Source organism: Vibrio sp. 1CM7H (assembly GCF_023161645.1).
GTDB classification, from domain to species: domain Bacteria; phylum Pseudomonadota; class Gammaproteobacteria; order Enterobacterales; family Vibrionaceae; genus Vibrio; species Vibrio diabolicus.
Genome location: NZ_JALNTV010000009.1, coordinates 1 through 57,671, shown reverse-complemented (window position 1 = coordinate 57,671; position 57,671 = coordinate 1). Strand labels below are relative to the sequence as shown.

Here is a 57,671-nt window from a genome sequence, read left to right as displayed (position 1 = left end):
GGTGAAGTCGATATTATCTGGCAGCAAGATGAGAGCGGCTGGCGCTTGTGGTCTGATAAAGTGACGGCAGCGACACCGGATCTTCAAGTACTAGGAGCATTCCGTCTTGATTTTCCAAAAGAACAAAGCCCATTTTTATCGTTTTATGCTGAAGCAGATCTCTATAACGCAGGTGAAACATGGCGTTACCTGCCGACTCTGGCACTCGGACAAGACTTAACGGATTACCTATCGACTGCGATTCAAGGTGGTAAAGTGAATACGGCTAAGCTGCTGTGGTATGGCGAGTTAGGGGATTTTCCTTACAAAGATCATAATGGCATGTTTCAGGCGTGGGTCGGTTTAAAAGACGCGAAATTTAGCTTTGATACGGCGTGGCCAACCATCACTGATCTGCAGCTGGACTTGCTGTTTGAAAATGATGCCATGTATTTGGATTCAAAGTCCGCTACGCTAAATGGTGTTCATGCCAAGCGTATTACTGGGCGAATCCCTGAGTTGGCGGAAGGTGGACACATTGAGATTGAAGCCAAAGCGAGCGCGCCGGGCAATGAAGTTCGTGACTACATGATGGCGACGCCATTGGTGGACTCGGTCGGGGCAGCGTTGACGGCGCTGCAAGTGAGTGGTCCGGTTTACTCTGAGTTCCAGCTCAACATTCCGTTTGATTTTGAAAAAGAGTCCCGTGCTTGGGGTTATGCCGATTTAACTGAAAACCGTGTCGATATTGAAGCGCCGCCAATGACGCTGGAGAAAGCCACAGGGCGTATCCACTTCGATAATGATGTGGTCACCACATCGGGTTTGTCTGCAGAGTTGCTTACCCAGCCTATCTCCCTCGATTTTCGTGGTGAGAGTGCGGAACAGGGCTACAATGTGACGATTAATACATTAGGGGATTGGGACGTTGAGCCTCTCAAACCTTATGTTGGTGAGCGTTGGTTAAAGCTTGTTTCTGGGCATGCGCCGTGGCAAATGGACATTGACTTACAACTTAATGATGTAGGCTTCACCTATCAACTTGATGTGTTGGCGCAGCTAAATCGTTTAGCGAGTCAATATCCCTATCCGCTAGCGAAACAAGTTGGCGAGTCCGGGCAAGCAAAACTACAGGCATCCGGCAACCAAGAAAGCATTTCAGCAAGACTACAGATACCAAATGCTAAGTATCAAACCGAGATAGATATAACTGGCGATGTACCTGTTCTGACGGCGACTCATTTAATGGTCGGCAAAGGTGGTTTCAGGATCAGCCCTATTGTCGGACACGATGCATCAGTGCGTGTCGGTGAGCTTAATTTAGACCAGTGGGCAGAGCTGCTTCAGGGCTCGGAAGGTAAGCAATCCTCATCTGTTCTGGCAAGCATGAAGACGCCGAGTATTCCATTGCCTACACGGATTGATGTTGAAACGCCAAACTTGCAGCTTGGTGGGATTGAGTTTCATGATGTGGACTTCTCCGCAAGCAAGAAGAATTTGAGCTGGCAACTCGATGTGGACAGTCAAGAGGTTAAAGGTAAGGCTAACTACTTGAAACCGTATGACTTATCGGTCTCTTTGGAGCACTTGCACCTGTATATTCCAGGGTTTGAAGAGATGACCAAAGAGCGTAGCTCGCTCTTTGCCAGTGAAGACCAAAACGCGCCTTTGATTACCAATTTTGACCGTCAGTTTCACGCTGAGATGCCAAACTTAACTTTGAACATCGATGATTTTTGGTTGCAAGGTTACAAAGTGGGGAAGGTGAATGTTGATTTGCAGCGTCGCGAGAACCGTTTGGAGTGGAAAAATATCACCTTTAGCAGCGGCAAAAACCGTATTGATATGAGCGGTTGGTGGGACCTGACAAAAGAGAGCAGCCATTCCAACTTAACCATGAAAATGAAAGGTGATAACAACACTGACCTTATGGAGCGCTTTGGTATCACATCAGGTATTCAGCAGGCACCATTTGAGATCAACGCCAATATGGAATGGGACGGCGCGCCTTGGTCGATGAAGACACAAACCTTGCAAGGGAATGTCTCAACGGAATTTGGTAAAGGCGTGATCAGTGAAGTCAGTGGTGCGGCACGTTTGTTAGGCCTGTTCAGTTTGGATTCTATCATCCGTAAGATGCAGCTCGACTTTACCGACGTATTCGACAAAGGCATGGCGTTTAACTCGATCACAGGCACGGGCAAAATCCAAGATGGCGTATTTATCACCAACGATATCGTGATGGATGCGTTAGCAGGGGAAATGCAGATCCGCGGCATCGCCAATATGAACAGCAGAATGGTCGATGCGGAAGTGAAGTTCACCCCAGACATCACATCAGGCCTACCAATGCTGACCGCGTTTGCAGTAGCGCCACAAACCGCGTTGTATGTTTTAGCCATCTCAACAGTGATTTCTCCGGTGGTTGAGGTCTTCACTCAAGTCAATTATGAAGTGAAAGGCCCACTAGATTCACCAACGGTAAAAGAAATTTCTCGAAGTAAAGGTGAATACAAACTGCCAGAAAAGCTGCGTGAACAGGCCAAATAACTCACCGACTAAAATGGAATAGGGAGGAAACACATGGAACGTGTTGGCATTATTCAAATGACATCGGGTCCTGATATCACTGCGAATCTGGACTTTATTGAAAAACAGTGTGCTTTGGCGAGTAAGCAAGGTGCCAAGCTTGTCCTTACCCCTGAAAATACGGTGCTGTTTGCCAACCGCGAAGCGTACCATCAACATGCAGAGCCACTTGGGAGTGGCATGATTCAACAGCGGCTCTCTGAAATCGCAAGAAAGAACCAGTTAACACTGATTGTCGGAAGCATGCCCATTCAAACCGCAAAAGGTGTCACGACCACAACGCTTGTATTGCCGCCGCACGGTAAATGCATTGCTCACTATGACAAACTGCATATGTTTGATGTCGACGTAGCCGATGGTTATGGTAGTTATCGTGAGTCGGATACGTTTATGGCGGGTAATCAAATAGTCGTGGCGGAAACCGATATCGGCAGCGTTGGATTGAGCATTTGTTACGATCTTCGTTTTCCTGAGCTTTATAAAGTATTACGCCAAGAAGGCGCGGATATCATTGTGGTGCCAGCTGCGTTTACCGCTGTGACGGGGCAAGCTCACTGGGAAGTATTATTGCGAGCTAGAGCGATTGAGACACAATGTTGGATTTTGGCGAGCGGACAAACTGGAACGCATCCATGTGGACGAAAAACATGGGGACACTCAATGGTCGTTGACCCTTGGGGACGTATTCATAAACAGCTTCAGGATGAAGTAGGCTTATTGGTGACAGAGATAGATTTGTCACAGAGCCAACAAGTAAGGCAGAATATGCCGCTGACTCAACACAGTCGCTTTCAAAATGAATTGAGACGGAAATAAAAGAGCTAACTATGAGCACAAACCAAATAGAACAGGCACTCCTTGCCCCAAATGGTCTGACAGAACAAGACATTGCTGACACGCTTGCCAGCATTGCGACGCGCCAGATCGATTATGCGGACATTTACTTTCAGTCCAGCTGGCATGAGTCTCTGGTTCTAGAAGACAGCATCATCAAAGATGGCTCTTTTAACATTGATTGTGGTGTTGGTGTCCGCGCCGTAACTGGCGAAAAAACAGGCTTTGCCTACTCTGATCAAATCCAGCCTGAAGGCCTGAAGCAGAGTGCAATGGCGGCGCGCGGTATTGCTCAGCAAGGGCAAAATGGCAAAGTTCATGCGTTTAAACGTACGGAGAACCAAGCGTACTACGCGGCTGTGAATCCACTAGCTGGGTGGGAAAAGCAGCAAAAAACAGAATTGCTCAAATCTCTAGATGCTTACATCCGCACTAAAGAACCATTGATTAAAGAAGTCTCGATCAGCATCAGCGGTGTGCATGAGCAGATGCTTGTTGCGGCAACAGACGGTACTTATGCAGGCGATATTCGTCCTTTGGTACGTTTGTCTATTAGCGTGCTCGCTCAAAAAGGTGAACGACGTGAACGAGGTAGCGCTGGTGGCGGTGGCCGTTTTGGTTACGATTTCTTTTTAACGGAAAGCAATGGTGTGAAACAAGCTTTCCATTATGCAGACGAAGCGATTCGCATGGCGTTGGTTAACCTTGAAGCAGAAGCCGCGCCAGCAGGCATGATGCCAGTGGTATTGGGCTCAGGTTGGCCAGGCGTATTGCTACATGAGGCGGTAGGTCATGGCTTAGAAGGTGACTTTAACCGTAAGGAATCTTCGGTTTTCTCTGGCAAAATGGGTCAACAAGTGACGTCTTCACTGTGTACCATTGTTGATGACGGTACATTAAAAGACCTTCGTGGTTCACTGAATGTGGATGATGAAGGGGTGAATGGCCAGTACAACACGCTTATCGAAAATGGTGTGCTGAAAGGTTACATGCAAGACAAGCTAAACGCGCGGTTAATGGGTGTGAACCCAACAGGTAACGGTCGTCGTGAGTCGTATGCACATTTGCCGATGCCGCGTATGACCAACACCTACATGCTTCCAGGTGAACATACGCCAGAAGAAATCATCTCGACGGTAGAAAAAGGGTTGTATGCGCCAAACTTTGGTGGCGGTCAGGTGGACATTACTTCGGGTAAGTTTGTGTTCTCCGCATCGGAAGCGTACTTGATTGAAAATGGCAAAATTACGCGCCCTGTTAAAGGTGCGACGTTGATTGGCTCTGGTATTGAAGCTATGCAGCAAGTATCAATGGTCGGCAACGACCTAAGTATCGACAAGGGCGTTGGCGTATGTGGTAAAGCAGGTCAAAGTGTGCCAGTTGGTGTTGGTCAGCCGACCTTGAAATTAGACTCACTGACGGTGGGTGGTACTGAGTAACTCATTCGAATCGTTATAAAAAGAGCGCTTATTAGAGCGCTCTTTTGTTTTTGTGAGTCGATGTCGACTACAGGTTCTCTTCGGCAAACTCTGCCAAGCGGCTACGAACCACGCCGTTAAGGTGAATATTCGCGCTGCCTTCAAAGTTCTTGAAGCGTTCAACCATGTAGGTCAAACCAGAGGTCACAGGGGTGAGGTAATGGGAGTCAATCTGCGCCAAGTTACCGGAGCAGACGATTTTGGTTCCTTCACCGCAGCGGGTGATGATGGTTTTGATTTGTGAAGCGGTGAGGTTTTGACACTCATCAAGCAGCACAAACGCATTTTGAATAGAACGGCCACGCATGAAGTTGATCGATTTAAACTGAATATTGGCTTTATCGCAGATGTACTTCAATGAGCCTTCAGTGCAGTGATCGTGTTTATGTAGCGCTTCCAAGGTATCGGTCACCGCCGCTAACCACGGCATCATTTTCTCCTCTTCTGAGCCGGGTAAGAAGCCGATGGATTCACCGATGTCTGGCGTGTTACGCGTCACGATAATTTTATCGAACATGCCTTTTTCAATGGTTTGCTCCAGTGCTGCTGCCATGGCTAATAGCGTTTTACCACTACCAGCGGCACCGGTTAAAATCACCAGGTCAATATCCGGGTCAAGTAAGGCATCCAACGCCATTCCTTGGTAGATGTTTTTTGGTGTGATGTCCCAAGCCTTACGGTGCATCATGCGTTCTCGGCTCAGGTCGAGTAGCGTTAATTTGTCTTCATTGATGGTTTCCACGCGGCCAGCAAAGTCGCTGTCTTCATCAATCACATATTGGTTAATAAAGGTTGGTTCAAAAGGTTCACGACTGAGCTTGTGATAGGTTTTTCCGCCCAGCGCATAACTTTCCACTTCCTCAATATCACTCCAGAAGTCCCCCTCACGCAGTTGAAAGCCTTTGGTGAGGTATTGAATGTCGTCAATCAGTTGATCGGTTCGATAGTCTTCAACAAAGCGTACGCCAGCGCCTTTGGCGCGCAAACGCATGTTAATGTCTTTCGTGATCAGTACCACTTCACGTGGTGCTCGTTTGTTTTGCAGATAAAGCACCGCATTGAGTATGCGGTTGTCACCGGCTTTGTCGGCGAAGGCTTTGACGGTTTCCTGCAGTTCGAAATCCGCCAAAATGGAAATGGTGCCTTGGTCGGGGCTGTCTTTAGAAACAGGAATACCTTCAGAAATTTCATCGGGTGCTGCTTCTTTAAACAAATCTTCCAAAGCGCGAATAGCCACGCGAGCGTCTCTTGCGACATCGCGTTTGCTGTCTTTGATTCGGTCGAGTTCTTCCAACACGGTCATGGGGATAACGACATCGTGTTCTTGGAAAGAGAAGATGGCAAAGGGTTCATGAAGAAGAATGTTGGTATCAAGTACAAACAGTTTCCGATCGGTATCGCCCATAGCGTCTCCTTGCCGTAATACGGCTCTGCATGCGAGTGGTTAGGTCGTTCTCAAATAGGTGTGAAGCGGCCTAACTCTGATTGCTTGCAATAGAGGTTGTCGGGCTGATGTCGGTTAGTGTGCAACCGAGTAGCAAGACAACTTACTGCAAACCCGTGTTGATCCTAATCGTGTACTAACGCGCTTAAATCATATGCAATGGTTTTAAACGCCCCTCACTAGAAGTATACGTAATATTTACGTTCTACAACTTAATAATTGGCATGAGTATTTTACAATTTGATTGCATTTATAGTTTGGGAAAAAAAGTTTCCGCTTGATGCGGTTTCGGCGTGACCTAAATCACAGCTTCAAGTAAGATTAGCGACCTTTTTCTGCGTATAGGCTACGTCCGATTTATCATGTTGAGCTGGCTTAAAAATACTCAGTTCATACTGGAATGACGAATGCTATCGGCATAGCAGAAGCCAGAATCAGATCTAAACTATTATCCATGCTTACGGGCATGAGTAGACCAACAAGAAACACGAATCAAGAACTAATAACGAGGTAGTCAATTCATGACATTTGCTTTGGGGCAGCGCTGGATTAGCGATACGGAAAGCGATTTAGGTTTAGGTACCGTTGTAGCAATGGATGCTCGTACTGTGACATTGATGTTTGCAGCGTCAGAGGAAAACCGAGTTTACGCACGTAACGATGCACCTGTTACCCGAGTCACTTTTAACGTTGGTGATGTCATCGACTGCCAAGAAGGTTGGTCTCTAAAAGTTGAAGAAGTACTGGAAGATGAAGGCCTATACACCTATTTCGGTACTCGTGAAGACACGCAAGAAACCGCCGTTGTTCTGCGTGAGATTTTTCTGAGCAACCAAATTCGTTTTAACAAACCTCAAGATAAGTTGTACGCCGGTCAAATCGACCGTATGGACAACTTTGTTCTGCGTTACCGTGCGTTAACCAACCAGTTTGAGCAGCATAAGAGCCCAATGCGTGGCCTATGTGGTATGCGTGCAGGTTTGATCCCTCATCAGCTTTACATCGCGCACGAAGTTGGCCGTCGTCACGCGCCACGCGTCTTGTTGGCGGATGAGGTAGGTTTGGGTAAAACCATCGAAGCGGGCATGATCATCCATCAGCAAGTTCTGTCTGGTCGTGCCGAACGCATTTTGATTGTGGTGCCTGAAACACTGCAGCATCAATGGCTGGTTGAGATGATGCGTCGTTTCAACCTGCATTTCTCTATCTTTGACGAAGAGCGTTGTATCGAAGCATTTGCGGATGCAGAAAACCCATTTGATACCCAGCAATACGTGCTGTGTTCTTTGGACTTCCTACGCAAGAGCCGCAAGCGTTTTGAACAAGCACTGGAAGGTGAATGGGACCTACTGGTTGTCGATGAAGCGCATCACCTTGAGTGGAGCCAAGATAAACCGAGCCGTGAATACCAAGTGGTGGAAGGCTTGGCTGAACGCACTCCGGGCGTATTGCTATTGACGGCAACGCCAGAACAGCTTGGTCGTGAAAGCCACTTTGCTCGTCTGCGTTTGCTGGATCCTGACCGTTTCTACGATTACGAAGCGTTCGTCGAGGAAGAAGAGCAATACGCGCCTGTAGCAGATGCGATTACTTCACTCTTCTCTGGTGAAAAACTGCCTGATGAAGCGAAAAACCAGATTACTGAATTGTTGTCTGAACAAGACGTAGAACCACTTTTCCGCATTATCGAAAGTGAAGCGGACGAAGAAGCGAAAGCGTCAGCGCGCCAAGAGTTGATCGACAACTTGATGGATCGTCATGGTACGGGACGTGTTCTGTTCCGTAATACACGTGCTGCTATCAAAGGCTTCCCTGCACGTAACGTGCACCTGATGCCAATGGATATTCCACCGCAATACACCACGTCAATGCGTGTTGCTGGGATGATCGGCGGTAAGATGAGTTCGGAAGCACGTGCAATGAAGAACCTTTACCCAGAAGAGATCTTCCAAGAATTTGAAGGCGATGATGCAAGCTGGTGGCAGTTTGACTCGCGCGTGAATTGGTTACTTGAAAAGGTAAAAGAGAAGCGCAGCGAGAAAATTCTGGTGATTGCCTCTCGTGCAAGTACGGCTCTGCAATTGGAGCAAGCGCTGCGTGAGCGTGAAGGCATTCGTGCGACCGTCTTCCATGAAGGTATGTCGATCCTTGAGCGTGACAAAGCAGCCGCTTACTTTGCGCAAGAAGAAGGTGGTGCACAGGTTCTTATCTGTAGTGAAATCGGCTCTGAAGGCCGCAACTTCCAGTTTGCCAACCAATTAGTCATGTTTGACTTGCCGTTCAACCCTGACTTGCTTGAGCAACGTATCGGTCGTTTGGACCGTATCGGCCAGAACCGCGACATCGACATTCATATTCCTTACCTGAAAGGTACCTCGCAAGCCATTCTTGCTCGCTGGTTTGATGAAGGTTTAAACGCTTTTGCAGAAACTTGCCCAACAGGCCGTGCCGTTTACGATAAGTACTCTGATGATCTGATTGAAATCCTTGCTTCTGGTGATACCAGCACGCTGGATGAGATCATTGAAGCGTCAGCAAAAATGAATAAAGAGCTGAAATCCCAATTGGAGCAAGGCCGTGATCGCTTGTTAGAAATGCATTCAAATGGCGGAGAAAAAGCTCAGCAAATCGTTGAGAAAATTGAATCAACCGACGGCGATACCAATTTGGTCACCTTCGCACTTTCTCTTTTCGATACGATTGGTTTGAACCAAGACGATAAAGGTGAAAACGCACTGATTGTGACCCCATCTGAGCACATGATGGTGCCAAGCTACCCAGGTCTGCCATACGAAGGAGCGACGATCACGTTTGATCGTGATACGGCTTTATCTCGTGAAGATATGCACTTTATCAGTTGGGAGCACCCAATGATCCAGGGTGGTATCGATCTTCTTATGAGTGAAGGGGTGGGGACGTCTGCGGTATCTCTACTGAAAAATAAAGCATTACCAGTCGGGACCATTCTTCTTGAGCTGATTTATGCGGTAGATGCGCAAGCGCCAAAACGCAGTGGTATCGCGCGCTTCTTACCGAAAACGCCAATCCGTTTGATGATGGACTCGCGTGGCAATGACTTGTCTGCTCAAGTGGAATTTGAAAGCTTTAACCGCCAGCTCAGCCCTGTAAACCGTCACTTAGGCAGCAAGTTGGTCACGTCGGTACAGAAAGACGTACACCGCTTGATCGAAGCGGGGGACAATCTTATCGAAGCGAAGGTTGAGGAAGTACGCAAGCAAGCTCATCAAGATATGCAGCATAGCTTGAATGCAGAACTTGAGCGTTTGCAAGCACTGAAAGCGGTAAACCCAAATATTCGTGACGAAGAAATTGAAGCCATTGATGCACAAATTAAGGAGCTCACTGGTTACATCAACCAAGCTCAAGTGCAGCTCGACTCGCTACGTTTGATTGTGGTAAGCCACAACTAAGTAAGTTTTTATTGCTCATTAAAAAAGGTCTTCAGTTGAAGACCTTTTTCTTTATTTGCGGTTTAGTTTCTTTATGCAGAATGCATTACTCACTCATAGCTACCTCATTTACATCAACCACTTCCACCAGATAAATACAGCCAAGAAGCCAAACAAGTAAATCAAACCGGCAATCGACAACCACTTCAATTTAGGTCCAACAGCCAAAGGTTCAGGTAACTCGGTTTTGCTCACTAATGTGTAATTTAGCAGAGCAAAGAATGGCGTGGTCATAAAGGCGAGGATCATCGCAAAGTTCAGCATAGGCAATAACGCAGAAGCCCAGAAAACCACAATACCTAATGCAAGTAAGGCGACCACCAGCATGATCGCTGAAGTGGTTTTAGGGTTAGTATCTGGTTGCGAGCGCAGTAGGCGTTGAGAATCCGAAATAACGCGCGAATAGCCATCAATAACGGTAATCGTGCTGCCAAAGATACAGAAAAACGCAATTACCGCGATCAAATAACGAGACCATTCGCCAATCGTCGCCGCATATAAGCCAACCAATTGATGGGAGAAGCCAACGCCTGAGCTTTCAAGCGCAACACCAGAGCCATAAAGCATCAAAGAGCCTAGCGATACAAAGATAATGGCAAGAAAAGCCGTGCCAATGTAACCGACATTAAAGTCAAATAGAGCAGAGCGGTATGTTACTTCTTGCTGGCTTGATTGGCGTTTTAACCATGCTGAGGTTAAACAGGAGATCTCTATCGGTGCTGGCATCCACCCCATTGTCACGACGATAAAACCAATTGCCGCAATAGACCAAGGTGACGGCGGCTCGAAGTTGGCCACTTGCTCAACAGGGTTACCAAAGGCGATAGAAACAGCGAGTAAAGTCGCGATGGTTAACACCGACATGATCACCTTAGATAGCGTATCGAGCGCTTTGTAATGGCCAGCAAATAATATGATCAGGCAGGTGATAATCACAATGATACTGAGTGATGCCATTGATAGTGAAAACGGAATGAAGTAGCCCAGCAAGCTAGCGCTAAACATCAACAAAGCAGCGGTATTGATTACTGCTGAGACCACGCTCAGAAATAGAAATAGCCATAGGTAAGTCCGACCTAATTTCGCGTAGCCCTCAACCAAGGTGAGCCCTGTCCCCATGGTGTACTGTACGCCCGCTCGGAAAAAAGGGTATTTAAACAGGTTTACGAGCAGAATCAGTGCAGCCAATTGCCAACCATAAATCGCACCAGCTTTGGTTGATGCGACGAGGTGAGAGCCACCGACCGCAGCAGATGCCATTAATATGCCGGGGCCTAGCGAACGAAAAAATAAGGAAAGTTTGGATTGGGGTTTATCTATAACGGCGGAGTCCATTGCTTATTGTCCTTTTTATCTTATGTATCTTTCTAAAGAGATACATACCGCAGTACATGACAAGCTGAGCGCTCGCCCTATACTGCGCAACGGTAATGTCTTTTAAATGCTGTGTTTTGATGTATTTATTTTAAGTATTCTTTGCGAATATCATGCTGTGTGCATCTAGCACTCTATTCAGTTATGCGTCTTGTTGTCAAACTAAATTTACAACGTGCTATTTTTAGTTTTTATGCTAAAGGATTGACTTTGTTTTATTGGTTTGAACTTTTCTTCATAACCCTGCATTTGGGTACTATTTAGTTATATAATCGCGGCGTTTTTATTTTGTAGAGATCTCCCATGGCAATGCTTGAATATACCCCTCCCACCGACCCTTGGGTCGATATCGTTTTTGAGGATGACGACATTCTGGCAGTGAATAAGCCATCTGGGTTACTGTCTGTTCCTGGTCGACTTGCAGAGCATTACGACAGCATGTGGAGCCGCCTCAAGGAAGTGCATCCAGAAATCCAAGTAGTGCATCGCTTGGATATGTCGACATCAGGGTTGATGTTGCTGGCGAAAAACAAACCTTCGGAGCGAGCATTAAAAAAGCAGTTCCAATATCGTCTCACCCACAAGGTGTATTACGCACGTGTTTGGGGGCATGTCGAGCCGCAAGAAGGGAATATTGACCTTCCATTAATTTGTGATTGGCCAAATCGTCCGCGACAAAAAGTATGCTTCGACGACGGCAAGCCATCTCAAACTTTATTCCAAGTGGTGAAGCGTGAAGTGCATCCAGATGGCACCCATACGACCGTTGTGCGGTTACTCCCCATTACTGGTCGATCGCATCAGTTGCGCGTACATTTGATGGCGATTGGTCATGCGATTATTGGTGATGAGTTTTATGCAACTGAAGAGGCGTATCAGTTTTCAGAGCGTTTAGAGTTGCACGCTGCGGAGCTAAGTTTTTATCACCCAGCTACGGATCAGTTGAGAAGTATTTTTGTACCCTGTGACTTTTATCCTGAAGCCGAGGCGATGATCTTTAACTATTTTTCGCCAGAGCGTACATTGCCTGATTATAAAACGTTGCCACACCCTTAATGCCAACCGCAGTCAACAATGGTTCTTTCTAGTTCGCTATTTCGTTACTGTGGTTGATGTATCCTGTCTTTCAGCCGTGAACAAGGAGTTGTTATGTCTTTGCCGACCATCGTATTTTTGGACCGAGCGACCATCCCAGAACACATTGAGGTCCCACGACCTAGCTTTCAGCACCACTGGCGTGAGTACGATTTAACCGCGCCAGAGCAGGTAATAGAAAGGTTAGCAGATGCAGATATCGTGATTAGCAATAAAGTCCTGCTTGACCAAAATGTATTAGAGCAACTACCACAATTGCGAATGATCGCGGTTGCCGCAACTGGTTTTAACAACGTCGATGTGGACTACTGTGCTAAGCAGGATATTGCGGTTGCCAATGTACGTGGTTACGCGACGCGTTCGGTGCCTGAGCACGTGATTGCGATGCTGTTTGCTTTACGCCGAAATTTATTTGGTTACCATCAAGATATTGCTGCTGGCGAATGGCAGCGTAATAAGCAGTTCTGCTTTTTTACGCACCCAATCGGGGATATAGGTGGTAGCACACTAGGTGTTATTGGCAGCGGCGCTTTAGGGCAAGCGACAGCACAGTTAGCTAATGCGCTAGGCATGCAGGTGATCTTTGCTGAGCGTAAAGGTGCACCGGAATGTCGACCTGGTTATGTACCGCTTGAGGAAGTGTTGAAACGTTCTGATGCGTTGACTTTGCACTGTCCGCTCAACGAGCATACTCAGAATTTAATTGGTCAAGCAGAGTTGCAACAAATGAAGTCCAACGCCATTCTAATTAATACGGGGCGTGGAGGCTTGGTTAATGAGGAAGCGCTGGTGGATGCCCTAAAGCAGGGAGAAATCGCTGCGGCTGGCTTTGATGTCTTTACCCAAGAACCAGCTGATGAGAGCAATCCGCTGATTGCCAATATGGGTTTACCTAATTTGTTACTTACACCGCATGTTGCATGGGGCAGCGACTCATCGATTCAACGTTTAGTGGAAATCTTGATTGAGAACATTAACGCTTTCGAGCGCGGAGAGCGTATTAATCGCTTGGTGTAACGCTGACATTTAAGTAAAAGATAAAAAAGCAGACATCATGTCTGCTTTTTTTCGTTAATTGAATGCTCGTTGGAATCGAACCGTCGAATTAAAACTCTTCTTCGTTCAGACCTTTTAGGATCTGGAAGATTTCGCGGTACGCTTTTGCTGGTTTCCCTGCTTTTTTCTCTTTGGCTGCTTGGCGAGCCAATTGGCGTAGACGCTGACGATCCGCCTCTGGGTACATTTCCATTACGTCATCAATGGCTTTGTCGCCTTCTTCCACCACGCGATCACGCAGAGCTTCAAGCTTGTGGAATACCGCCGTTAATTGAGAGTGCTTGTTACGAATCTTATCCAATGCCGCTTGGATTGGCTCTGGATCTTCATAACGCATCAACTTACCAATACGTTGTAATTGGCGACGACGTGCTTCGTTTTTAAAGCGTTGTGCGTCTGCAATTGCTTCTCGCAGGTCTTCGCTCAATGGAAACTTTTCTAGAACTGCAGGTTTGAGGCCGACAAGCTCCTCACCTAGCTTTTGCAGTTCTTCCATGTCTCGCTTCATCTCGGATTTGCTTACCCAGATGATCTCTTCTTCTGGTTCCCATGGCGCTTTTTGATTCTTACGTGCCATTTCAGTTGCCTGTGTTTTGATTAATATTATGACTATTTTAACAAGAATCGTGGGGAGAAAGCGAAATTCTTGTTATCCTATTGTTCATCAAAGACAAGATGTGAAAGACAATGGATATTAAACAGCAGGTTGCTGAGCAACGTACCGAGCTAGAGCAAGCCGTCGCAAGAGCCTTAAAGCTTGCATCGGCAAAATCTGACGCCGCCGAAGTCGCAATTACCAAAAGCACTGGTTTAAGTGTATCTACTCGCATGGGCGAGGTAGAAAATGTCGAGTTCAACAGCGATGGTGCGCTGGGCATTACCGTTTACCGAGGTCAACGTAAAGGCAGTGCTTCCACGTCTGATTTAAGTGAAGCTGCTATCGAGCAAACCGTTATTGCGGCGCTGGATATTGCGCATTACACATCTGAAGATCCATTTGCAGGGCCCGCAGCCAAAGAATACATGGTGCAAGAGATCCCTGAGCTTGATCTTTTCCACCCAGACGCCCCTGATCCCGATTATGCTGCCGATGTGGCGATCGCCGCTGAAAAAGAAGCGTTAAGTTATAACAGTGCAATCAAGCAAAGTGATGGCGCGAGTTATGATAGCCACTACGGTGTAAAAGTGTATGGTAACAGCCATGGCTTATTAGCAAGCTATGCGTCTAGCCGCCACAGTACCAGCTGTTGTGTGATTGGCGTTGGTCAAAATGGCGAAATGGAGCGTGATTACAGCTACACAGTGGCACGTCATCGCGATGACTTATGGACACCAGAAACAGTGGGTCGTAAGGCGGCAGAGAATACGATTAACCGCTTAGATGCGCAGCGCCTAAAGACAGGTAAATACCCAATCATGTTTGCTGCTGATGTTGCAACTGGCTTGATTGGTCACCTTGTTATGGCGATCAGCGGTGGTAACCTGTACCGTAAATCTTCTTTTCTACTTGATCATCTTGGTAAGCAAGTGCTTCCTGAGTGGTTCAATATCTCGGAGCGTCCACATGTATTACGTGGTTTGGCGTCAAGCCCCTTCGATAGCGAAGGCGTGTACACTCAAGATCGTGAGATCATCACTGACGGTGTGCTAGCGACTTACCTGTTAACCAGTTATGCCGCACGTAAAATGAAGATGGCGCCGACAGGTCACGCTGGTGGCATCCATAACTGGTACGTGAAATCGACTGGTCAAAACTTCGAACAAATGCTTAAAGAGCTCGGCACTGGTTTGCTAGTGACAGAAGTGATGGGGCAAGGCGTGAACGTGGTAACAGGTGATTACTCTCGCGGTGCTGCAGGCTTTTGGGTTGAGAACGGCGAAATCCAATACCCAGTATCGGAAATTACCATTGCTGGTAATCTAAAAGACATGTTCAATAAGATTGTTGCCGTAGGTAGCGACGTTGAAACGCGCTCGCAAATTCAAACGGGTTCAATCTTACTGGATGCGATGAAAGTTGCGGGTGAGTAAGCTTTCCTAATTCAGAATTAAAAAAGCCTGATGTGTTCATCAGGCTTTTTAGTTTTTGCAGTTAGGTAATCAGTATTGTGGCAAGCCCTAAGAATACTGATAAACCAATTACATCCGTTACGGTCGTTAACGCCATACCACCAGCTAAAGCTGGGTCGATGTTCATTTTCTTTAAGAGGATTGGAATCGTTACTCCGGCAACCCCAGCGACCAATAAGTTAGTCAGCATCGCGGCGGAAATGATTCCTCCTAGCATCCAGTTACCTTTCCAAGCGACAACAATGCCGCCAATAATCAGCGCCCACATGATGCCGTTGAGTAAACCGATCGAGGCTTCTTTCATCAACAGTTCTCGTTTGTTCGAGTCACCGATATGACCAAGAGCAAGACCACGAATCACTAGTGCGACGGTTTGGTTACCAGCGACACCACCCATGGAAGGAACAATCGTCATCAATACGGCAATGGCCGCCATCTGGTCTAGCGTGGCTTCAAACATGTTAGAAACAGAAGCGGCGGCGAGTGCGGCCAACACGTTGGCCCCAAGCCAGATACTGCGTTTGCGAGCTGATTTTACAACGGGTGCGAAGGTATCTTCGTCATCGTCCATACCTGCCATACTCATCATCGAGTGCTCGGCATCTTCACGGATAACGTCAACTACGTCATCGATAGTGATACGGCCAACGAGATGCTGATTCTCGTCTACGACAGGAGCAGAGACCCAGTTACGACGTTCGAACAGACTAGCAACATCTGAATCACTGGTATCGACAGTGATCGCTTCGTCAGCATCTTCCATGATGTCGACAATTTTGACATCAGGCTGGGTCGTGATCAGCAGAGTAATGGGTAGTTCACCAATCAGTTTGCTTTCTTCATCAATGACATAAAGTGCATCCGTTGCTTCTGGTAGTTCACCTTTCATACGCAGATAACGTAAAACCACGTCCACATCTACGTCACCACGAATCGTGATAACGTCGGTGTTCATCAGTCCACCTGCAGTGTCTTCTGGGTAGGACAGGGCGGTTTCGACACGCAGACGGTCAGAGGAGTCCATTTGCGACAGGACTTCGCGTGACAGGTTGTCTGGCAAGCTACGCAGCACATAAGCCACGTCATCGGTATCCATGCCTTCAGTCGCTTCTGCAAGCGCTTCTGGTGCCATTTTGGATACGAGACTATCTTTGACGTCTTCGTTCAGTTCGTCGAGGATTTCACCGTAGTCTTCAGGGTCGGTGAGTTGCCAGAGAACTTCACGGCTTTTTCGTGGAGAGGCTTCTAAAAGGTGAGCGATATCCTCAGGTTCCATGTCCTGTAACTGACGACGAACATGGACGAAGCGGCCATTTTCTAGCGCTTCTGTGACTTCTTGGAGGGCTTGGTGAGCTTGGTCGAATTCAATTTGCTCTGCCATTCATTCCTCCCAATTCCTGATATTTACAATGCGTTGAATAATAACTTAATTCTAGGCGCCTTTTAATAACAACTTATGATACTAAGCAAATTTATTTCTTGGAGCTGTGAGGGGAAGGAGAGTGAGAGGTAATAAAAAAGCGAGTAAATTACTCGCCTTCATCAAATTTATCTTCGATTAAGTGGCAAACGGCATCCAGTGCTTCTTCTGCTTGCTCACCCGCAGCGTGGATTGTGACGTACTGTCCTTGAGCAGACTCAAGCATTAATAAACCCATTACGCTGTCTGCTGTGGCGGTTTTGTCTTCTTCATTGTCGATAGTGATGACCGCTTCAAAGCTCTGGGCCAGTTCGACCAGTTTGACGGCTGCGCGAGCATGTAAGCCAAGGCGATTTTGAATCAATACTTTACGACTTAACTCCACAGCTACTCCTTAGTGTTTTTCTCTAGTGAGGTATGGCGAATTTGCACTTGGTGTCCTTTATTGGCGAAGTACTCACCGATTTGCTGAGTTAAGTACACCGAACGGTGTTTACCACCGGTACAACCTATTGCAACGGTCAAATAGCTGCGGTTGTTTTTCTCGAGCAGAGGTAACCAATTCTCTATAAAGTTTTCAATTTGGTATTTCAAACTTAACACCGATTGGTGCTGCTCCAAAAATGCGGCGATAGGGGCATCCAAACCCGTAAGTGGGCGCAACGCTGGTTCCCAATGTGGGTTGGGTAAGAAGCGAACGTCGAATACGTAATCGGCATCGGAAGGCAGGCCATATTTGAAGCCAAAAGACTCAAATACCATAACAAGCCCTTTGCGATCTCTGCCTTCAACACGCATACGCACGGTTTCACTCAACTCATGCAAAGATTGTCCGCTGCTGTTCAGTACAAGATCGGCATGTGCTTTAAGTGGCGTTAAAATTTCTTTCTCACGCTCGATGGCTTGGTCAAGAGAGAGAGAGGTGCCACCCAAAGATAAAGGGTGGATTCGGCGTGTTTCGCTGTAGCGTTTGAGTAGCGTTTCCTTATTGGCGTCCAAGAAAAGCACGGTCACATCAAGCTCTGTTTTCAACTGCTCCAGTGTACCAGTCAGTTCTTTTAGCTTTTTAGGGATATTGCGAATATCAATGCTTACCGCAACATTCTGCTTGCTGTCAGCAATAGAATGAACAAATGCGTCCAGCAAATTCACTGGGAGGTTATCAACACAGTAATAACCTAAGTCTTCCAGTACGCGCAGCGCAATACTCTTACCGGCACCTGAGTGCCCGCTAACCACGATTAGTCGCATGATGTCCGTCCTGCTTATTGGTGAATCATGATGTCGTAAAGTTCTTCATCACTCTGAGCATTGCGCAGTAGTTTCAATACTTGCTTATCGCTCAGACGTTCTGCCATAGAGGATAGAGTCTTGAGGTGCTCTTTGCACTGTTCTTCTGGTACAAGGAGCGCAAAAAGAAGGTCGACAGGTCGATTATCAATCGCATCGAATTCAATGGCTTCATCACATTGCAGCAAGACAGCAATAGCCTTGTCGCTCGATTGCATTCTAGCGTGTGGGATCGCAATACCGTTTCCGATACCAGTACTGCCCATTTTCTCTCTGTTGAGCATGCACTCGAACAGTTCGGTAGAATCTTGGCCCGTTTGATCAGCCACGATGCGGCTGATCATTTCAAGGGCGCGTTTTTTACTCGTGCAGTGGACCGCACTCTTGGTGCAGTCCAATGACAGTATTTCGCTCAGTTGCATGATTAATGACTGTTTAGTTTTTCTTTGTGCTTATTGAGTTGGCGAACCAATTTATCTACCAGCGAATCGATCGCGGCATACATATTTTCGTCATCAGCTGATGCGTGGATTTCGCCTTGATTTATATGAAGCGTAGCTTCCGCGATTTGAGTGATTTTTTCAACTTTTAGTACAACATGTACTTGATTGATATGGTCGAAGAACCTTTCGAGCTTCTGAAACTTAGAATTTACATAGTCTTGCATTGAATCGGTAAGATCAACGTGATGGCCTTGAATATTGATTTGCATAGACTTTCCTTTTCAGTTAGTGCCTTATAATAGGCGTTTACGCTGACTTGAAGGGGCAATTCCCAAGGATTCTCGATATTTGGCTATCGTACGTCTCGCGACCTGAATCCCTTGGTCAGCCAGAAGAGCAGCAATCTTGCTATCACTCAATGGCTTAGCAGTATTCTCTGCTGCGACCAGTTTTTTAATGAGTGCGCGAATTGCTGTTGACGAACATTCTCCGCCGTTGTCAGTACTAACATGGCTAGAGAAGAAGTACTTCAATTCAAAAATGCCACGTGGTGTATGCATAAATTTTTGTGTTGTTACACGAGAAATCGTGGATTCATGCATGTCCACTGCCAAGGCTACATCATTTAGTACCATTGGCTTCATGGCTTCCTCACCATACTCGAAGAAATCTTGTTGATGTTCAACAATACATCTTGCAACTTTGAGTAGCGTCTCGTTTCTACTCTCTAAGCTCTTAATTAACCATTTTGCCTCTTGCAAATTGCTGCGGATGTACTGGCTATCCGCGCTATTGCCTTTGCCTAATTGAGCATATTGTTGATTTACTTTTAATTTTGGAACGCTATCTGGGTTGATAGAAACGGTCCATTTGCCGTTGTCTTTAAAAACGGACACATCTGGAATTACGTACTCGGTATCATCCGGTGTGATACGGCTACCGGGACGAGGATCTAACTGCTGGATAAGTTTGAGGACTTCACGGAGATCGGCTTCTTTCAGCTTAGTCTCTTTGATGACGAGCTTGTAATCACGGTTCCCCAGGTGATCAATATGATCCGCAAGAATCATTTTGGCTTCAGCAAGCCACGGTGTGTCTTCTGGGAAAGTCGCTAGCTGTAGCAGTAGGCACTCTTGTAAGTTGCGTGATGCCACACCGAGCGGATCGAACTGCTGAATACGTTTACGAACGGCTTCTACTTCGTCTAACTCAATCTCTTCGTTATCGAAGCTCTCATGAATTTCTTCAGGAGATAGGGTTAGGTAACCGTAGTCGTCAACAGCGTCAATAATCGCTAATGCAATCGTACGATCGGTTTCACTGAATGGTGTCAGGTCAAGCTGCCACATTAGGTAGTCATGCAATGATTCCGTGGTTTCGCCTTGGTAGACGGGCATATCATCGTCAAGAGCTAAGCCAGTGCTACCGGTATTCGCGCTGTAGACGTCATCCCAAGTGGTATCGATTTCAAGTTCAGAGCTGATCTCTGACTTCTCAATTACGTCTGAACTGTCTGGAACGTCAATGTCTGCTGGTTCGTTAGCACTGTTGCTATCAGCAGCCTCGACCGCTGATTTATCTTCACCGTTTGCTAGAGGCTCATCTTGGCCTTCTTCAACTTCCAATAATGGGTTTGAATCCAAGGCTTCTTGGATTTCCTGTTGAAGATCGAGTGTCGACAGTTGCAGTAAGCGAATCGCTTGTTGCAACTGTGGCGTCATGGCTAACTGTTGACCTAGCTTAAGTTGTAATGAAGGTTTCATTCAGTGTTACTTACCTTGTAATGCTCAGAATCTTACCGTTCCTAATATAATCATAGACGGAATTGTTCGCCGAGATAAACTTGTTTCACCTGTTCATTATTGAGAACTTCTGCCGGAGTTCCCGATGCAATTAGGTGCCCTTGGCTTACGATATAGGCTTTTTCGCATACGTCCAGTGTTTCACGCACGTTATGGTCAGTGATTAACACTCCGAGGCCGCGATCGCGTAGATGCTCGATGATTTTCTTGATGTCATTAACCGAGATTGGGTCAACACCAGCGAAAGGTTCATCCAACAAAATGAATTGAGGGTTGGCTGCTAAAGCGCGAGCGATTTCCACTCTGCGTCGCTCACCCCCCGATAGTGCCATACCCGCACTGGTTCTGATGTGCTGAATGTGGAATTCTTCCAACAAATCTTCCAGCTTATCTTGGCGCTCTTCACGTGTCATTTCTTGACGAGTTTCGAGTACAGCCATGATGTTATCTTCTACCGACAGCTTACGGAAAATCGACGCTTCTTGCGGAAGGTAGCCAATCCCGAGACGCGAACGACTGTGCATCGGCAGAATACTGATGTCTTTATCATCAATGGTGATGGTGCCTTCATCTCGTGGCACTAAGCCGACAATCATATAAAACGAGGTGGTTTTACCTGCGCCGTTTGGGCCTAGCAGCCCAACAATCTGACCAGATTCAACTTCCAAGCTAACATCGGTTACGACTTTGCGCTTTTTGTAGCTTTTCGCCAAGTTTTTCGCACTCAGTACTGCCATATTAGTTCTCTATCTGATTGGGTTGCAAAATGGTCGTAACGCGCTCTTCCTTAGAGCTATCAGCGACTAGCTTTTGTTTACCAATTTGGTAACGAATCGAAGAACCTTTAATAGTGTTGTTGTCTTGTGCCAGTTGCGCTTGACCTTTCATGGTCAATTCGTCTGTAGAAATACGGTAATCCAGCTCCACAGCTTGACCACTCAGTGTCTTACCATCGTCCATCAGCTGAGAAAACTTCGCAGGTTTACCAAATGCTTGAATCTGTTTGATGGCTTCGGTTTTAGGATCGCGCGTTACTACGATTCTATCAGCATCGATATTGATGCTACCTTGCTTAAGAGATACATCGCCTTTAAAGATAACCTGGTTACTCTTCATATCCACCTGTTGGGTGTCAGAGTTAATGTAAACCGGTTGTTGAGTATCCGACTTAAGTGCCAGCGCTTGAGGCGCCGCCAATACCAGTGCCAGTAGGCTAAGGTGTAACGGTTTCATATCGACCTTGAACTTCGTCTGTCAGAGTTGCGGTATGCTGCTTTAAGTTGCCTTGCATTGCGCCTCCAGTAGTTTCAAATTGTGGCCCAACCAACATGACCTGTTGATCAGCTTTAAAATCACGATTGGTTAGATTAATGACTAACTTGTCTGTTGCCATGGTATCAAAACTCGCACCTGGCAGAAGATTTTGCATTAAGACCTTGTCATATAACGTTAAGACTTGGTCTTCATCTAACACGGCTCTTGTGGCCGTCACCTTCCATTCAATGACGCTACCTTCACGGTAAACCATCAAAGTCGGGTTATTAAAAATGGTATCTCCACTCTTAGCATAATGGTCTAAGTTCGTGGAGCGGATGATGTAACTGCGGACACCATCTTCACCATAGGTGATGTTTTCCAGTCCAGTACCACTGAACATGGGCAGTTCAGAATCTGGTGCTACTTGAATTGCGTCGTTGCCTTTTGGGGTCAGTAGGTAATAACCGCACCATGCGACAACGAAGATCAAGAGCAAATAAATAAGGCGAGTAAAACTCATATAATGAAGGCCTATCGTTTAGCTCAGTACTTCCCTGACCATTGCCTTTATTTGTGTAATAAATGATTTAAATGTTTGTGCTGATATTACATCACGCCAGCTTTTAGTAAATCGTGCATGTTCAGTGCACCCACAATTTTTTCGTCTTTACATAAAATCAGAGCGTTAATATTTTTATTCTGCATCAAGTTCAAGCCTTCAACCGCTAGCATATCAGGGTGCGCTGTGGTTGGATTTGTCGTCATGACTTCGCCAATCGCGGTCGTATGAATATCAATGCGTTTGTCTAAGGTGCGACGTAAATCACCATCGGTGAATATACCAAGCATAGCATCGTGCTCATCGACGATAGCGGTCATTCCTAGCCCTTTTTCTGAAATTTCAAGCAGGGCATCGCGAATCAATGCGTTTGGAGAAACTTTAGGTAGCGCTTCTCCAAAGTGCATAATATCAGACAACTTAAGCAGCAGTTTTCTCCCTAACGCGCCACCTGGATGAGATAGAGCAAAATCTTCGGCAGAAAAACCACGCGCTTGGAGTAGGGCTACGGCTAATGCGTCTCCCATTACTAATGTGGCCGTGGTACTGCTGGTCGGTGCCAACCCTAGCGGGCAAGCTTCTTGAGGTACCGTAATTTGTAGGTGCAAGTCAGACAGTTTTGCCATATTGGATTCTGGCTTGCCTGTCATACTAATTATCTTGATGTTCAGGCGTTTTAATACCGGAAATAGAGACAGAATTTCGTTTGACTCACCAGAGTTAGAAATTGCGAGCACAATATCTCCAGGGCTGATCATGCCCAAGTCGCCATGTGCTGCTTCGCCAGGGTGAACGAAAAACGCAGAAGTCCCCGTGCTTGCCAGAGTCGCAGCAATCTTGTTACCAATGTGGCCTGACTTGCCAATACCCATAACGACTACTTTGCCGCTGTTGGAAAGGATCAGTTCGCACGCTTTCTCAAATTGATCATCAAAGTAGGTATCCAGCTCTTGCAGAGCAGCAACTTCGATATCAAGAACTTGTTTAGCAGCAGCGCGAAAATCAAATTGATTGGACATATCAGTTCTCTACTTATTTATCGTGGTAATTAAGCGGCCATGTTTGCGAATAAGTACACTTGATAACCTAGGAAGCATGCAAACAAGATTGCACCTTCAATACGGTTAATACTGCGTGATTTACCCAAACACATCGCGACAAGTAACAGTGAAACGCCTAACATGACCCAGAAGTCACGTCCCATCGCGTACTCACTCAGTACCGATGGATTAATGATGCCAGGAATGCCCATTACGGCCAGAATATTAAACACATTCGAGCCAATAATGTTACCGACGGCCATGTCGTCTTCACCTTTTAAAACACCAGCAAGCGATGCTGCGAGCTCAGGTAGACTAGTGCCGATGGCAATGATAGTCAGACCGATGACAAGATCGCTCATGCCAAAATACTTCGCAATAATCACCGCGTTATCCACTAGCATGCTTGCTGCCAAAGGAAGCAGTATCAGGCCAATAACCACCCACATGATCGCTTTAGGGTTGCTGACGCCTTCTGGGATCTCTGACTCTTGGTCATCAAGAAAAACATCACCTGATTTTTGTTCTTTGCGGCTGATCTGCAACATAGCAAATAAAAATGCCCCAAAGAGTACAAACAATAAGACACCTTCATAAAAACCGAGATGGCTATTCCAAAGCAGAATACCGGCGAGTACTGTTACTGCAATCATTAATGGCAGTTCCCGGCGGATGACCGCGGAGCTAATCGACAGAGGCTTGATGAGTGCTGTAATACCTAGGATTAACGCGATGTTCGCGATGTTTGAGCCTAAAACGTTACCCACGGCAGTATCGGTTTTTCCGTCCCAGGCTGCGGTTGCAGAAACCATCATCTCTGGCGCAGAAGAGCCCATCGCAAGGATGGTCATGCCGATGACAAGAGGTGAAATACCGACGTTGCGGGCTATCGCTGCAGAACCAAAAACAAGTTTATCTGCACTCCATACGAGCAAAACAAGACCGACTATAAGCAACGCTACGGCTTCGAGCATGAGAATTCCTAAGTATTAAATAAGTAAAATGAATAACCGCTAATTTTGACCTTTTGCGGCCTAAAATGGAAGATAAACGACGAATAAATTAAAGGTTAGTAACGAAAATGTATGCAAATGTCGTTCATTTAAATCAGCAATTCTTGTCTAGGATTTAAACACTTTGCGCTGATTTGATCGTAATCCACAAAAAATTGCAGGTATATACTCGACTTTATTTAATTGAACAGTGCTTTAAATTCAAAGCCAATGTGCTTATGATTGCAGCCTAATAAATGTACCGACGTTACTTTATTAAACGTGAAATTCAACTCCGTTGTGTGTCTGGTTGATGATGCCGTGAGTTGCAACGCTCCGACAGTAGAAGAGATGATATGTCGAACAACGATTTAGTCACCGTGAACAACCTCACTTTTTCACGGGGAGAGCGCAAGATCTTTGATGGTATTGATCTGCATGTTCCTGAGGGCAAAGTGACGGCCATTATGGGACCATCGGGAATTGGTAAAACAACACTGCTGCGTTTAATTGGTGGTCAGTTGTATCCCGAGCAAGGAGAGATCTGGTTTGATGGCGACAATATTCCCTCTCTCTCGCGTAAAAAACTCTACCATGCTCGAAAGAAAATGAGCATGTTGTTTCAATCAGGAGCTTTATTCACTGATTTGAATGTCTTTGATAACGTTGCCTTCCCATTGCGAGAGCATACGAATTTATCTGAAGAGCTAATTCGTACCATGGTGCTGCTTAAGCTTGAAGCCGTCGGTTTACGCGGCGCGGCACAATTGATGCCAAGCGAGCTATCGGGTGGCATGGCTAGACGCGCTGCGTTGGCGCGTGCGATCGCCCTGGATCCTGATTTAATCATGTACGATGAACCATTTGTCGGACAAGACCCAATCACCATGGGTGTCTTGGTTGAGCTCATTAGTAATCTAAATCAAGCGTTAGGTTTAACTTCTATAGTCGTTTCTCACGACGTGCCTGAAGTGATGAGTATTGCCGATTGGGTTTATCTGATGGCCGATGGCAAAATTATCGCTTTTGGCACACCAGAAGAGCTTAATCAGAATCCTGACCCTCGCGTTCAGCAGTTCTTACAAGGTGATGCAGATGGTCCTGTACCGTTTCGCTTCCCTTCTCAAAGTATCGAAAAGGACTTATTTGATGGTCGATAACTTTATGCATTTTGTCGCCTCACTAGGTAGACGAACGCTCTCCATCTGCGGAGCATTTGGTCGTGCGACTTTCATGCTGATTGGGGCACTGTTTACTAAGCCACAACCGCTCAAAAGCTTTCCTCTGCTCGTTAAACAACTTTATTCCGTAGGCGTCCAGTCTCTGGCGATTATCGTCGTATCTGGGTTGTTCATTGGTATGGTCTTGAGCCTACAAGGCTATGTTGTGCTGGTGGATTACGGCGCAGAGGGCAGTTTGGGTCAAATGGTGGCGCTCTCATTGCTACGTGAATTAGGGCCCGTTGTCACTGCACTTCTGTTTGCTGGTCGTGCAGGCTCTGCGTTAACTGCAGAGATAGGTTTGATGAAAGCGACGGAGCAACTCTCTAGCCTTGAAATGATGGCGGTAGATCCTTTGAAAAGAGTGATCGCGCCACGTTTTTGGGCTGGTGCTATTTCAATGCCATTACTGGCTATGATTTTCATGGCGGTGGGTATTTGGGGCGCCCAGCTTGTTGGTGTTGACTGGAAAGGTGTTGACCATGGCAGTTTTTGGTCAGCGATGCAGTCCTCAGTTGAACTAGGACAGGATATTGGTAACAGTATGATCAAGTGCTTTGCGTTTGCAATTACGGTTACTTGGGTTGCTCTATTTAATGGTTATGATGCTATTCCAACTTCGGAAGGGATCAGCCGAGCAACTACGCGCACTGTTGTGCATTCTTCTTTAGCAGTACTAGGACTAGACTTTGTACTGACCGCATTGATGTTTGGGAATTAATCATGCAACAAACACGTAAAACTGAATTATGGGTTGGCAGCTTTGTATTAGCGGGAATTTGCGCGATTCTTGTGATGATTTTTCAAGTTGCTGACGTAAAAAGCATTGGCTCTGGTGATACTTACACCCTCAAAGCTGAGTTCGATAATATTGGTAGTTTAAAAGTTCGCTCGCCAGTAAAAGTGGGTGGGGTTGTGATTGGCCGGGTAAGCAATATTTCGCTTAACCCAGATAACTTATTACCTGTTGTAACTCTATCGATCAATAGCAAATACAATCAATTCCCAGAAACGTCGAGCGTACAAATTTTGACGTCTGGCTTGATTGGTGAGCAATACATTGGTTTAGTACCAGGCTTTGTTTTTGACGATGAAGTCATGCTGGTCGATGGCGATACCATCGAAGACACCAAATCAGCGCTCGTGCTTGAAGACTTAATTGGTCAAGTGCTTTACAGCGTAGGTGGTTCAGACGATTCAAGTAAGGAATAACTATGTTAGCGAGATTATTACTTTCAGTTTGTGCTGTGTTTAGCGCGTTTGGTACAAGTGCAGCAGAAGTGGATAAAACTGAACCTTATAAGATGATGAAACAAGTGGCTGAAGTCACGTTCGAAAGATTAAAAGCCGAGCAGCCGAAAATCAAACAAGACCCAGATTTACTTAAGGTGATTGTTGAAGAAGAGCTAATGCCTTACGTCAACTACCGCTATGCTGGGTTAAAGCTCCTAGGTCCAAACCTAAAAGGAGCGAAACGTGAAGACGTACTTGAGTTTACCGATGCATTTCGCGCGTACTTAATTGCTTCTTATGCCCAAGTGCTAACGCAATACAGTGACCAAAAAATTGAATTTGGTCCTGAGCCTAGCATTGATGACTCTAAGCGTATCACCAGTATTAAAGTTGATATCATCGATACGCCGCGTCCAAACATCAAGCTAGAGTTCAAATTGCGTAAAGACAACAAATCTGGTGAGTGGGAAGCGTTCGATATGATTGCGGAAGGCATCAGTTTACTCTCTAGTAAACAGTCAGAATGGAATAGCAAAATTCGTCAAGAAGGCATTCTATCTGTCGCGAAAGATCTAGAAAAATTAGCTGCGGAACCGGTTCGCTTTGAGGCGAAGAAATAATGGCCCAGACTCCCGCTCAGTGGCAATTAGATCAAAACATTCTTAAGCTAACAGGGGCACTTGATCGAGATACAGTGCCCTCATTGTGGGCGTATGCTCAGCAATGGCAACCAGCTCAAGCTGAGCTGGAATGCTCGTTAAAAGAGATAGAGCGCGTCGACTCTGCAGGAATGGTGATGTTAATCCACTTATTAGAGCATGCAAAAAAGCAAAACTGTCATATAATGCTCAGTTTCGTGCCGGCGCAACTGCGCACTTTGTTTCAACTGAGCAATGTTGAATCTTTAGTGGCCAAACACATACAGAATTATCAGGGGTAAATTGTGGATAGCGCAAAAGTACAACAGTTATTAGAAGAAGCACTAAACCTTCAAGAAGTGCATGTAAAAGGTGAAGGTAGCCACTATGAGGTGGTTGCTGTTGATGCTTGTTTCGATGGAATGAGCCGCGTTAAGAAGCAGCAGTTAATTTATGGTCCTCTGATGGAATACATCCAGCGTAACGACATTCACGCATTATCAATTAAAGCGTTCACACCAGAAGAGTGGGCTCGTGATAAGAAACTGATGTCGCTTTAAGGTTTATTGATGGAAAAGTTTCGAGTTATTGGGTCAGATAAACCACTCGTTGGTGAAGTGACCATTTCCGGTGCAAAAAACGCAGCACTGCCGATTTTATTTGCGTCTATCTTGGCGGAAGAGCCTGTAGAAGTGGCAAACGTGCCACACCTTCGTGATATCGATACAACCATGGAACTGCTTAAGCGTTTAGGCGCGAAAGTAAGCCGTAATGGTTCTGTTCACGTCGATCCAAGTAGCATTACTGAATACTGCGCACCGTATGATTTGGTGAAAACCATGCGTGCTTCTATTTGGGCTTTGGGCCCGCTCGTAGCGCGATTTGGTCAAGGTCAGGTTTCTCTACCTGGCGGTTGTGCTATCGGTGCTCGTCCTGTTGATCTGCATATTTCTGGCCTAGAGCAGCTTGGCGCAACGATTACGCTTGAAGATGGTTACGTTAAAGCTGAGGTTGATGGTCGTCTAAAAGGTGCGCACATCGTGATGGATAAAGTCAGCGTAGGCGCGACGATCACCATCATGTGTGCTGCAGCACTTGCTGAAGGCACTACAACGCTAGACAACGCGGCGCGTGAACCTGAAATTGTAGATACAGCGGATTTCCTAAATAAGCTTGGTGCAAAAATTTCTGGTGCAGGCACAGATACGATCACGATTGAAGGTGTTGAGCGCCTGGGTGGTTGTAAACACAACGTGGTTGCCGACCGTATTGAGACGGGAACATTCCTTGTTGCTGCTGCGGTATCTGGCGGTAAAGTAGTATGTCGTAATACTAACGCTCATTTGCTTGAAGCGGTTTTAGCCAAGCTAGAAGAAGCTGGCGCGCTTGTCGAAACGGGTGACGATTGGATTTCAGTTGATATGACCGATCGCGAGCTGAAAGCAGTGAGTGTACGTACAGCGCCGCATCCAGGCTTCCCGACCGATATGCAAGCGCAATTTACGCTACTGAACATGATGGCGAAAGGTGGCGGCGTAATCACTGAGACTATCTTTGAAAACCGCTTTATGCACGTACCAGAATTGATGCGTATGGGCGCGAAAGCCGAGATTGAAGGCAACACCGTTATCTGTGGTGATGTTGAGTCATTAAGTGGTGCGCAAGTCATGGCAACCGACCTACGAGCTTCGGCTAGTTTGGTAATTGCGGGCTGTATTGCTAAAGGCGAAACCATCGTTGATCGTATTTACCATATCGACCGCGGTTACGACAAAATCGAAAATAAACTGGCTGCACTTGGCGCAAATATTGAGCGAGTGAGCGAGGCAAGTTAAACTGCACCGCAGGTAACTTGGATATCAAGAGAGCCGAAACCTGAGTTTCGGCTTTTTTATATCACTCTCATGACCATAGTTATCCTTTATGGAAAGAGAGAAATTAATAGCTGTATCTGGCAAAAGCCGGTTCCTGGAGAACAAGAATGATTGCACTGTTACGTGTATTTGCTGTCGCTATCTTTGCGATTGTTATGTTTATTGGTGGTTGTGGTTACTGCCTATTAAGCCCCCGAAACCCTAAGCACGTTTTCACTTTTGGCCGCTTGTTTGCCAAGATGTCTCGTGTATTTGGGATTAAGTTAGAGCTGCGTATTCCTGAAGATGCGTATTCACGCGGCCAACATGTTTACATTGCTAACCACCAGAACAACTGGGACATGTTTACTGTTTCTGCTGCTGTGACTCCGAAAGTTGTGACAGTAGGTAAAAAGAGCTTGGCTTGGATGCCACTGTTTGGTCAGCTTTACTGGCTTACGGGTAACATTCTGATTGACCGAGCGAATCGCTCGAAAGCAAAAGGTACTATCGATCAGGTAGTGAGCAGCATGAAAGAAAGTGATGTTTCGGTGTGGATGTTCCCGGAGGGAACGCGTTCTCGTGGACGTGGTTTACTGCCATTCAAAACAGGTGCTTTTCATGCGGCAATTGGTGCAGGCGTACCAATCATTCCTATCGTATGTAGCTCGACGAATAAAATTAAGTTGAACCGTTGGAACAATGGTCATGTGATTGTTGAAATGCTACCTCCAATCAGTACTGAAGGCTATGGTAAAGAGGGCATTCGCGAACTGGCGAATATCTGTCGTGAACAGATGAAAGAGAAGCTTGAATCGTTAGATGAAGAAGTCAAACAGCGTAATGCTGCTTAAGTTTTACTGCGATATCATCACGAAAAGACAATAAAAAACGGGTAGCCTGAGCTACCCGTTTTTTTATGTTTGTCAGCAAGTGCAATTATTTGCGAACTGCGATTGCTTCAATCTCGATACCAACATCTTTAGGTAGGCGAGCGACTTCTACACAAGAACGTGCAGGGTAGTTTGCTACGCCGTGCTCATCAAAGAACTTGCCGTAAACTTCGTTCACCGTGCCAAAGTCGTTTAGGTCTTTAACAAAAACCGTTAGCTTCACGATATCTGACACTTTAAGGCCTGAAGATTCAACCACAGCCTTTACGTTTTCTAGAGACTGACGAGCTTGCTCTGCGATATCAGCAGACACTTCACCTGTCGCTGGGTTTACTGGGATTTGGCCTGAAGTAAGAACCATGTTACCTAGATCTACGCCTTGAACGTAAGGACCGATTGCTGCTGGTGCAGATTCAGTGTGAAGTACTTTCGTCATTTGATTTTTCCATCAGTTGTAGGGAATAAAGATTCTCAGTTTGCCTCTAAACCCGTGGTAGGTAAAGAGTAAAATACCCCGACATTGCGGGGTATTTTAAACGTATCACGCCTAGTCGTACGGTGTGTTTATCGTTCGGTTACGATCTCACGTGAGAACACTTTCTCGCAGTACTTACACTTTAGGCGGATTTCTTGTTTCTTTTCGAATACGCTAAAGCTGCTTTCTACTGGCTCATTGTGAGAAATACAGTTTGAATTTGGGCATTCGAAGACATCATTGATGCGCTCTGGAAGCTCTAACGCGAGCTTTTTCACCACTTCATAGTTTTCGATTTGGTTCACGGTCGCGTGAGGAGCATACAGCGCCAACTTGCTCGCTTGCTCTTCATTAATAAACACATTTTCTATTTTCAGTAGATCTTTATGACCGAGTGCCGATGATGGCAAGTTCAGACCAATCGTAACGCGCTGTGATGAATTGTGCATATCGAACAGTCTTAATACTTTGATGCCGATTTGCGCAGGGATGTGGTCGATGACTGTGCCATTTTTGATTGCTTCTACCTGCAATTGAGTTTCTTTAGCCATGGGTTTTCTCCTCGATTACAGTGTTTCGTTTAGAACAAGCGCCAACAGTGCTTGGCGAGCGTATACGCCATTTTGAGCTTGCTGGAAGAAGTAAGCATGAGGCGTTTTATCAACATCGGTTGTGATTTCATCCACACGTGGTAGTGGGTGGAGTACTTTTAGATTTTCGCGCGCCCCTTCGAGTAATGCAGCTGTCAAAATATACGCCGATTTAATGTGCGCGTACTCCGATTCGTCAAAACGTTCTTTCTGTACTCGTGTCATGTACAGAATATCCAGTTCAGGAATCACGCTCTCCATGTCCGTGTGTAGGCTATATTGAATGCCAGCTTCGTCTAGCTCTTCGCAGATGTAATCTGGCATTGCCAATGCTTCTGGTGCAACAAAGAAGAAGCGGATGTTATTAAACTTCGCTAATGCTTGAGTCAGTGAGTGCACCGTGCGGCCATATTTTAGGTCACCGACGAACGCTACGTTCAAGTTGTCTAGACGACCTTGTGTTTCCGCGATGGTGTATAGGTCGAGTAGCGTTTGAGTTGGGTGTTGGTTTGCACCGTCACCAGCGTTGATCACTGGCACGCCATTTGAGAATTCAGAGGCCAAGCGAGCGGCGCCTTCTTGTGGATGGCGCATCACAAAGGCATCGACGTAAGAAGAGATGACCTGTACTGAATCTGCGAGTGTTTCGCCTTTTTTCGCCAGAGAGGTATTACCATCATTATCAAAGCCAATCACGTCACCACCAATGCGTTGAATCGCTGTTTCAAACGATAAACGTGTACGTGTTGATGGTTCAAAGAAACAACTGGCAACGACTTTGTTTTTAATCAGTTCTGGTCGAGGTGCTTTTTTAAGGCTGCCTGCTGTTTCTACGATAAGTTCCAGCTCTTCACGTGAAAGCTCTGGAATAGAGATGATGTGCTTCTGGTAAAGCGAGTTCGCCATGATCTTCTTCCCTATAACATTGATGACTACATCCAAATTGCCGAAAGGAATTTTGGACATAAAAAAACCTCCCCAAATGGGGAGGTTTTAAAATTCAATAGAATTAACAAAAATAACACCACGTAAGCGTAGTCGCTTAGCTAGAGCAAATCGCGTTTTCATGTCGGCAATTAGCTTGGTCATTTCTTAATCCTCAGACAAATTGCCGAGCATTATACGCTTAACTTTCGTGAGCGCAAGCGATTACATCATGGTTTTTAGCGGCTGTTTTTGCGCGCTGGTTTAGCTTCCTAGCGTTGCAACCATCACGGCTTTGATGGTGTGCATACGGTTTTCAGCTTCGTCGAATACGATGGAGTATTCTGACTCAAATACCTCTTCTGTTACTTCAAGCCCTTTCATGCCGTATTTTTCAGCGACTTCTTTGCCAACGGTAGTTTCATCATTGTGGAAAGCCGGAAGACAGTGCATGAATTTCACATGTGGATTACCCGTTTGCTTAATCACTTCCATATTGATTTGATATGGTGTCATTAAAGCCACACGTTCATCCCATGCCTCTGCGGATTCACCCATAGATACCCAAACATCGGTGTAAAGGAAGTCACAACCCTTCACGCCTTCCTCCACGCTTTCAGTTAATGTGATTTTTGCACCAGTTTGCTGCGCGATAGTTTGGCAAGTTGCCACGAGCTCTTCTTCAGGCCAGAACGCTTTTGGCGCGACAAGGCGAATATCCATGCCCATTTTAGCGGCGCCCACCATGAGCGAGTTGCCCATATTGTTGCGTGCATCGCCTAGGTAAGCGAAGGTCATTTCATGCAGCTGCTTACCGCGTCCGTACTCTTGCATGGTAAGGAAATCGGCAAGGATTTGGGTTGGGTGGAACTCATCAGTCAAACCATTCCACACTGGAACACCAGCATAAGTGCCAAGCTCTTCAACAATGGATTGGCCAAAGCCGCGATATTCGATGCCGTCATACATGCGACCTAAGACGCGTGCGGTGTCTTTCATTGATTCTTTATGGCCAATCTGAGAACCAGAAGGGCCGATGTAAGAGACTTGAGCGCCTTGATCAAAAGCTGCGACTTCAAACGCACATCGGGTACGAGTCGAAGATTTCTCAAAGATGAGTGCAATGTTTTTACCTTGAAGTGTCTTCTGCTCTGTTCCTGCATATTTTGCTTTTTTTAGCTCTGCAGACAGTTCGAGCAAGAACTGGATTTCTTTGGTTGAGAAATCCAATAGCTTCAAAAAGTTGCGGTTACGTAAATTGAAAGCCATAGCTCGTCCCTTAGTACGTGTGATTGAATTAATAGAATGCATTAAAACATATAAATGCTTTATTTGTGAATAATTATTTTCATGTAAACTAAAAAAGGTTGATGCATTCACATCAACCTTAGTTTTTATTCATTTAATGTAAAAGGACGAATTGGTTATATATCGTCTCGCTCTATCGGACAGCTCATGCAGCGGGCGCCACCACGGCCACGGCCAAGCTCGTTACCTGGGACTGTCAGTACTTTGATACCAGCTTTGTCGTATTTTTCGTTGGTGTATACATTGCGTTCGTAACCAATCACAACGCCCGGTTTTACGGTAAGAACGTTATTGGCGTCATTCCATTGTTCGCGCTCAGCTTCATAACTGTCACCACCCGTGGTGATGATTTTCAGCTGATCTAAGCCAAGAGCAGATTCAATCGCATGTAGGTAGTTATGAGATGCTTCAACATGCATTTCACCATTGCCTTTTGGTGTTAAGCGCCATGTGTCGAGATCTTTGCGCATGATCTCTGGGTAAACAGAGAACGTGTCCACATCCATATGGGTCATAACAGTGTCTAAATGCATGCATGAACGGTGTTTAGGCAGATCAATCGCAATCACTTCGGTCGCTTGTCCTGCCTTAAACAGGCTCGCTGCAAGGTTCTCTACGCCTTGCGCGGTCGTACGCTCAGACATACCGATCAGAACTGCACCTTTACCAATAACCAACACATCACCGCCTTCGACATTCGCATTATCATAATGCAGATCATCATCACCGAAGTATTTGATAAAGTCTTGGCCAGCAAAAATTGGGTGCCAACGATAAATCGCACGTAAGTGGTTTGTTTCACGTTGACGTGCAGGCATCATCATCGGGTTAAGAGAAACGCCGCCATAAACCCAACATGAGGTATCACGAGTAAAGAGGTGATTAGGCAGTGGCTCAATAACAAAGTCGAGAGGACGCTTCATTTTTGGCAGCATAGAAGATGAGGAGATCGGTAGCTCTGAGTAAGCTAAGCCACCTAAAAAGATGCTGGCAAGGTGTTCATCATCCATTTCTGAAAAATATTGGCGTAGGTCTCGCGCAAAGGTTGGTCCGTAACGAAAGTCAGAAATCTGAGTATCTAGCAGCCACTGTTTTGCTTCTGGAACGGCGAGGGTTTCGACCAGTAAATCGTGGAGGAGAAGCACTTCAACGTCTTGCTCGCGCAGCGTACGTGCGAATGCATCGTGCTCTTCACCTGCTGCTTCTACAGCAAGAACGTCGTCAAATAGCAACTCATGACAGTTTGACGGAGTTAAGTGGGTTAGGGCGCGTTCAGGGCGATTTAATAGAACTCGTCGAAGTTGACCAACTTCTGATCCAACGTACAGCTTGCTCATTTTGTATCCTTACAAATTTTCCAGCCATTAGTTATGACAAGCTTCCTAGAAAGATGCAAGTTATCAAGCTTTGTTTATATTCTGGTATTTCTGGTTTTGTGAGTTTTTTATTTTTATTTTGATTCTTATGAAATTTATTATTAGATATAAATGCTATTTTACTAAAATTAGAGTGCGTGCGTTTTTATTCTAATTTTCCCGTTGAGAAAGAATACACGCACAGTGCATAAAACGTGCATTTTTATTCTAAATTATGCATTATTAAAGTGAATTTATTCGTTATGCTTCTTCGTTTTACACGTGAGTGTATTCAAGAAAGCATCATAAACACGCATAGAAAGAGAAAATAACCACATTAAGTGTCAATTAGGATGTTCTGAATATTAAAAAATGCCATTCTTTGTTAATTTTTTGTTTCTTTGTGTGGTCGGTTTAATATTTAGATTCAAATAACCGATAAGAATCGCAGTGGTATGATGTTTGTTTGTGGCTTTTCATCGCAATCCATGCCATATTTCACCGGATCAGCATACTCAGTATCGGGTATTGTGTTTCCATCAAGTAACTAATCTGGAGCCAAAACATGTCTCACGAAGATGAATATCTATCAGTAGAAGAATTAATTGAGATTCAAAAGGAAGAGACTCGCGATATCATTGCAGCATTGCTAGAAGATGGCAGCGATCCAGATTCGCTATACGAAATTGAGCACCACCTGTTTGCAGAAGATTTTGACACGCTAGAAAAAGCGGTAGTTGAAGCATTCAAGATGGGCTTTGAAGTGCTTGAAGCAGAAGAAACTGAAGATGAAGATGGTAACAAGTTGCTTTGCTGTGATGCGACTATGGAGTCCGCACTAGACGCAGAAGCGATTGATGCGCAAGTTGAAAAATTGATTCACTTGGCAGAAAAATACGACATCATCTATGACGGTTGGGGTACGTACTACGAAGGCGAAGATGCGCTTTACCCTGAAGAAGATGAAGACGACGAGTAATCAAAGCTCACCTCTTTTAGAGAAACCAGCGTTTAACGCTGGTTTTTTTATACCTTGAAAATGGCATCCAACAACAGATGAATGTGGAGGTGATAAATAATTCACATTGAGTTTATAGGGGATTTCTCCCTATAATGCGTGAAAATTGATCTAGCGCAAGGTGTATATGCAACTCTCACTCGCCGGTTTATGGCAAGTCTCTCCACTGACGGACCTCTCGATTCCACAGGATGACATCACTTTTCCCGCCCCTTTAAGTCTAGTCCTGCCTGATGAATTGACGGAGGAAGCGATCCGTCAACAAGAATGGCACCTGATGCATGACATTGAAGTGGATGAGGCGATGATGGCATTTCCTGCAGTGGAAATGGTAATGGGTGGTGTTGATTACCATGCGGAGGTACGTTTGAACGGCGTGGCTGTGTTTGATTGTGATGGCTCGCAAAGTGTGTATAAGAAAGACATTCGCCCATACATGCAAATGGGGCGTAATCGCTTTGAGATATTGTTCCTAGAGGAAGAAGAAGATCTTTTATTCGATGAGGATAAGCCAGAACTGTGCCCGCTTTCTGAACATCAATATAAGAAAAGTGATGAGCGACTGGGCGTGTGGCAAGAACCGTACTTGCAGTTTATTCGCAACGTGCGTTTAGATCGCGTGGCAACCGAGCAGATTTGGCACCATGGTGGCGGGTGTGAATTTAAGGTCGATTTGTATTACCAGACATTTGCACCAGGGCTAGTGTCAGCAGCGGTAAAGTTTAATGGCATGACTTACCATATTCCTATTGATGTCCGAGCGGAGCATGCGAGCGCTTTATTCCAGATTGAAGCGCCAAAGTATGCTGATCTTAATGACCCTGATCCAAATGATCTCTATCAGTTGTCTGTTGAATTGGATGGACAACGCCAAAACTTCACTGTTGCATTGAGCCAGGAGCTTTGCGTTACCCATGTTGTGCTTTAACGTCTGATAATATTTTTTATTACAGTACCTTAAGCATTACGACTTCACATGCATCATGCCCTGTTTGCCCAAGCGGGGCATCGAGATGCTCAAAGCCTAGCTTTTCATACAAGCCTACCGCCTCTCTTAGACATTCTGTTGTCTCTAAATAGCACTGCTGATACCCAAGCTGTTTCGCCAGTTGTAAGCTCAATGCGACGATGCGTTTGGCTAAACCGTGTCCTCGTGTTTGAGGTAAGAAGTACATCTTTTGCAGCTCACACACATTTGGCTCACCAGCTAAAGGGGCAAAGCCACCGCCACCAACGATCTCTCCGCGATGTTCAATGACCCAATAGGCGGCCCCGTTTTGATTATACACCGAATACATATCATCAAGCGTTGGATCGGCCACACCATAACCTCTGTCTGCGGTTAAGCCGTATTCAGCAGAGACTTTACGAATTACGTCTGCCACTTGCGGATTGTCTGCTTTGGTAAGAGGTCGAAGGGTGTATTCCTCTGCCTGACACACTTTTGTTAGCCCTTTTAGGTAAGTCTCTAGACCAAGTTTGAGTTGTTCTTGCTCACAGTCATCAAGTTGTGTAAGCAACTGCTCAAAAAAGCTGTTTTGCTGTTGGTCTAGTTGCGATAACGCCTGCTGTCCTTGAATTGTGAGCACTACGAGTTGGCTTCGTTTATCTTTCGGGTTTTCGATGCTCTCAACCAAACCTAATTTAATCAAACCAGTAATGGTGCGGCTTGCATTGGACTTGTCGACACTAAGCTGCTGCGCCAGTTGGTTGATGGTCAATGGTTGCAATTGGATTTCACCTAATGCGTGCGCTTGTACCGGGGTAAGAGCGACATCGCCGCATTGTTTATCGAGCATACCAAGCAATCGGACGGCTTGACGGGAGTAGTGTCGGAGTTGACGAGCGTTCATTATCACTTACCTCTAAAAATAAAGTTGCGCACCGCAATTAAATTAATTGCGGTGCGCAACTTTGTCAATGATAAATGTCATTTGGCTCGTTAGGAGACGTAGTGAGCCTCCATGTTTAAGCGTGGTGATGTAAACAAAACTGCGGTGCTGGAGTTTTTGCTGATGATTTACGCATCCATACTTTCTCGTGGAAGTAGTAAGCCACCGTATTCAAACTCGGCTCTAGCATCGCCATTACGCCGCCGACAAATGCATCACCTGTTAGTAAGTAAACCACGGTAAAAGCGACGCTGAAGTGCACGGTCGCAAAGCTTGCGGTTTTTAATTTGGTCATCCACTGACGAGCTTTAAGTGCTGGGACTTTTGCCCATGCCTTTTCATGAAAGTAGAAGGCTACGGTGTTCACTGAAGGCTCAATCATGGCAATTAAACTACCAATTAAAATGTCGCCTGTGAGTACGTAAGCGACACTAAATGCGATAGTAAAATGCAGTGCTGCGAAAGTTAGTGTCTTTTTCATGATAATTACTCAATCGTGTTTGTTTCGATGAGTTTATTATCGATAATAATTCTCATTAATGCTAATGGATGATGAGTATTGTTGCGATAGGGGAAAGCTATTGATGATGGTTTTTGGTGAAAGATATACAAAAAAGGTTGACCATGATGGCCAACCTTTGGATTCAAAGTGAGAAGTGTTAGTTCTTCTCTTTTACTGAGGCTTAAAGTGCAGCGATCGTTGTCTTCTGCTCTTCTAGCTTAGCTAGTGTCTCTTTGTAGCCTTCAAGCTTCTCACGCTCTTTAGCAACAACCGCTTCAGGTGCTTTCGCTACAAAGCCTTCGTTGCCCAGTTTGCCTTCGATACGCTTGATTTCGCCGTGCGTCTTCTTGATTTCGCCATCTAGACGAGCAAGCTCTGCATCTTTGTCGATCAAACCCGCCATTGGGATCATCAGCTCAGACTTGCCAACCAGTGCCGTTGCACACGCAGGGGTCTCTTCGCCGGCTTCAAGCACGCGTACTGCTTCTAGCTTCGCTAGAGACATCAATACTTGTTTGCTTGCTTCTAGACGAGAGGCGTCTTTCTCATTCGCTGCTTTCAGCATAACGTCTAGAGGCTTGCCAGGGTTGATGTCGTACTCTGCACGTAGGTTGCGGATGCTAGTGATGAACGCTTTCACCCATTCGATGTCGTCTAGCGCTTCTTGGTGGAAGTTCGCTTCGTCGAATTGAGGCAGCGTTTGTAGCATGATTGTCTCGCCCTCAACACCGTCAACTAGTGGCTTGATGCTTTGCCAGATAGTTTCTGTGATGTAAGGAATCACTGGGTGAGCCAGACGTAGCGTCTTCTCAAGTACCGTGATTAGTGTACGGCGAGTACCACGCTGTTGCGCTTCAGTACCTTTCCATAGAACGGGTTTAGTTAGCTCTAGGTACCAGTCACAGAATTGGTTCCAGATGAATTCGTAAAGTGTGTTTGCAGCCATATCTAGACGGAAGTTGTCGATATGGTTGTTGAACGCTTTCGCTGCGAGTTCAAACTGAGACTCGATCCACTTGTCTGCTAGTGAGTACTCGATCTCACCTTCACCAAAACCACAATCTTGCTCTTCTGTGTTCATCATTACGTAACGGCTTGCGTTCCATAGTTTGTTACAGAAGTTACGGTAACCTTCAAGACGCTTCATATCCCAGTTGATATCGCGACCTGTTGATGCCATTGCTGCAAGAGTGAAACGCAGTGCGTCTGTACCGTATGCTTCGATACCGTTTTCAAACGTCTTACGCGTGTTCTTCTCAATCTTCTTCGCTAGCTGAGGCTGCATCATGTTGCCACAACGCTTCTCTACTAGAGACTCTAGGTCGATACCATCGATCATGTCGATTGGGTCAAGTACGTTACCTTTCGACTTCGACATTTTGTCGCCGTTTTCGTCACGGATTAGGCCGGTAACGTAAACTGTCTTAAATGGTACTTGTGGTTTGCCATTTTCGTCTTTCACGAAGTGCATGGTCATCATGATCATGCGCGCAACCCAGAAGAAGATGATGTCGAAACCAGTTACTAGAACGTCTGAAGGGTGGAATACTTTCAGATCGTCAGTTTGCTCTGGCCAACCTTGAGTACCGAACGTCCATAGCGCAGAAGAGAACCATGTATCCAGTACGTCTTCGTCTTGGTGCAGCTCAATTACTGACTCTAGGTTGTTGTTCTTGCGAACTTCTTCTTCAGTGCGACCTACGTAAACATTACCTTGGTTGTCGTACCAAGCTGGGATGCGGTGACCCCACCATAGCTGACGAGAGATACACCAGTCTTGAACGTCACGCATCCAAGAGAAGTACATGTTTTCGTATTGCTTAGGAACGAATTGGATGTCGCCGTTTTCTACTGCTTCAACTGCTGTTTTCGCTAGAGGCGCAGTACGTACGTACCATTGGTCAGTTAGCATTGGTTCGATAACCACGCCACCACGGTCGCCGTAAGGAACTTGTAGATCGTGATCTTTTACGTCTTCAAGTAGGCCTAGCTCGTCGAATTCAGCAACGATAGCTTTACGAGCGGCAAAACGCTCCATACCGTGGTATTTAACTGGTAGCTCAGTGCTGTAAGCGTCGCTTGCTTCGCCGTTAGTGTTGAATACTTCTGCTGCGTTGCGGATGTTCGCGTCGAAAGTCAGAATGTTGATCATTGGTAGCTGGTGGCGCTTACCAACTTCGTAGTCGTTGAAGTCGTGCGCAGGTGTGATTTTCACACAGCCAGTACCTTTTTCCATATCTGCGTGCTCATCGCCCACGATTGGGATGCGACGATCAACGATAGGAAGGATGATTTCTTTACCGATAAGATCTTTGTAACGTGGATCTTCTGGGTTAACTGCAACACCCGTATCGCCTAGCATGGTCTCTGGACGAGTCGTTGCAACAACGATGTAGTCTTTGCCATCCGCTGTTTTAGCGCCATCTGCTAGTGGGTAGCGGAAGTGCCACATGTGGCCTTTAGTATCTTTGTTCTCTACTTCTAGATCTGAAATCGCGGTGTGTAGCTTTGGATCCCAGTTAACTAGACGCTTACCGCGGTAGATTAGATCGTCTTCGTATAGACGTACGAACACTTCTTGAACGGCGTTAGATAGACCATCGTCCATCGTAAAGCGCTCACGGTCCCAGTCTACTGATGCGCCAAGACGACGAAGCTGCTTAGTGATAGTGCCGCCAGATTCGCCTTTCCATTCCCAGATTTTGTCGATGAAAGCTTCACGACCGTAATCGTGTTTTGTTTTGCCTTCTTCTGCAGCGATCTTACGCTCAACAACCATCTGAGTTGCGATACCAGCGTGGTCAGTACCTACTTGCCAAAGGGTGTTTTTACCCTTCATACGTTCACAACGGATAAGCGTATCCATGATCGTATCTTGGAACGCGTGGCCCATGTGTAGGCTACCAGTGACGTTCGGTGGCGGGATCATGATGCTGTATGATTCTTTAGTAGTGTCACCGTGTGGCTTAAAGTAGCCTTTCTCTTCCCAAGTCTGATACAGAGCTTGTTCGATTGAAGTTGGGTTGTATGTCTTTTCCATAGCGCTCTTTTAATGGATACGTTGATGGTTGAATCTTAGTCAATCTTTATAAGTGAGGGATCTTAACAAGATCGCCTTAACTATAAGGATTGACCGTTAAGGATATTGAATTTCGATCGTTTGCAGCTGGTAACCTGCTTGACGGTAAATTTTATATCTTTCTCTTGCGAGTTGTTTAGCTTTTTCTTCGCAGGGCACGAAGTCTACCACTTGAGCAAACTTGTTCGCAAAGGTTGTCTCATTTTCCGCCAAATTAATTACCAATTGACGATTCCAAGACGGCTTTACACCGTTATGGCCGATCTCAATATTGGTGGCGTATTTCGGTCCTTCGCCTACGAGGTTATGTGCCATGAACTTGTCTGCATCAACTTGCCAAAAGGCTTCAGCGAGCTGCTCGGCGTGTGGTTTGTCTTGGCAGTTTAAATACACTTTAGCGCCTTGGCGGGCAAAGTGCTGCGCCAAAAACACAATGTACTCTTCAAAGCCAGCCACCGTTGCTTGCGGGCTCTCTTCGTTAATGATGTAGAAGGTTGCAGTTTGCATCATTCTCTCACTTGCCTTGGGTCTCTTCCTAAGACCATCTTAAATCCCATTTTCATTTTAGAAAATTAGGATAATAAAAAAGGGCCTTGCGGCCCTTTTAGATTTTGTTCAGAAATTACTCTTCTGTCTCTTGGCCGCTGCGGTTCAAAAGGAATTGGACAAGCATTGAGACAGGACGGCCCGTTGAGCCTTTCGCTGCGCCTGATTTCCACGCAGTACCTGCGATATCGACGTGTGCCCAATTGTACTTTTTAGCAAACTTAGACAAGAAGCAACCCGCAGTGATAGTACCAGCAGGACGGCCACCAATGTTTGCCATATCCGCAAACGGGCTCTTTAACTGCTCGTGGTACTCATCTGCCATTGGTAGGCGCCATGCACGGTCACTCGCTTGCTCTGAAGCGTTAACTAGCTCATGAGAAAGAGGATTGTGGTTAGAGATAACGCCACTGATGTGGTGGCCTAGTGCGATAACACAAGCACCAGTTAGGGTTGCAACGTCAACCACGCAGTCTGGTTCGAAACGCTCTACGTAAGTCAGTGCGTCACAAAGAACAAGACGACCTTCCGCATCCGTGTTCAGAACTTCTACAGTTTGACCAGACATGGTCGTTAGGATATCACCTGGACGGTAAGCGTTGCTGCCTGGCATGTTTTCACAGCCTGCTAGAACACCAATAACGTTAATTGGTAGGTTTAGCTTCGCTAGCGCTTTCATTGTACCGAATACCGATGCCGCACCACACATGTCGTACTTCATCTCATCCATACCTTCGCCCGGTTTTAGAGAGATACCGCCTGAATCGAAGGTTAGACCTTTACCTACTAGCACAATAGGTTTTGCATCTGAGTCAGGGTTACCTTTGTACTCGATGATAGACATCATAGATTCGTTTTTAGAACCACGGCCTACTGCTAGGTAAGAGGTCATACCCAGTTTTTCCATCTCTTGCTCACCAATGATTTTGGTGGTTACGGTTTCGTAATCGTCCGCTAGACGACGAGCTTGAGAAGCAAGGTAAGCTGGATTAGCTACGTTTGGCGGCATGTTGCCAAGGTCTTTTGAGGCTTTGACACCTGATGCGATAGCTAGACCATGAGTGATTGCTTTTTCACCCAAGTTTAATTCACGACGCGTTGGTACGTTGAAAACAAGCTTGCGCAGTGGGCGGCGAGTTTCAGGTTTAACGCTCTTGAATTGATTAAATGTGTATAGACCATCTTTAGTCGCTTCTACAGCCTGGCGTACTTTCCAGTATGTATCGCGACCCTTAACATGCAGTTCAGTTAGGAAACATACCGCTTCCATTGAGCCTGTCTCGTTAAGTGTGCTGATCGTCTTTTGAATGATTTCCTTGTACTGGCGCTCGCCAAGTTCACGCTCTTTGCCGCAACCGACAAGTAAAACGCGCTCTGACAAAACACCTGGTACTTGATGCAGTAGCAGCATCTGACCAGGTTTACCCTCTAGATCACCACGGCGAAGTAGTGAACTGATGTAACCGTCACTGATTTTATCAAGTTGTTCGGCTACTGGAGAAAGGCGACGTGGTTCAAACACACCAACAACGATACATGCGCTACGTTGTTTCTCTGGACTGCCACTTTTTACACTGAACTCCATGCGTACTCCTACATCCTGAAGACAAATTGCTCTAAATGTTAGATAATGATCGCTTACTTGTTGAATTTTAGCTCCAGGCTTACATGCAGAGCTGATTAAGCGACTAACATCTAGTTTATAATTTTTAAAAAAATAAATGGTTCAACGGGAAACTATAGTGATTCGACCAAAAAAACAAGTTTTGTATAGGTAATTTCAGCGTGATTATTGTTAGATATTTGATCCGCGAAACACTCAAGAGCCAATTTGCGATTTTTTTCGTACTTTTTTTGGTGTTTGTAAGCCAGAAATTCATAAGTGTTCTTGCTGATGCTTCTGATGGGGATATTCCTGCTGGATTGATTTTCTCGATTGTTGGTTTGAATATGCCAGCAATGGGGTTGTTAATGCTGCCTTTGAGTCTGTATATCGGCATACTGATCACGTTTGGTCGCCTGTATGCAGAGAGCGAAATTGTCGTTATGAATGCGACAGGTATTGGTAACAAATTCCTGGTACAAGCGGCCTTGTACTTAGCACTGATTACTTCTGCTGTGGCGGCTTTCAATGCATTGTGGTTATCGCCGTGGTCTCAAGACCGTGTAGAGCAACTTTATGAGCAAGTGGCAGCAGAAAACAGCGTTGACTTGCTAAAGAAAGGGCAATTCCAAGGCACGCCAGATGGTTCATCGGTTGTGTTCATTGATGACATTAAAGACAATACATTGAGCAACGTTTTTGTCGCGCAGATGCGCCCGAGAGATTCAGTATTGCCGAGTGTGATGTTCTCGTCCTCTGGTGAAGTAAAAGAACTGTCGGACGGCCGTCAGGTCATCACCATGAAAGAAGGCACGCGTTATGAAGGTGTGCCTACTCGCGTTGAATATATGATCACAAAATTCGATGAATACGAAGGCGTTATCGGCCAGCGTGAGGTCAAAAAGAAAGGGCGAGATTGGGAAGCGTACCCAACGGTTGACTTGATTGGACACCCAGACCCAGAAGCGCAAGCAGAGCTGCAATGGCGCATTTCGTTATTTGTGTGTATTCCACTCTTAACGATGTTGGTTATTCCTTTGTCAGCGGTGAATCCGCGTCAGGGACGATTTGCCAAAATGGGGCCCGCGATTCTTATTTATCTAGCGTATTTCCTGGCGATTAGTGCAACAAAATCTGCATTAGAAGATGGTGACATTCCGGCGGCAATCGGCATGTGGCCTATTAATGCGATGTTACTGATTGTCGCAATCATGGCCAATATGATGGACAGCGTTGCTGCTCGACGAATAAAAGACAAATTCCGTAAGAAGAGGCTCGCGTAAGCTGTGTTCAAAATCTTAGACCTTTACATCGGTAGAACCATCATCTCTACCACTGCCTTGGTTTTAGCGACGTTTGTTGGCTTATCGGGCATCATCAAATACGTAGAACAGTTACGTAAAGTAGGGCGAGGCGTGTATGACCTCACCCATGCGTTGTACTTTGTGTTGCTCAGTGTGCCGCGTGATATCGAAATGTTCTTCCCAATGGCAGCATTACTCGGTGCCCTTATTGGTTTGGGTATGTTGGCGTCAAGCTCTGAGCTGGTGGTGATGCAAGCTGCTGGTTTCTCAAAGTTGGATATCGGGTTATCCGTGCTCAAAACGGCGGTGCCACTTATGCTTATCGTTATGACGTTAGGGCAATGGGGCGCTCCAGAAGCACAAAAGATGGCTCGTGACCTACGATCCTTTGCGATATCTGGAGGTAGTATTGTCTCAGTTCGTTCTGGAGTTTGGGCTCGTGACGCAAACGACTTTATCTTTATAGGTAAAGTCGAAGACGACAAGCTTTATGCTTTAAATATGTGGCGTTTTGATGATGATAAGAATCTACAAAAGGTTATCTTTGCTGAAGAGGTCGACTATCAACAAGATAACAATTGGTTGATGCGAGACGTACAAATCACGGATATGAAAAATGAAAACGTGATTTCGAAGCAAGACATCGAACAGATGGAATGGCATACGTCATTGGCTCCAGATAAGCTAGCTGTGGTGACGGTAAAGCCTGAAGAGTTATCACTGAGCGGTTTGTATGATTACGTGACCTATCTGAAAGCATCAGAGCAAGATGCGTCTCGCTATGAATTGGCGTTTTGGCGTAAGTTGACACAGCCGCTTTCAATTGCCGTGATGATGTTGATGGCGCTATCGTTTGTTTTCGGTCCACTCAGAAGTGTGACCATGGGAGCAAGGGTATTGTCGGGCGTGGTTGCCGGGTTTACTTTTTATATATCCAGTGAGTTCTTTGGCCCATTAAGCTTGGTATATGGCATATCCCCAGTGTTTGGTGCATTGGCTCCGAGTCTGGTGTTCTTAGCCATTGCGATTGCGCTGCTGAGAAGAAAGCTGTAGCTGAAGTATCACCGAATAAACCATGTTTCATCGGACTAAATGTAAAAGGAAGGCATTATGCCTTCCTTTTTTGTATTCCCGGATAAGTTAGTTTGCCTTAGGCAACACAACAACCTCTGTTTTTGCCCAAATGTCGTGGAACCCACGTTTCTTGGGATCAATCGGTACAGTCAGGTTTGCCAAACCAAAGCCAGATGTTGCAATGCGAATCAGGGCTTGAGTGACTGTAATCGGTGCACCGTCTTTGGCATTGCGAACTCGAAGTTTCCAAGCGCGCATCCCAAGTGTTTGCCCTGCTCGCGTCCAGAAGAAGACAAAGAAGTATATCCATACAACCGCAAGATACAGTGTAAATAGAGGGCTTAATACAGGGTGCTTTCCGAGCATATCAGCGGCATCTGCGTACTCGCCATAGCTCAACAGCCCTGCTGCATTTAGTGCAAATACAACGGCCATAACAATACCTGCGGCCATCATTTCAATTGCGATAATAATCAATGTGTCGTAAATCAACGCTGCAAGTCGACGAAAGAGACCAGCAGGTGGAAGAGTTGTAGACGTTGTCATTATTCCATCACTTACCTTAAAAATTGTGCGTCAGAATATAGATTCCCTCACCAAGAGAAAAGAGACCTAACGCACAGAGTCTTTAATTATGCATCAACGAAGTGACTTTTCTGCAGTGTGTTATGAACACATATCATGATGTACAAGGCCTTTCAGTAATCTATTTCAACTGAACTTTACTTGTCTAACCATTAGCTTTTTGGTCTGTAACTAGATTAGACAGATGAGAGAGTTGGTGTTTCTCATCTTCGGTATAATGCTGGCTCAAGGAGAGCTCTAAAGCTTTTTCTGATAGCTTGGTTGCAGGTGATAAAAACAACTTGGGGTGCATACTAGAGAGAGCTAGCAAGGCTTTTTGTAGGCGAATCTGTATTTGGAGTTGCGCTGCACCATCGTGCGCGATTGGCAAAAAGACATCATCAAATAAATCTTGGCAGCTTAATGCGGGCACAAATAGCCTAGGGTATCGAGTCTTGGTGGGAGGTTCGCTGAGTAACTCTCCCCACAATGAAAGGGCTCGTACAGAACGCCCAAGAACATCAATCGCGGTACCGTTATCATTCACGGCGGGGGAGAGAGCTCGTGAGGCAATCTCCGCCATGACGACTAATCCAAAACGAGGATCTTGATCATAGGAACGCTCCGTTCGAATCGTGAAGGCCGCAGTTATTTCGTTTTCGTCTGGCAACGCTCCACAAACCCAAGCCAATGGTTGACTCACATACACAAAACTTCCTGGTTGTCGTTCAAGATAGATGGTGCATTGGTTTGCTTCAGCAATACTATCTAGATGATGCATATCAACATGCTGTAAGTAGCCAATTTCTTGGCTGAAAATAGGTGTACTTCCTCTAGGTTTATGTTCTGGGTGGCTCCACGGGTGAGCACCTAGCCAACGCTCTTTGCCCCGTTTTCTTATCGCATCTAACAAGGCTTGCTCCACGTAGGAGGTAGTTTCACTGACCCTCCCTAGTACGGAAAGGTGCTGAATCCAACGTAGCAGAGTGAGTATGATCATCACGATTACGGCGATGGTCACGATGAACAGATAAATTTGTGCTTGTTGATGATAGGCACCAATGCCTAGCGCGATAATGCCTACCAAGCTAAATAAAAAAGAGCCAAGAAAGGTTGCCAAAGCATTTTGCGTTGTGCTGTCTTCCATCAACAGTTTGGTGGCCCGTGGCGTTACCCCTGCACTAGCGGCACTGTACGCTGAGACCATTATATTGAGCGAGAATGTGGTCACCGCAAGCATGGAAGTCGCGAGGATATTTAATATGTTGTTAAGCAAATCCTTACTGACGTTGATTGCAGGAGGCAGAGTAATGAACTGGTTTAAAACAATGGATATTAGGGCGGTGGCGACAGCAAGTAAGGCATAAAGTGACGTGCGAACCCACAATTTGCGCGTCATTTGCTTCAGTAACCATTGCCATTTTGACCCAGTCATTCGCATGCTCCTATTAGGTTCTTACTCGAAAGTCGATAGAAAATTCAGAAAGTTATTCTTGCTTAAGCATAGGTTAAATCTTCCTCGTTCTACTTGGAATTTCATGCATCATGAGAGTAAGAAAGCCGCTTGCTTCAAAGAATGGTGTTCTTGAGGTGTGAATTACCAAGATTCTGTTACCTTAATTGATAGATGCATTAAAAGTATGTGATTGATAAGAGGTAGCCATGATTGTAATTACAGGTGCAAGTAGCGGTTTAGGGGCAGAGTTGGCAAAGCGTTATGATGCGGAAGACAAAGAGACGTATATCATAGGAAGAAACACAGAAAAACTATCCGCATTAGCTAAACAACTCTCTCATAACGTCGGCTATCAAGCTTGCAACCTCTCATTACATCAAGATGTGAAACACCTATTTGATGGGATGAAACAGCCGCCTGAAATGGTCATTCATAGTGCAGGAAGTGGTTATTTTGGCGAACTGGAAGAGCAGGAGCCGGAAGAGATTCAAAAACTGATTGATAATAACCTGAATTCTGCGATTCATGTGTTAAGAGAGTTAGTAAAGCGTTACAAAGATCAACCGATAAAAGTGGTCATGATCATGTCCACAGCCGCTCAACAACCAAAAGCGCAAGAGTCTACGTATTGTGCTGTGAAGTGGGCTGTCAAAGGATTAATCGAGTCGGTTCGTTTGGAGTTAAAAGGAAAGCCAATGAAAATTATCGCGGTTTATCCTGGTGGAATGGATACGGAATTCTGGAAGACAAGCGGCAACACGATGGACACGAGTCACTTCATGCAAGCGGAAGATGCTGCCGAGATGGTCCATACGGCTTTGTCGAGCATTGGGAATGGTTATGTTTCTGATATTACAGTGAATAGAGTTTAAAAAGAGTTACGTATACTCATTTTCATCTGGATCAGTAGTAGGAAATGGAGTGTACGTTTCTTATGAGTACAGCTTTGTCACACTTTGTGGCGAAATTATCAGCAAACGATAGTTATTTAAGGTATTTCTGCTTGCGCAGGTCAAAAGCTTCCGTATAATGCCAATCATCAAAGGGCAACAGCCCAAAGATGCCGGTGTGGTGAAATTGGTATACACGACGGATTCAAAATCCGTTGCCTTCGGGCGTGGCGGTTCAAGTCCGCCCACCGGTACCATAATTCATATGATAAAGCCTCGACGTAAGTCGGGGCTTTGTTGTATCTAGGGTTTGTGAATTCAAATCCAGCGTGGCGTCAGGAATGCCATGCCCAGTCACTCCACTCTTTACTGCTTTCCATTTTTACTTTTCTAAAAATAAAAAAGCGCGAGGGATTACCTCGCGCAAGCTACTACATGATAATAGTAGGGAACAGCTTATAGAGCTGTGAACAAGGTGTTCTGTGAGTCAGGTGTCCAATCGGCTTGAGAGACGTGTGGGACGTTGACGAGATAACGTTTGCCAGAGTACGTCACAACATCTCCCTCTTTATATGAAACATTCACTTCCCAATTTGTTGCCGGATCAGCATTGGTCCAAAGGCTAGAGGTTGGGGAAGGTGCCCAGTCCTGCTGTGCGTTATGGCTGGTCACTGCTTGGTAAACGGTGCCTAAATGTAGGACGTAGTCGCCAGCGTTGTAGCTATGACCAACTTGCCAGTTTGGTGTGTAGTTATCCATCGTATCGAATACATAGCCAGCTTGTTTTGCTAGTCGGATAAATTCCGTTAATTTAGGTAAATTCTTGGTTGCGCCCATTCCTCGCTTACCGTCTTCAAACAAAAACTCATGCGTTAGAATAATGACCTTGTCTGCGTGGAGTGGTGTACCACATGGAAACTCTTGTGCTTTTGAATTGATAGGGTTGATGGTGGTAGGAGCACAGTTGTTCAATGCTGCATCTACGTAACCTAGGAAAGGTTCTGCCTCTGTTAGACTGTTGGCTGGCATTGCTATCCCCCAGTTTTCAGGTGCCCAATCCACATCCCAACCATGTGTTTGATAGCCTTTATTAGCCAGAATGTTTTGTACCGCAATTGAGGCTTTCACACTGTTTGATGGGTCGTTGATATTACAAACGTAGCCTGGTTCCCAAGGTTTAAAGTCATCAGACGTTGCACATAATCCATCTGCTTTGAAGTCTTTAGTCACGCGCCAGCCGTTGGTGTAGGGCAGTCTAGCAAACTCTGTTGCCTTATAATTCGGGTAGCTTGTAATGTTAGGCAGATACTTTTCTAACACAGATAAGTTTTCCGTAAACATTGAGGCATCGTAAACAGGATCTTGGTACGAGTTAAGCTGGTGGTCGCCGGTAGCATTACATTCTGCTGCGCTATTAGGTCCAAACTCATCAACGCAGTTATGAACCATATGATCGTAACTATGGTTCGCGACAATATGACCAGTGTCTAATGCGAGCTTTAAGGCTTCTAGCGAACGGTCTTCATTCTCATCACCAATTCCGTCTAAGTGCCAAGCATTAAAGTAAAACGTCGCTTTGATATCTTCTTGGTTAAGTACTTGAATAACGTCAATAGAAGCATTGATTGGTCCATCATCAAACGTTAGATAAATGGTGCCTTTAGAGTCGGTTTGAGCAAATGAGTATTGTGATAGTGCGGCACTTACAAGCGTTGCAATAGCCAATTTATTAAATTTCATTCTCTATTCCTTTTTAGAAATTAATAACGACGTTGTCAGTAGTAATATATTGATAATTTGAAACCTAATGTAGTCTCTTAATTTATTTCCTGACTTTTATCCTAGACCTAAATAATTACTAAAAAACAGGTCGTATTTTCTAAATTGGGATTGTGTTCACGAATAATGCAACCGGTTGCGCTTTTTTGTCTTGGTTATTTTTGCTACAGTTTTTGCAGGTTGAAATTTACACAACGGGAGTAAGGCTATGAAAAAGATCCTTTTATGCTGTAGCGCAGGGATGTCAACCAGTATGCTTGTTAAAAAAATGGAGCAAGCTGCTGAAAATAAAGGAATTGAGTGCAAAATTGATGCGATGTCAGTGAATGCATTTGAAGATGCAATTAAAGAGTACGATGTTTGTCTTCTCGGGCCTCAAGTACGTTTTCAGCTAGAAGAGCTAAGAAAAACGGCGCAAGAGCATGGTAAAAACATTGATGCGATTTCTCCTCAGCATTATGGAATGATGAAGGGAGAGGAAGTACTAGAGCAAGCATTAGAATTAATTAACTAAACCATAGTTTTAAATTAAAAAAGATAACTGTACATCAAATATAAATATTTGATGCGGGATTCTTTTGCCTAAAATAAGGATGGATTCTATGAAGCTTTATGACGCAATTATAGGCGCAGTCGAAAAGCATATAGCCCCTATAGCAGCAAAAGTGGGGAATCAGCCCCATGTTCGAGCAATGAGAGACGGTTTTATAGTTGCAATGCCGTTTATTATTGTCGGTAGTTTCATTTTGATTTTTGCATTCCCACCATTTGCCGAAGACACGACCTTTACTTTTGGTCGAATTTGGCTCGATTTCGCCACCACACATTTTGATACCATAATGATGCCCTACAACATGTCGATGGGGATCATGACCATTTTTGTTTCGCTCGGCGTTGCTTATAGCTTAGCTAAGGCTTACAAGATGGATGGGATCACGAGTGCTGTATTGTCGCTGATGTCTTTTTTACTCATCGCGGCCCCTGCTAAAGATGGCGCGTTGTCTATGTCACACATGGGAGGAACAGGGATCTTCACTGCTGTGATGTGTGCATTCTTCTCGGTAGAGCTCTACCGTTTTATGAAAAAACACAACATTACGATTCGCATGCCAGAGCAAGTTCCACCGGCGATTGCACGATCATTTGAAGTACTGTTACCAGTCTTAGCGATATTCATTACCTTATATCCACTTAGCCTTTTCGTGCAAACCCAGTACGACATGTTGATTCCAGATGCGGTCATGGCAGTTTTTAAGCCTTTAATTAGTGCGTCTAACTCATTGCCTGCCATTATTGGCGCTCTATTGCTTTGCCAACTACTTTGGTTTGCGGGTATCCATGGTGCTGCAATTGTTGTGGGGCTGCTTTCTCCAATTTTCTTGACCAACATTGGTGCCAACATCGAAGCCTTTGTTGCAGGTGAACCGATTCCAAACGTATTTACTCAGCCTTTCTGGGATTTTTACATCTTTATCGGTGGCTCTGGTGCAACACTTGCTCTTGTTATGCTGATGTCATTTAGCCGTTCTGTTCACCTTAAGAGTATTGGTCGAATGAGTGCGGTGCCTGGCTTCTTCCAAATCAATGAACCTGTGATCTTCGGTAGCCCAGTTGTGATGAACCCGACCTTGTTTATCCCGTTCGTCTTCGCTCCAGTCATCAACGCTACGATAGCGTACTTTGCTGTGCATGTCGGCTTTGTGGGTATGGGGGTCGCTACAACGCCTTGGACAACACCAGCACTGATAGGTGCTTCGTGGGGTAGCGGTTGGACCTTTGCTCCAGTATTGCTCGTCATTGGTTTATTGATTCTTGATCTAATTATCTACTTCCCATTCTTCAAAATGTTTGAGAAGCAAATGTTGGAGCAAGAACTACCAACGACGAAAGAAACTAAGGATGAGACGCAACCTTCAGGTGAAGGTGTTACTGCTTAACGGTGCTTAATGGGCCGCAATTACCGCGGCCCGATTTTCGGAGAGAAAATGATGGAACAAGAATTGGTTGTGATGGAGATCATCTGTAATGCTGGCGAAGCCAGAAGTTTGAGCTACGAGGCGTTGCGTTTATCTAGAGAACAAGATTTTGATGCGGCTGAGGAGAAGCTCTCTCAAGCAAGAGAGTGCATTAACAAAGCCCACTTAATTCAGACTCAGTTGATTGAGGAAGATCAGGGGGAAGGGAAAGTCCCGATGACGTTAGTGATGGTACATGCTCAAGATCACTTAATGACCACGATTTTGGCTCAAGAAATGGCTGTAGAAATCGTTGCACTGAACAAAAAAATCTCGAACAAATAAGGGGAGAAAAATGTCTAGAGAGGCGATCAAACTTGCCATTATTGGCGGTGGTAGTAGCTATACCCCTGAACTGGTTGAAGGGGTTATTAAGCGCTTAGAATATTTACCCGTTAAGAAGATTCATTTTGTGGACATTGAGTCAGGAGCTGAGAAGCTTGAGATTATCAAAGGTCTAGCGCAGCGAATGATTGATAAAGCAGGTGCAAAGATTGAGATAAAAGCAGACTTTGATCGTCGTGCTGCGATAAAAGATGCGGACTTTGTGATGACGCAGTTCCGTGTGGGTGGCCTTGCTGCTCGTGCTAATGACGAGCGAATTCCAATTAAATACGACGTCATCGGTCAAGAAACAACAGGCCCAGGTGGGTTTGCTAAAGCACTGCGAACCATCCCGGTTATTCTTGATATATGTAAAGATATTGAAGAGTTGGCACCCAATGCATGGATGCTCAATTTCACCAACCCTGCGGGTTTGGTCTCTGAAGCCGTCAGTAAGTACACCAAAGTAAAGAGCATTGGTTTATGTAATGTGCCGGTTTCGATGGAAATGATGATCGCAGAAATGATGGAGTGCGAGCCAAAAGAGCTACAACTTGAGTTTGCCGGATTAAACCATCTCGTTTGGGTGCACAAAGCATGGCTCAATGGAGAAGATATTACTCAAACAGTATTAGAGAAAGTCGGTGATGGTGCTAACTTCAGCATGAAGAACATCTGGGAAGAACCGTGGGATCCAGCATTTTTAAAAGCGCTGGGGGCGATACCATGTCCTTACCATCGTTATTTCTATCAAACCGATGCTATGCTCGCTGAAGAGAAACAAAGCGCGGGTGAAAAGGGCACTCGTGCTGAGCAGGTAATGGAAACAGAAAATGCGCTATTCAAGCTCTATCAAGATCCTAATCTCGATCATAAGCCGAAAGAGTTAGAAGAGCGGGGTGGGGCTTATTATTCAGATGCATCACTAAACTTGGTTGATTCAATTTATAACAATCGTAATAGTATTCATGTTGTTAACGTCTTAAATAACGGAGCGATTAACGGCCTCCCCGACGATGCTGTGATTGAGTGTAGCGCGGTGATTGGTAGTTGGGGCGCGAAACCTCTTGCGGTTGGTGAGCTGTCAAACAATATCAAAGGATTACTCTATCAAGTCAAAGCGTATGAACAGTTGACAATAGACGCTGCTGTTGAAGGTAATTATGACAAAGCGCTCATGGCATTAACCAACAACCCATTGGTGCCAGACATTGGTCGTGCCAAGTCAATTCTGGATGATATCCTAGCGGTGAACGCTCCGTATTTACCTCAATTTAAACTAACGACGTTGTAGTACTAAGGAAGGGCGCCAATGAAAGTCATTTTTAATGCTGATGATTTTGGTTTAACGAGAGGTGTAAATAACGGCATCGTAAAAGCTCATCAGCAAGGTGTTGTTCATTCAACCACCATGATGGTCGGTATGGATGCTGAGAAGCATGCTTTAGAGTTGGCTCGCCATAATCCAGACTTGAGAATTGGTGTTCATCTTAGGTTTACAGCGGGAGTGCCTCTAACTGGGCACCCTAATTTGACCAACGGTCGAGCGCATTTTATCAAATACGACGAACTGTGGGGTAAGCAGGACTTCGAAACTCAGGTCATTTATGACGAAGCAAAAGCTCAGGTGGAACATTTTTTATCGCTTGGGTTAGAGCTAAGCCACTTAGATAGCCATCATCACGCGCATACTCACCCTCAAATTTTGCCCGTTATTAAAGAGGTAGCGAGTGAATACCGAGTGCCACTGCGGGGCACTGGCTTGTGTCAAGAATCGATGACAACAAGGTATGTCTTTACTGACGAGTTTTACGATCAAAAAGTAAGTTTAGATGGTTTGATGGCGCATTTATTGAGTCTAAAGACAAACTATGATTTGGTTGAGGTGATGTGCCACCCGGCAGAGGCCGATCAAGCGCTGATTTTAAAGAGTGGTTATGCGCTTCAGCGAGAGCTAGAGTTACAAGTTCTAACCTCTCCCATTTTAAAAGAACAGTTAGCTCAACATGGTATAGCTGTCACGGATTACTCTGAGCTTGTTTCTACCAATCAAATGGTCGGTGTATGATTAAAGGCTGCCAGCTTCGCCCCCTATAAGCACCTTACGAATTGCTGGCAGCCGTTCTACACAAACGGATATTTAATAACAATTGCAGTTGGACCCAATAGCATTATGGCAAGGATTAAAGATGTCGCCGAACTCGCCGGTGTAAATCGCTCTACCGTTTCTCGAATCATTAATGGGGAGGGGAAGTTTCGCGAAGAAACTCGAAAAAAAGTAGAGCAAGCTATGGCGCAACTGAATTATCGCCCGAGTGCGATTGCTCGTTCACTCGCAACCTCATCCAGTAATATGGTTGGCTTATTGGTGACTTACTATACGGGGGGCTTCTTTGGCGAGATGATGGAGCAGGTTCAGACTGAGCTGGATATTCATAAAAAGTTTCTGATTACCGCTCAAGGACATCATTCTGCAGAAGGTGAAAAGGAAGCCATTCAGCGTTTTAATGATCTGCGTTGTGATGGCTATGTCCTCCATAGTCGTTATTTGTCAGATGATGATTTACGTGAATTAGCAAAACAGCCTACGCCTTTCGTTCTTCTGGATCGCTATGTTGAAGGAATAGAAGAGCGTTGCGTTACTTTTAATCATCATCATGCAAGCCGTATTGCCGTCGAGCATCTTTTAGCTGGTGGTCATAGAAAAATCGCCTGTATTACCGGTCCATCCCAACGTCATAATAGTTTATTAAGAAAGCTTGGGTACGTTGATGCGATGAAGGACGCAGGTATCGATATTGACGAAAGCTGGTGTGAAGAAGGGAATTATGGTCGGCAAAGTGGTTATGATGCAATGGCTGCAATTTTACAACGACACCCTGAAGTTACTGCAGTCTTTTCTTGCAGTGAGGAAATGACGGTCGGTGCAATGCAGTACTTACACGAGCACAATATTTCAGTACCGGAGCAAATCTCTTTAACTAGCTTTGACAGTGTCGACCTTTGTGAAAGCCTTTATCCTACAGTGTCGGCAGTGCACTTTCCTATCAGTGATATGGCCCGTGTAGCGGTACAAACATTAATGGGATTAGTCAAAGGTCAAGAAATAATAGATAAGCCAACGTTCGAGGCTCAGCTTAAAATACGCAAAGCAGATCGAACCTTAAAGTAGCTTGCTTTTGCTCTTTAAATGGGTCATTAGAAATGACCATCTGATGTTTTGATACTTACTGATGAATTTATTCACAAAATTTACTAGTATTCTAACTCTCTTAGGCAACGTAAATCAGTAGTGAATAAGTGGCAGCCATTAAACTTACGGTCGATCGTATTCAACCCGGATTACATATCCGTCTTCCGCTAAAGTGGAACGATCACCCTTTTCTACTCAATAGTTTTAAGATTAAAGATCAAGAACAAGTCGAGATGATCCGTCACCTCGGTGTAAAGTTCGTTTACTTTAATCCAGAGCAAAGTGATGCCGCACCACTTCCAGTCGACCAGATACAAGCTGATAGAGTAACGAATGAAGCGTCGCTAGATCATGAAACTCAAAAACTTTGGCAAGAAAAACAAAACCGCATAGAAAAGTTAAGTGCGTATCGTCGACGCGTTATCCAGTGCGAAAAAGAGTTTGAGCGCTCTCTTGCGCGTATGCGCTCGGTCATGACGAAAATTCGTAATCGTCCAACAGCTGCCGTTGATGAAGCGAAGCTTCTTATTGAAGATATCGTCGAGAAGTTAATGTGTGATGATAATGTCACTCTACACCTGATGAACGGTAAAAATGAGTTTGAAGATATTTATTTCCATTCGTTGAACGTTGCTGTTATCGCCATGATGATTGGCCGTGCTAAGGGGTACTCAGCTGCGCAGTTGAAAGAGCTTTCATTCTCAGCGCTATTCCACGATATCGGGAAAATAAAAATTCCTACCGCAATATTAAGAAAGCAAGCACCGCTGACGGAACCAGAAACTAACTACTTAAAGTTGCACACCAAATATGGAGTAGACCTTGCGAGCCAAATAGAAGGTTTTCCCGAAGTTGCAAGAGTTGTGATTGCACAGCACCATGAACTAAGAGATGGGTCTGGCTATCCCAAAGGTCTGAAAGGAGATGAGATCAACGAGTTTGCTCAAATTATTGCTGTAGCTAACGCATTTGATAACTTGTGTCATACACCTATAGTCTCAGAGCAAAAAATTCCTTATACCGCACTCTCTCATTTATATAAGAACTGTAAACACCTATATAAAGAAGAAAACCTGAATATCCTGATTAAGTTTATGGGCGTGTTTCCTCCAGGCACTGTGGTTCAGCTTTCCAATAATATGGTGGGCTTGGTTATCTCAGTGAATGCATCGCATCTATTATTCCCAAATGTATTGGTTTACGATCCATCAGTGCCAAGGACGCAGGCGCCAATCATTGATCTTGCATCAAAGGATATAAAGATAGTTAACGCGATTCATCCGTCTAAATTGCCGGAGAAAATCAAAGAGTATCTTAATCCGCGTTCACGCATTTCTTACTTCTTCGATAGTGATGAGTAGTTATCCACAGATTTTTGTGGGTAAGCTGTAGAGATCTTGAGTGTTATTTAGGGGGAATTTTGAGGTTGGGTGGAAAGTATCCACTTGGCATGTTTTTTTAGAAAAAATGCATTTTTAGTATTGCCAAAGAAAATCTTACCCCTATAATGCGCACCCATCGACACGGCAGACGCTACAAGGCTTCAGCAGGGTCGAAGAGGTAAAAAGGTTCTACGAAAAATTAGTTGAAAAAAGTGTTTGACACTAACAACCAAATCGCTAGAATGCACCTCCGCTTTGAGAGAAAAACTTCTCGAAAAGCAAGCTCTTTAACAATATAGACCTATCAATCTGTGTGGGCACTCGTTGATGATAATCCAATTAGATACTTCGGTATCAAATTAGGTTTCA

At 45.3% G+C, this 57,671-nt stretch carries 55 protein-coding genes and 1 tRNA gene (1 of these 56 running past the window's edge); 28 read left to right on the top strand and 28 right to left on the bottom strand.

Annotated elements, in window-relative coordinates:
• The 3 genes in view from MSG33_RS20870 to tldD are tightly spaced (at most 33 nt apart) and all read left to right on the top strand, a layout consistent with a single transcriptional unit that may run on beyond the window.
• Window positions 1-2,529: the 3' portion of a YhdP family protein gene (locus tag MSG33_RS20870; RefSeq protein WP_248381984.1), read on the top strand. 1,353 nt of this gene lie to the left of the window's left edge; only the last 2,529 of its 3,882 coding nucleotides appear in the window; its start codon lies beyond the left edge, outside the window; the stop codon is at window positions 2,527-2,529.
• A 33-nt stretch (window positions 2,530-2,562) separates the two neighbouring features.
• A complete protein-coding gene (locus MSG33_RS20865; protein WP_104969835.1) occupies window positions 2,563-3,384 on the top strand; it encodes a carbon-nitrogen hydrolase family protein in 822 nt (273 codons plus the stop codon).
• Between the two features lie 11 nt (window positions 3,385-3,395).
• Window positions 3,396-4,841 carry a metalloprotease TldD gene (tldD, locus tag MSG33_RS20860; protein WP_085344286.1) on the top strand — a complete coding sequence of 482 codons (1,446 nt, stop codon included), beginning with the start codon at window positions 3,396-3,398 and terminating at the stop codon, window positions 4,839-4,841.
• Between the two features lie 67 nt (window positions 4,842-4,908).
• Here the strand turns inward: tldD and MSG33_RS20855 are convergent, their stop codons facing one another.
• Window positions 4,909-6,285: a PhoH family protein gene (locus MSG33_RS20855; protein WP_248381982.1), complete on the bottom strand. Its 1,377-nt coding sequence runs from the start codon at window positions 6,283-6,285 to the stop codon at window positions 4,909-4,911.
• Window positions 6,286-6,845: 560 nt separating this feature from the next.
• Between MSG33_RS20855 and rapA the strand changes: the two genes are divergently transcribed.
• A complete protein-coding gene (gene rapA / locus MSG33_RS20850) occupies window positions 6,846-9,755 on the top strand; it encodes an RNA polymerase-associated protein RapA (RefSeq protein ID WP_006742347.1) in 2,910 nt (969 codons plus the stop codon).
• Between the two features lie 108 nt (window positions 9,756-9,863).
• Here rapA and MSG33_RS20845 read toward each other — a convergent pair whose 3' ends face one another.
• The gene (locus MSG33_RS20845; protein ID WP_248381980.1) at window positions 9,864-11,129 is read right to left on the bottom strand and encodes a divalent metal cation transporter; all 1,266 of its coding nucleotides are present in this window, start codon (window positions 11,127-11,129) and stop codon (window positions 9,864-9,866) included.
• Between the two features lie 342 nt (window positions 11,130-11,471).
• Between MSG33_RS20845 and MSG33_RS20840 the strand changes: the two genes are divergently transcribed.
• The gene (locus MSG33_RS20840) at window positions 11,472-12,224 is read left to right on the top strand and encodes a pseudouridine synthase (protein ID WP_248381978.1); all 753 of its coding nucleotides are present in this window, start codon (window positions 11,472-11,474) and stop codon (window positions 12,222-12,224) included.
• A 93-nt stretch (window positions 12,225-12,317) separates the two neighbouring features.
• Window positions 12,318-13,280: a D-2-hydroxyacid dehydrogenase gene (locus MSG33_RS20835; protein WP_248381976.1), complete on the top strand. Its 963-nt coding sequence runs from the start codon at window positions 12,318-12,320 to the stop codon at window positions 13,278-13,280.
• An 88-nt stretch (window positions 13,281-13,368) separates the two neighbouring features.
• Here MSG33_RS20835 and yjgA read toward each other — a convergent pair whose 3' ends face one another.
• Window positions 13,369-13,896, bottom strand: coding sequence for a ribosome biogenesis factor YjgA (yjgA, locus tag MSG33_RS20830; protein ID WP_005396253.1), 528 nt, complete (start codon window positions 13,894-13,896; stop codon window positions 13,369-13,371).
• A 110-nt stretch (window positions 13,897-14,006) separates the two neighbouring features.
• On the opposite strand from yjgA, the gene pmbA reads away from it, so the two are divergent.
• Window positions 14,007-15,350 carry a metalloprotease PmbA gene (pmbA, locus tag MSG33_RS20825; protein WP_006742351.1) on the top strand — a complete coding sequence of 448 codons (1,344 nt, stop codon included), beginning with the start codon at window positions 14,007-14,009 and terminating at the stop codon, window positions 15,348-15,350.
• Between the two features lie 61 nt (window positions 15,351-15,411).
• Here the strand turns inward: pmbA and mgtE are convergent, their stop codons facing one another.
• The 11 genes from mgtE to MSG33_RS20770 form a co-directional block, all read right to left on the bottom strand.
• Window positions 15,412-16,770: a magnesium transporter gene (gene mgtE / locus MSG33_RS20820; protein ID WP_006742352.1), complete on the bottom strand. Its 1,359-nt coding sequence runs from the start codon at window positions 16,768-16,770 to the stop codon at window positions 15,412-15,414.
• A 148-nt stretch (window positions 16,771-16,918) separates the two neighbouring features.
• Window positions 16,919-17,194, bottom strand: coding sequence for an HPr family phosphocarrier protein (locus MSG33_RS20815; RefSeq protein ID WP_005396244.1), 276 nt, complete (start codon window positions 17,192-17,194; stop codon window positions 16,919-16,921).
• Window positions 17,195-17,196: 2 nt separating this feature from the next.
• Entirely contained in the window at window positions 17,197-18,060 is an 864-nt protein-coding gene (rapZ, locus tag MSG33_RS20810; protein WP_085344291.1) for an RNase adapter RapZ, read from the bottom strand.
• Window positions 18,061-18,074: 14 nt separating this feature from the next.
• Window positions 18,075-18,521: a PTS IIA-like nitrogen regulatory protein PtsN gene (gene ptsN, locus MSG33_RS20805; RefSeq protein ID WP_005381116.1), complete on the bottom strand. Its 447-nt coding sequence runs from the start codon at window positions 18,519-18,521 to the stop codon at window positions 18,075-18,077.
• 2 nt (window positions 18,522-18,523) lie between these two features.
• Window positions 18,524-18,811, bottom strand: coding sequence for a ribosome hibernation promoting factor (gene hpf, locus MSG33_RS20800; protein ID WP_005381114.1), 288 nt, complete (start codon window positions 18,809-18,811; stop codon window positions 18,524-18,526).
• A 24-nt stretch (window positions 18,812-18,835) separates the two neighbouring features.
• The gene (locus MSG33_RS20795) at window positions 18,836-20,305 is read right to left on the bottom strand and encodes an RNA polymerase factor sigma-54 (protein WP_005396241.1); all 1,470 of its coding nucleotides are present in this window, start codon (window positions 20,303-20,305) and stop codon (window positions 18,836-18,838) included.
• 50 nt (window positions 20,306-20,355) lie between these two features.
• Entirely contained in the window at window positions 20,356-21,081 is a 726-nt protein-coding gene (lptB, locus tag MSG33_RS20790; RefSeq protein WP_005396240.1) for an LPS export ABC transporter ATP-binding protein, read from the bottom strand.
• Window position 21,082: 1 nt separating this feature from the next.
• Window positions 21,083-21,577 (bottom strand): lipopolysaccharide transport periplasmic protein LptA, encoded by a 495-nt coding sequence (gene lptA, locus MSG33_RS20785; RefSeq protein WP_005396239.1) that lies wholly within the window; start codon window positions 21,575-21,577, stop codon window positions 21,083-21,085.
• A complete protein-coding gene (gene lptC / locus MSG33_RS20780; protein ID WP_005396238.1) occupies window positions 21,558-22,121 on the bottom strand; it encodes an LPS export ABC transporter periplasmic protein LptC in 564 nt (187 codons plus the stop codon). The genes lptA and lptC overlap by 20 nt, the downstream gene beginning before the upstream one ends.
• A gap of 86 nt (window positions 22,122-22,207) precedes the next feature.
• Window positions 22,208-23,179: an arabinose-5-phosphate isomerase KdsD gene (gene kdsD, locus MSG33_RS20775; RefSeq protein WP_005396237.1), complete on the bottom strand. Its 972-nt coding sequence runs from the start codon at window positions 23,177-23,179 to the stop codon at window positions 22,208-22,210.
• 29 nt (window positions 23,180-23,208) lie between these two features.
• Window positions 23,209-24,174 carry a calcium/sodium antiporter gene (locus tag MSG33_RS20770; RefSeq protein ID WP_005396236.1) on the bottom strand — a complete coding sequence of 322 codons (966 nt, stop codon included), beginning with the start codon at window positions 24,172-24,174 and terminating at the stop codon, window positions 23,209-23,211.
• A gap of 374 nt (window positions 24,175-24,548) precedes the next feature.
• Here MSG33_RS20770 and mlaF point away from each other — a divergent pair, with 374 nt between their 5' ends.
• The 8 genes from mlaF to MSG33_RS20730 all read left to right on the top strand — a co-directional run bounded on the left by mlaF (window position 24,549) and on the right by MSG33_RS20730 (window position 29,990).
• Window positions 24,549-25,352 (top strand): phospholipid ABC transporter ATP-binding protein MlaF, encoded by an 804-nt coding sequence (gene mlaF / locus MSG33_RS20765; protein WP_005396235.1) that lies wholly within the window; start codon window positions 24,549-24,551, stop codon window positions 25,350-25,352.
• The gene (gene mlaE / locus MSG33_RS20760) at window positions 25,342-26,133 is read left to right on the top strand and encodes a lipid asymmetry maintenance ABC transporter permease subunit MlaE (RefSeq protein WP_005396234.1); all 792 of its coding nucleotides are present in this window, start codon (window positions 25,342-25,344) and stop codon (window positions 26,131-26,133) included. The genes mlaF and mlaE overlap by 11 nt, the downstream gene beginning before the upstream one ends.
• A 2-nt stretch (window positions 26,134-26,135) precedes the next feature.
• Window positions 26,136-26,624, top strand: coding sequence for an outer membrane lipid asymmetry maintenance protein MlaD (gene mlaD / locus MSG33_RS20755; RefSeq protein ID WP_012841383.1), 489 nt, complete (start codon window positions 26,136-26,138; stop codon window positions 26,622-26,624).
• A 2-nt stretch (window positions 26,625-26,626) separates the two neighbouring features.
• A complete protein-coding gene (mlaC, locus tag MSG33_RS20750; protein ID WP_248381974.1) occupies window positions 26,627-27,265 on the top strand; it encodes a phospholipid-binding protein MlaC in 639 nt (212 codons plus the stop codon).
• Window positions 27,265-27,585: a lipid asymmetry maintenance protein MlaB gene (locus MSG33_RS20745; RefSeq protein ID WP_005396231.1), complete on the top strand. Its 321-nt coding sequence runs from the start codon at window positions 27,265-27,267 to the stop codon at window positions 27,583-27,585. Before mlaC ends, MSG33_RS20745 begins: the two co-directional genes overlap by 1 nt.
• Before the next feature lie 3 nt (window positions 27,586-27,588).
• Window positions 27,589-27,843, top strand: coding sequence for a BolA family iron metabolism protein IbaG (ibaG, locus tag MSG33_RS20740; protein ID WP_005396230.1), 255 nt, complete (start codon window positions 27,589-27,591; stop codon window positions 27,841-27,843).
• A gap of 9 nt (window positions 27,844-27,852) precedes the next feature.
• A complete protein-coding gene (murA, locus tag MSG33_RS20735) occupies window positions 27,853-29,118 on the top strand; it encodes a UDP-N-acetylglucosamine 1-carboxyvinyltransferase (protein ID WP_005396229.1) in 1,266 nt (421 codons plus the stop codon).
• Between the two features lie 146 nt (window positions 29,119-29,264).
• Window positions 29,265-29,990, top strand: coding sequence for a 1-acylglycerol-3-phosphate O-acyltransferase (locus MSG33_RS20730; RefSeq protein ID WP_005381088.1), 726 nt, complete (start codon window positions 29,265-29,267; stop codon window positions 29,988-29,990).
• A gap of 85 nt (window positions 29,991-30,075) precedes the next feature.
• Here the strand turns inward: MSG33_RS20730 and MSG33_RS20725 are convergent, their stop codons facing one another.
• The 6 genes from MSG33_RS20725 to arcA form a co-directional block, all read right to left on the bottom strand.
• Complete coding sequence (locus MSG33_RS20725) at window positions 30,076-30,465, bottom strand: RidA family protein (RefSeq protein ID WP_005381087.1); 390 nt, start codon at window positions 30,463-30,465, stop codon at window positions 30,076-30,078.
• 128 nt (window positions 30,466-30,593) lie between these two features.
• Window positions 30,594-31,055 carry an aspartate carbamoyltransferase regulatory subunit gene (gene pyrI, locus MSG33_RS20720; RefSeq protein ID WP_005381086.1) on the bottom strand — a complete coding sequence of 154 codons (462 nt, stop codon included), beginning with the start codon at window positions 31,053-31,055 and terminating at the stop codon, window positions 30,594-30,596.
• A gap of 15 nt (window positions 31,056-31,070) precedes the next feature.
• The gene (gene pyrB / locus MSG33_RS20715; RefSeq protein ID WP_005397473.1) at window positions 31,071-32,000 is read right to left on the bottom strand and encodes an aspartate carbamoyltransferase; all 930 of its coding nucleotides are present in this window, start codon (window positions 31,998-32,000) and stop codon (window positions 31,071-31,073) included.
• Window positions 32,001-32,087: 87 nt separating this feature from the next.
• Entirely contained in the window at window positions 32,088-32,183 is a 96-nt protein-coding gene (locus MSG33_RS20710; protein WP_031780631.1) for a hypothetical protein, read from the bottom strand.
• Between the two features lie 99 nt (window positions 32,184-32,282).
• Entirely contained in the window at window positions 32,283-33,287 is a 1,005-nt protein-coding gene (locus MSG33_RS20705; protein ID WP_248381972.1) for an ornithine carbamoyltransferase, read from the bottom strand.
• Between the two features lie 155 nt (window positions 33,288-33,442).
• Window positions 33,443-34,663: an arginine deiminase gene (gene arcA, locus MSG33_RS20700; protein ID WP_170892769.1), complete on the bottom strand. Its 1,221-nt coding sequence runs from the start codon at window positions 34,661-34,663 to the stop codon at window positions 33,443-33,445.
• 583 nt (window positions 34,664-35,246) lie between these two features.
• Between arcA and rraB the strand changes: the two genes are divergently transcribed.
• Window positions 35,247-35,660, top strand: coding sequence for a ribonuclease E inhibitor RraB (gene rraB, locus MSG33_RS20695; RefSeq protein WP_005381081.1), 414 nt, complete (start codon window positions 35,247-35,249; stop codon window positions 35,658-35,660).
• Window positions 35,661-35,826: 166 nt separating this feature from the next.
• Complete coding sequence (locus tag MSG33_RS20690) at window positions 35,827-36,627, top strand: hypothetical protein (RefSeq protein ID WP_046873612.1); 801 nt, start codon at window positions 35,827-35,829, stop codon at window positions 36,625-36,627.
• A 19-nt stretch (window positions 36,628-36,646) separates the two neighbouring features.
• On the opposite strand, the gene MSG33_RS20685 is transcribed toward MSG33_RS20690, so the two are convergent.
• From MSG33_RS20685 to pepA, 5 genes are all read right to left on the bottom strand, one after another.
• Window positions 36,647-37,552, bottom strand: a complete 906-nt coding sequence (locus MSG33_RS20685; protein WP_080936680.1) for a bifunctional helix-turn-helix transcriptional regulator/GNAT family N-acetyltransferase — start codon at window positions 37,550-37,552, stop codon at window positions 36,647-36,649.
• Between the two features lie 115 nt (window positions 37,553-37,667).
• On the bottom strand, window positions 37,668-38,072 hold the full coding sequence (locus tag MSG33_RS20680) for a DUF2061 domain-containing protein (RefSeq protein WP_005397464.1): 405 nt from the start codon (window positions 38,070-38,072) through the stop codon (window positions 37,668-37,670).
• 202 nt (window positions 38,073-38,274) lie between these two features.
• Window positions 38,275-41,133, bottom strand: coding sequence for a valine--tRNA ligase (locus MSG33_RS20675; RefSeq protein WP_248381970.1), 2,859 nt, complete (start codon window positions 41,131-41,133; stop codon window positions 38,275-38,277).
• 96 nt (window positions 41,134-41,229) lie between these two features.
• A complete protein-coding gene (locus MSG33_RS20670; protein WP_046873623.1) occupies window positions 41,230-41,679 on the bottom strand; it encodes a DNA polymerase III subunit chi in 450 nt (149 codons plus the stop codon).
• 115 nt (window positions 41,680-41,794) lie between these two features.
• The gene (pepA, locus tag MSG33_RS20665; protein ID WP_005397459.1) at window positions 41,795-43,303 is read right to left on the bottom strand and encodes a leucyl aminopeptidase; all 1,509 of its coding nucleotides are present in this window, start codon (window positions 43,301-43,303) and stop codon (window positions 41,795-41,797) included.
• 200 nt (window positions 43,304-43,503) lie between these two features.
• Between pepA and lptF the strand changes: the two genes are divergently transcribed.
• Together lptF and lptG are read left to right on the top strand one after the other, a co-directional pair.
• The gene (gene lptF, locus MSG33_RS20660) at window positions 43,504-44,604 is read left to right on the top strand and encodes an LPS export ABC transporter permease LptF (RefSeq protein ID WP_006742363.1); all 1,101 of its coding nucleotides are present in this window, start codon (window positions 43,504-43,506) and stop codon (window positions 44,602-44,604) included.
• A 3-nt stretch (window positions 44,605-44,607) separates the two neighbouring features.
• Window positions 44,608-45,678, top strand: coding sequence for an LPS export ABC transporter permease LptG (gene lptG / locus MSG33_RS20655; RefSeq protein WP_005397455.1), 1,071 nt, complete (start codon window positions 44,608-44,610; stop codon window positions 45,676-45,678).
• 87 nt (window positions 45,679-45,765) lie between these two features.
• Here the strand turns inward: lptG and MSG33_RS20650 are convergent, their stop codons facing one another.
• Both MSG33_RS20650 and MSG33_RS20645 read right to left on the bottom strand, forming a co-directional pair.
• Window positions 45,766-46,245, bottom strand: a complete 480-nt coding sequence (locus MSG33_RS20650; RefSeq protein WP_005397453.1) for an RDD family protein — start codon at window positions 46,243-46,245, stop codon at window positions 45,766-45,768.
• 184 nt (window positions 46,246-46,429) lie between these two features.
• Complete coding sequence (locus MSG33_RS20645) at window positions 46,430-47,698, bottom strand: DUF2254 domain-containing protein (protein ID WP_225461996.1); 1,269 nt, start codon at window positions 47,696-47,698, stop codon at window positions 46,430-46,432.
• A gap of 227 nt (window positions 47,699-47,925) precedes the next feature.
• Here MSG33_RS20645 and MSG33_RS20640 point away from each other — a divergent pair, with 227 nt between their 5' ends.
• Window positions 47,926-48,591: an SDR family NAD(P)-dependent oxidoreductase gene (locus MSG33_RS20640; protein WP_248381962.1), complete on the top strand. Its 666-nt coding sequence runs from the start codon at window positions 47,926-47,928 to the stop codon at window positions 48,589-48,591.
• 190 nt (window positions 48,592-48,781) lie between these two features.
• Window positions 48,782-48,866 (top strand) — tRNA-Leu (locus MSG33_RS20635).
• Window positions 48,867-49,065: 199 nt separating this feature from the next.
• On the opposite strand, the gene MSG33_RS20630 is transcribed toward MSG33_RS20635, so the two are convergent.
• Window positions 49,066-50,349, bottom strand: coding sequence for a carbohydrate-binding protein (locus MSG33_RS20630; RefSeq protein WP_053809395.1), 1,284 nt, complete (start codon window positions 50,347-50,349; stop codon window positions 49,066-49,068).
• 247 nt (window positions 50,350-50,596) lie between these two features.
• Here MSG33_RS20630 and MSG33_RS20625 point away from each other — a divergent pair, with 247 nt between their 5' ends.
• The 7 genes from MSG33_RS20625 (at window position 50,597) to MSG33_RS20595 (ending at window position 57,281) form a co-directional block, all read left to right on the top strand.
• The gene (locus MSG33_RS20625) at window positions 50,597-50,902 is read left to right on the top strand and encodes a PTS sugar transporter subunit IIB (RefSeq protein ID WP_025767645.1); all 306 of its coding nucleotides are present in this window, start codon (window positions 50,597-50,599) and stop codon (window positions 50,900-50,902) included.
• An 88-nt stretch (window positions 50,903-50,990) separates the two neighbouring features.
• Window positions 50,991-52,325 carry a PTS sugar transporter subunit IIC gene (locus MSG33_RS20620; protein WP_167713413.1) on the top strand — a complete coding sequence of 445 codons (1,335 nt, stop codon included), beginning with the start codon at window positions 50,991-50,993 and terminating at the stop codon, window positions 52,323-52,325.
• Window positions 52,326-52,376: 51 nt separating this feature from the next.
• Window positions 52,377-52,688, top strand: a complete 312-nt coding sequence (locus MSG33_RS20615) for a PTS lactose/cellobiose transporter subunit IIA (protein WP_031780628.1) — start codon at window positions 52,377-52,379, stop codon at window positions 52,686-52,688.
• Between the two features lie 10 nt (window positions 52,689-52,698).
• Complete coding sequence (locus tag MSG33_RS20610) at window positions 52,699-54,021, top strand: 6-phospho-beta-glucosidase (RefSeq protein ID WP_248381960.1); 1,323 nt, start codon at window positions 52,699-52,701, stop codon at window positions 54,019-54,021.
• Between the two features lie 18 nt (window positions 54,022-54,039).
• Window positions 54,040-54,795: a chitin disaccharide deacetylase gene (chbG, locus tag MSG33_RS20605; protein ID WP_006742368.1), complete on the top strand. Its 756-nt coding sequence runs from the start codon at window positions 54,040-54,042 to the stop codon at window positions 54,793-54,795.
• 105 nt (window positions 54,796-54,900) lie between these two features.
• On the top strand, window positions 54,901-55,899 hold the full coding sequence (locus MSG33_RS20600; protein WP_006742369.1) for a LacI family DNA-binding transcriptional regulator: 999 nt from the start codon (window positions 54,901-54,903) through the stop codon (window positions 55,897-55,899).
• 128 nt (window positions 55,900-56,027) lie between these two features.
• On the top strand, window positions 56,028-57,281 hold the full coding sequence (locus tag MSG33_RS20595; RefSeq protein WP_012841389.1) for an HD-GYP domain-containing protein: 1,254 nt from the start codon (window positions 56,028-56,030) through the stop codon (window positions 57,279-57,281).
• The last annotated feature ends 390 nt before the right edge of the window (window positions 57,282-57,671 follow it).

What these genes read in the sequence shown, in the direction of transcription:
- MSG33_RS20685 (WP_080936680.1), bottom strand. Translation starts at nt 37,552, where the DNA reads ATGAACGCTCGTCAACTCCGACACTACTCCCGTCAAGCCGTCCGATTG.
- rraB (WP_005381081.1), top strand. Translation starts at nt 35,247, where the DNA reads ATGTCTCACGAAGATGAATATCTATCAGTAGAAGAATTAATTGAGATT.
- MSG33_RS20670 (WP_046873623.1), bottom strand. Translation starts at nt 41,679, where the DNA reads ATGCAAACTGCAACCTTCTACATCATTAACGAAGAGAGCCCGCAAGCA.
- mlaE (WP_005396234.1), top strand. Translation starts at nt 25,342, where the DNA reads ATGGTCGATAACTTTATGCATTTTGTCGCCTCACTAGGTAGACGAACG.
- rapA (WP_006742347.1), top strand. Translation starts at nt 6,846, where the DNA reads ATGACATTTGCTTTGGGGCAGCGCTGGATTAGCGATACGGAAAGCGAT.
- MSG33_RS20610 (WP_248381960.1), top strand. Translation starts at nt 52,699, where the DNA reads ATGTCTAGAGAGGCGATCAAACTTGCCATTATTGGCGGTGGTAGTAGC.
- yjgA (WP_005396253.1), bottom strand. Translation starts at nt 13,896, where the DNA reads ATGGCACGTAAGAATCAAAAAGCGCCATGGGAACCAGAAGAAGAGATC.
- lptA (WP_005396239.1), bottom strand. Translation starts at nt 21,577, where the DNA reads ATGAAACCGTTACACCTTAGCCTACTGGCACTGGTATTGGCGGCGCCT.
- MSG33_RS20730 (WP_005381088.1), top strand. Translation starts at nt 29,265, where the DNA reads ATGATTGCACTGTTACGTGTATTTGCTGTCGCTATCTTTGCGATTGTT.
- chbG (WP_006742368.1), top strand. Translation starts at nt 54,040, where the DNA reads ATGAAAGTCATTTTTAATGCTGATGATTTTGGTTTAACGAGAGGTGTA.
- MSG33_RS20855 (WP_248381982.1), bottom strand. Translation starts at nt 6,285, where the DNA reads ATGGGCGATACCGATCGGAAACTGTTTGTACTTGATACCAACATTCTT.
- MSG33_RS20840 (WP_248381978.1), top strand. Translation starts at nt 11,472, where the DNA reads ATGGCAATGCTTGAATATACCCCTCCCACCGACCCTTGGGTCGATATC.
- rapZ (WP_085344291.1), bottom strand. Translation starts at nt 18,060, where the DNA reads ATGCGACTAATCGTGGTTAGCGGGCACTCAGGTGCCGGTAAGAGTATT.
- MSG33_RS20710 (WP_031780631.1), bottom strand. Translation starts at nt 32,183, where the DNA reads ATGACCAAGCTAATTGCCGACATGAAAACGCGATTTGCTCTAGCTAAG.
- mlaD (WP_012841383.1), top strand. Translation starts at nt 26,136, where the DNA reads ATGCAACAAACACGTAAAACTGAATTATGGGTTGGCAGCTTTGTATTA.
- ptsN (WP_005381116.1), bottom strand. Translation starts at nt 18,521, where the DNA reads ATGCAACTGAGCGAAATACTGTCATTGGACTGCACCAAGAGTGCGGTC.
- arcA (WP_170892769.1), bottom strand. Translation starts at nt 34,663, where the DNA reads ATGAGCAAGCTGTACGTTGGATCAGAAGTTGGTCAACTTCGACGAGTT.
- pyrB (WP_005397473.1), bottom strand. Translation starts at nt 32,000, where the DNA reads ATGGCGAACTCGCTTTACCAGAAGCACATCATCTCTATTCCAGAGCTT.
- kdsD (WP_005396237.1), bottom strand. Translation starts at nt 23,179, where the DNA reads ATGTCCAATCAATTTGATTTTCGCGCTGCTGCTAAACAAGTTCTTGAT.
- MSG33_RS20620 (WP_167713413.1), top strand. Translation starts at nt 50,991, where the DNA reads ATGAAGCTTTATGACGCAATTATAGGCGCAGTCGAAAAGCATATAGCC.
- MSG33_RS20650 (WP_005397453.1), bottom strand. Translation starts at nt 46,245, where the DNA reads ATGACAACGTCTACAACTCTTCCACCTGCTGGTCTCTTTCGTCGACTT.
- MSG33_RS20675 (WP_248381970.1), bottom strand. Translation starts at nt 41,133, where the DNA reads ATGGAAAAGACATACAACCCAACTTCAATCGAACAAGCTCTGTATCAG.
- MSG33_RS20770 (WP_005396236.1), bottom strand. Translation starts at nt 24,174, where the DNA reads ATGCTCGAAGCCGTAGCGTTGCTTATAGTCGGTCTTGTTTTGCTCGTA.
- tldD (WP_085344286.1), top strand. Translation starts at nt 3,396, where the DNA reads ATGAGCACAAACCAAATAGAACAGGCACTCCTTGCCCCAAATGGTCTG.
- mlaC (WP_248381974.1), top strand. Translation starts at nt 26,627, where the DNA reads ATGTTAGCGAGATTATTACTTTCAGTTTGTGCTGTGTTTAGCGCGTTT.
- pmbA (WP_006742351.1), top strand. Translation starts at nt 14,007, where the DNA reads ATGGATATTAAACAGCAGGTTGCTGAGCAACGTACCGAGCTAGAGCAA.
- MSG33_RS20690 (WP_046873612.1), top strand. Translation starts at nt 35,827, where the DNA reads ATGCAACTCTCACTCGCCGGTTTATGGCAAGTCTCTCCACTGACGGAC.
- MSG33_RS20600 (WP_006742369.1), top strand. Translation starts at nt 54,901, where the DNA reads ATGGCAAGGATTAAAGATGTCGCCGAACTCGCCGGTGTAAATCGCTCT.
- MSG33_RS20625 (WP_025767645.1), top strand. Translation starts at nt 50,597, where the DNA reads ATGAAAAAGATCCTTTTATGCTGTAGCGCAGGGATGTCAACCAGTATG.
- MSG33_RS20705 (WP_248381972.1), bottom strand. Translation starts at nt 33,287, where the DNA reads ATGGCTTTCAATTTACGTAACCGCAACTTTTTGAAGCTATTGGATTTC.
- pepA (WP_005397459.1), bottom strand. Translation starts at nt 43,303, where the DNA reads ATGGAGTTCAGTGTAAAAAGTGGCAGTCCAGAGAAACAACGTAGCGCA.
- murA (WP_005396229.1), top strand. Translation starts at nt 27,853, where the DNA reads ATGGAAAAGTTTCGAGTTATTGGGTCAGATAAACCACTCGTTGGTGAA.
- MSG33_RS20725 (WP_005381087.1), bottom strand. Translation starts at nt 30,465, where the DNA reads ATGACGAAAGTACTTCACACTGAATCTGCACCAGCAGCAATCGGTCCT.
- mlaF (WP_005396235.1), top strand. Translation starts at nt 24,549, where the DNA reads ATGTCGAACAACGATTTAGTCACCGTGAACAACCTCACTTTTTCACGG.
- hpf (WP_005381114.1), bottom strand. Translation starts at nt 18,811, where the DNA reads ATGCAAATCAATATTCAAGGCCATCACGTTGATCTTACCGATTCAATG.
- lptC (WP_005396238.1), bottom strand. Translation starts at nt 22,121, where the DNA reads ATGAGTTTTACTCGCCTTATTTATTTGCTCTTGATCTTCGTTGTCGCA.
- mgtE (WP_006742352.1), bottom strand. Translation starts at nt 16,770, where the DNA reads ATGGCAGAGCAAATTGAATTCGACCAAGCTCACCAAGCCCTCCAAGAA.
- MSG33_RS20745 (WP_005396231.1), top strand. Translation starts at nt 27,265, where the DNA reads ATGGCCCAGACTCCCGCTCAGTGGCAATTAGATCAAAACATTCTTAAG.
- MSG33_RS20795 (WP_005396241.1), bottom strand. Translation starts at nt 20,305, where the DNA reads ATGAAACCTTCATTACAACTTAAGCTAGGTCAACAGTTAGCCATGACG.
- MSG33_RS20615 (WP_031780628.1), top strand. Translation starts at nt 52,377, where the DNA reads ATGGAACAAGAATTGGTTGTGATGGAGATCATCTGTAATGCTGGCGAA.
- MSG33_RS20630 (WP_053809395.1), bottom strand. Translation starts at nt 50,349, where the DNA reads ATGAAATTTAATAAATTGGCTATTGCAACGCTTGTAAGTGCCGCACTA.
- MSG33_RS20680 (WP_005397464.1), bottom strand. Translation starts at nt 38,072, where the DNA reads ATGAAAAAGACACTAACTTTCGCAGCACTGCATTTTACTATCGCATTT.
- lptB (WP_005396240.1), bottom strand. Translation starts at nt 21,081, where the DNA reads ATGGCAGTACTGAGTGCGAAAAACTTGGCGAAAAGCTACAAAAAGCGC.
- MSG33_RS20845 (WP_248381980.1), bottom strand. Translation starts at nt 11,129, where the DNA reads ATGGACTCCGCCGTTATAGATAAACCCCAATCCAAACTTTCCTTATTT.
- pyrI (WP_005381086.1), bottom strand. Translation starts at nt 31,055, where the DNA reads ATGGCTAAAGAAACTCAATTGCAGGTAGAAGCAATCAAAAATGGCACA.
- MSG33_RS20835 (WP_248381976.1), top strand. Translation starts at nt 12,318, where the DNA reads ATGTCTTTGCCGACCATCGTATTTTTGGACCGAGCGACCATCCCAGAA.
- MSG33_RS20865 (WP_104969835.1), top strand. Translation starts at nt 2,563, where the DNA reads ATGGAACGTGTTGGCATTATTCAAATGACATCGGGTCCTGATATCACT.
- MSG33_RS20645 (WP_225461996.1), bottom strand. Translation starts at nt 47,698, where the DNA reads ATGACTGGGTCAAAATGGCAATGGTTACTGAAGCAAATGACGCGCAAA.
- MSG33_RS20640 (WP_248381962.1), top strand. Translation starts at nt 47,926, where the DNA reads ATGATTGTAATTACAGGTGCAAGTAGCGGTTTAGGGGCAGAGTTGGCA.